Source organism: Algibacter sp. (assembly GCF_039977455.1).
Classification (GTDB): domain Bacteria; phylum Bacteroidota; class Bacteroidia; order Flavobacteriales; family Flavobacteriaceae; genus Algibacter_B.
The window spans coordinates 1-57671 of the sequence record NZ_JBDWDG010000007.1 but is presented as its reverse complement, the minus strand read 5'-3'; the positions used below and the strand labels follow the sequence as shown (position 1 = coordinate 57671).

Annotated in this window: 53 protein-coding genes and 2 tRNA genes; 27 read left to right on the top strand and 28 right to left on the bottom strand. The window is 34.1% G+C overall.

What is annotated here, in order from left to right; genetic code table 11:
- Positions 1-70: 70 nt before the first annotated feature.
- The 9 genes from ABJM36_RS01450 to ABJM36_RS01410 all read left to right on the top strand — a co-directional run bounded on the left by ABJM36_RS01450 (position 71) and on the right by ABJM36_RS01410 (position 9426).
- Positions 71-1189: an efflux RND transporter periplasmic adaptor subunit gene (locus ABJM36_RS01450; protein ID WP_348448418.1), complete on the top strand. Its 1119-nt coding sequence runs from the start codon at positions 71-73 to the stop codon at positions 1187-1189.
- A 68-nt stretch (positions 1190-1257) separates the two neighbouring features.
- Positions 1258-4473: an efflux RND transporter permease subunit gene (locus ABJM36_RS01445; protein ID WP_348448416.1), complete on the top strand. Its 3216-nt coding sequence runs from the start codon at positions 1258-1260 to the stop codon at positions 4471-4473.
- 53 nt (positions 4474-4526) lie between these two features.
- Complete coding sequence (locus tag ABJM36_RS01440) at positions 4527-4832, top strand: hypothetical protein (RefSeq protein ID WP_348448414.1); 306 nt, start codon at positions 4527-4529, stop codon at positions 4830-4832.
- A gap of 18 nt (positions 4833-4850) precedes the next feature.
- On the top strand, positions 4851-5060 hold the full coding sequence (locus tag ABJM36_RS01435; RefSeq protein WP_348448412.1) for a DUF2892 domain-containing protein: 210 nt from the start codon (positions 4851-4853) through the stop codon (positions 5058-5060).
- Between the two features lie 83 nt (positions 5061-5143).
- Positions 5144-5773 (top strand): Crp/Fnr family transcriptional regulator, encoded by a 630-nt coding sequence (locus ABJM36_RS01430; RefSeq protein ID WP_348448410.1) that lies wholly within the window; start codon positions 5144-5146, stop codon positions 5771-5773.
- 268 nt (positions 5774-6041) lie between these two features.
- A complete protein-coding gene (locus ABJM36_RS01425; protein ID WP_348448408.1) occupies positions 6042-6599 on the top strand; it encodes a YeeE/YedE thiosulfate transporter family protein in 558 nt (185 codons plus the stop codon).
- 94 nt (positions 6600-6693) lie between these two features.
- Positions 6694-7107, top strand: a complete 414-nt coding sequence (locus ABJM36_RS01420) for a DUF6691 family protein (RefSeq protein WP_348448406.1) — start codon at positions 6694-6696, stop codon at positions 7105-7107.
- A complete protein-coding gene (locus tag ABJM36_RS01415) occupies positions 7108-7899 on the top strand; it encodes a sulfite exporter TauE/SafE family protein (protein ID WP_348448404.1) in 792 nt (263 codons plus the stop codon).
- A gap of 114 nt (positions 7900-8013) precedes the next feature.
- Positions 8014-9426, top strand: a complete 1413-nt coding sequence (locus ABJM36_RS01410; RefSeq protein WP_348448402.1) for an MBL fold metallo-hydrolase — start codon at positions 8014-8016, stop codon at positions 9424-9426.
- A 77-nt stretch (positions 9427-9503) separates the two neighbouring features.
- On the opposite strand, the gene ABJM36_RS01405 is transcribed toward ABJM36_RS01410, so the two are convergent.
- The 7 genes from ABJM36_RS01405 to ABJM36_RS01375 form a co-directional block, all read right to left on the bottom strand.
- Positions 9504-9779, bottom strand: coding sequence for an ATP-dependent Clp protease adaptor ClpS (locus ABJM36_RS01405; protein WP_348448400.1), 276 nt, complete (start codon positions 9777-9779; stop codon positions 9504-9506).
- Positions 9780-9812: 33 nt separating this feature from the next.
- Positions 9813-10646 carry a 50S ribosomal protein L11 methyltransferase gene (gene prmA / locus ABJM36_RS01400; protein WP_348448398.1) on the bottom strand — a complete coding sequence of 278 codons (834 nt, stop codon included), beginning with the start codon at positions 10644-10646 and terminating at the stop codon, positions 9813-9815.
- Positions 10647-10801: 155 nt separating this feature from the next.
- Positions 10802-11551 (bottom strand): triose-phosphate isomerase, encoded by a 750-nt coding sequence (tpiA, locus tag ABJM36_RS01395; protein ID WP_348448396.1) that lies wholly within the window; start codon positions 11549-11551, stop codon positions 10802-10804.
- A gap of 66 nt (positions 11552-11617) precedes the next feature.
- The gene (locus tag ABJM36_RS01390; RefSeq protein ID WP_348448394.1) at positions 11618-12109 is read right to left on the bottom strand and encodes a TlpA disulfide reductase family protein; all 492 of its coding nucleotides are present in this window, start codon (positions 12107-12109) and stop codon (positions 11618-11620) included.
- A 43-nt stretch (positions 12110-12152) separates the two neighbouring features.
- Positions 12153-13229, bottom strand: coding sequence for an ABC transporter permease (locus ABJM36_RS01385; RefSeq protein WP_348448392.1), 1077 nt, complete (start codon positions 13227-13229; stop codon positions 12153-12155).
- 48 nt (positions 13230-13277) lie between these two features.
- The gene (locus tag ABJM36_RS01380) at positions 13278-14585 is read right to left on the bottom strand and encodes a BT_3928 family protein (RefSeq protein ID WP_348448390.1); all 1308 of its coding nucleotides are present in this window, start codon (positions 14583-14585) and stop codon (positions 13278-13280) included.
- Complete coding sequence (locus ABJM36_RS01375; protein WP_348448605.1) at positions 14585-15127, bottom strand: DUF1599 domain-containing protein; 543 nt, start codon at positions 15125-15127, stop codon at positions 14585-14587. The genes ABJM36_RS01380 and ABJM36_RS01375 overlap by 1 nt, the downstream gene beginning before the upstream one ends.
- A 146-nt stretch (positions 15128-15273) precedes the next feature.
- Here ABJM36_RS01375 and folP point away from each other — a divergent pair, with 146 nt between their 5' ends.
- Genes folP through ABJM36_RS01360 form a run of 3 tightly spaced genes read left to right on the top strand, consistent with a single transcriptional unit; the run spans position 15274 to position 17593 of the window.
- A complete protein-coding gene (folP, locus tag ABJM36_RS01370) occupies positions 15274-16098 on the top strand; it encodes a dihydropteroate synthase (protein WP_348448388.1) in 825 nt (274 codons plus the stop codon).
- 11 nt (positions 16099-16109) lie between these two features.
- Positions 16110-16772 carry a hypothetical protein gene (locus ABJM36_RS01365; protein WP_348448386.1) on the top strand — a complete coding sequence of 221 codons (663 nt, stop codon included), beginning with the start codon at positions 16110-16112 and terminating at the stop codon, positions 16770-16772.
- Between the two features lie 35 nt (positions 16773-16807).
- Positions 16808-17593: a diadenylate cyclase gene (locus ABJM36_RS01360; RefSeq protein ID WP_348448384.1), complete on the top strand. Its 786-nt coding sequence runs from the start codon at positions 16808-16810 to the stop codon at positions 17591-17593.
- Positions 17594-17638: 45 nt separating this feature from the next.
- Here the strand turns inward: ABJM36_RS01360 and ABJM36_RS01355 are convergent, their stop codons facing one another.
- Both ABJM36_RS01355 and truA read right to left on the bottom strand, forming a co-directional pair.
- A complete protein-coding gene (locus ABJM36_RS01355) occupies positions 17639-19408 on the bottom strand; it encodes an ABC transporter ATP-binding protein (RefSeq protein WP_348448382.1) in 1770 nt (589 codons plus the stop codon).
- On the bottom strand, positions 19409-20152 hold the full coding sequence (truA, locus tag ABJM36_RS01350; protein WP_348448603.1) for a tRNA pseudouridine(38-40) synthase TruA: 744 nt from the start codon (positions 20150-20152) through the stop codon (positions 19409-19411). It lies immediately after the preceding gene.
- A gap of 674 nt (positions 20153-20826) precedes the next feature.
- Here truA and ABJM36_RS01345 point away from each other — a divergent pair.
- A complete protein-coding gene (locus ABJM36_RS01345) occupies positions 20827-21336 on the top strand; it encodes a metallophosphoesterase family protein (protein WP_348448380.1) in 510 nt (169 codons plus the stop codon).
- A 5-nt stretch (positions 21337-21341) separates the two neighbouring features.
- Here ABJM36_RS01345 and ABJM36_RS01340 read toward each other — a convergent pair whose 3' ends face one another.
- Both ABJM36_RS01340 and ABJM36_RS01335 read right to left on the bottom strand, forming a co-directional pair.
- Entirely contained in the window at positions 21342-22919 is a 1578-nt protein-coding gene (locus ABJM36_RS01340; protein ID WP_348448378.1) for an FAD-binding protein, read from the bottom strand.
- Between the two features lie 20 nt (positions 22920-22939).
- A complete protein-coding gene (locus ABJM36_RS01335; protein ID WP_348448376.1) occupies positions 22940-23290 on the bottom strand; it encodes a hypothetical protein in 351 nt (116 codons plus the stop codon).
- 480 nt (positions 23291-23770) lie between these two features.
- On the opposite strand from ABJM36_RS01335, the gene ABJM36_RS01330 reads away from it, so the two are divergent.
- Positions 23771-24199 carry a peptidylprolyl isomerase gene (locus ABJM36_RS01330; RefSeq protein ID WP_348448374.1) on the top strand — a complete coding sequence of 143 codons (429 nt, stop codon included), beginning with the start codon at positions 23771-23773 and terminating at the stop codon, positions 24197-24199.
- 216 nt (positions 24200-24415) lie between these two features.
- Here ABJM36_RS01330 and ABJM36_RS01325 read toward each other — a convergent pair whose 3' ends face one another.
- Positions 24416-24826 carry a DUF4293 domain-containing protein gene (locus ABJM36_RS01325; protein ID WP_348448372.1) on the bottom strand — a complete coding sequence of 137 codons (411 nt, stop codon included), beginning with the start codon at positions 24824-24826 and terminating at the stop codon, positions 24416-24418.
- A 184-nt stretch (positions 24827-25010) separates the two neighbouring features.
- Here ABJM36_RS01325 and rho point away from each other — a divergent pair, with 184 nt between their 5' ends.
- On the top strand, positions 25011-26630 hold the full coding sequence (gene rho / locus ABJM36_RS01320; protein WP_348448370.1) for a transcription termination factor Rho: 1620 nt from the start codon (positions 25011-25013) through the stop codon (positions 26628-26630).
- A 377-nt stretch (positions 26631-27007) separates the two neighbouring features.
- On the opposite strand, the gene ABJM36_RS01315 is transcribed toward rho, so the two are convergent.
- The 5 genes from ABJM36_RS01315 to proS form a co-directional block, all read right to left on the bottom strand.
- Complete coding sequence (locus ABJM36_RS01315; RefSeq protein WP_348448368.1) at positions 27008-27370, bottom strand: hypothetical protein; 363 nt, start codon at positions 27368-27370, stop codon at positions 27008-27010.
- 89 nt (positions 27371-27459) lie between these two features.
- Complete coding sequence (locus ABJM36_RS01310; protein WP_348448366.1) at positions 27460-29757, bottom strand: c-type cytochrome; 2298 nt, start codon at positions 29755-29757, stop codon at positions 27460-27462.
- Between the two features lie 130 nt (positions 29758-29887).
- On the bottom strand, positions 29888-30139 hold the full coding sequence (rpsT, locus tag ABJM36_RS01305; protein ID WP_348448364.1) for a 30S ribosomal protein S20: 252 nt from the start codon (positions 30137-30139) through the stop codon (positions 29888-29890).
- A gap of 27 nt (positions 30140-30166) precedes the next feature.
- Positions 30167-30238 (bottom strand) — tRNA-Glu (locus tag ABJM36_RS01300).
- A 173-nt stretch (positions 30239-30411) separates the two neighbouring features.
- Complete coding sequence (gene proS, locus ABJM36_RS01295) at positions 30412-31890, bottom strand: proline--tRNA ligase (protein ID WP_348448362.1); 1479 nt, start codon at positions 31888-31890, stop codon at positions 30412-30414.
- 99 nt (positions 31891-31989) lie between these two features.
- Here proS and ABJM36_RS01290 point away from each other — a divergent pair, with 99 nt between their 5' ends.
- The 5 genes from ABJM36_RS01290 to yidD all read left to right on the top strand — a co-directional run bounded on the left by ABJM36_RS01290 (position 31990) and on the right by yidD (position 37379).
- Positions 31990-33135 (top strand): hypothetical protein, encoded by a 1146-nt coding sequence (locus tag ABJM36_RS01290; protein ID WP_348448360.1) that lies wholly within the window; start codon positions 31990-31992, stop codon positions 33133-33135.
- 30 nt (positions 33136-33165) lie between these two features.
- Positions 33166-34686, top strand: a complete 1521-nt coding sequence (locus ABJM36_RS01285) for an outer membrane protein transport protein (protein ID WP_348448358.1) — start codon at positions 33166-33168, stop codon at positions 34684-34686.
- Between the two features lie 168 nt (positions 34687-34854).
- A complete protein-coding gene (gene folE, locus ABJM36_RS01280; RefSeq protein WP_348448356.1) occupies positions 34855-35532 on the top strand; it encodes a GTP cyclohydrolase I FolE in 678 nt (225 codons plus the stop codon).
- A 36-nt stretch (positions 35533-35568) separates the two neighbouring features.
- Entirely contained in the window at positions 35569-37050 is a 1482-nt protein-coding gene (gene cysS / locus ABJM36_RS01275; RefSeq protein WP_348448354.1) for a cysteine--tRNA ligase, read from the top strand.
- A gap of 89 nt (positions 37051-37139) precedes the next feature.
- Positions 37140-37379 (top strand): membrane protein insertion efficiency factor YidD, encoded by a 240-nt coding sequence (yidD, locus tag ABJM36_RS01270; protein ID WP_348448601.1) that lies wholly within the window; start codon positions 37140-37142, stop codon positions 37377-37379.
- A gap of 490 nt (positions 37380-37869) precedes the next feature.
- Here yidD and ABJM36_RS01265 read toward each other — a convergent pair whose 3' ends face one another.
- Both ABJM36_RS01265 and ABJM36_RS01260 read right to left on the bottom strand, forming a co-directional pair.
- A complete protein-coding gene (locus ABJM36_RS01265; protein WP_348448352.1) occupies positions 37870-38685 on the bottom strand; it encodes an SHOCT domain-containing protein in 816 nt (271 codons plus the stop codon).
- A 180-nt stretch (positions 38686-38865) separates the two neighbouring features.
- Complete coding sequence (locus tag ABJM36_RS01260; protein ID WP_348448350.1) at positions 38866-40326, bottom strand: aminoacyl-histidine dipeptidase; 1461 nt, start codon at positions 40324-40326, stop codon at positions 38866-38868.
- A 290-nt stretch (positions 40327-40616) separates the two neighbouring features.
- On the opposite strand from ABJM36_RS01260, the gene ABJM36_RS01255 reads away from it, so the two are divergent.
- Positions 40617-41681, top strand: coding sequence for a DUF3810 domain-containing protein (locus ABJM36_RS01255; protein ID WP_348448348.1), 1065 nt, complete (start codon positions 40617-40619; stop codon positions 41679-41681).
- Between the two features lie 280 nt (positions 41682-41961).
- Here ABJM36_RS01255 and ABJM36_RS01250 read toward each other — a convergent pair whose 3' ends face one another.
- The gene (locus ABJM36_RS01250) at positions 41962-42753 is read right to left on the bottom strand and encodes a DUF6503 family protein (protein WP_348448346.1); all 792 of its coding nucleotides are present in this window, start codon (positions 42751-42753) and stop codon (positions 41962-41964) included.
- Positions 42754-42832: 79 nt separating this feature from the next.
- Between ABJM36_RS01250 and ABJM36_RS01245 the strand changes: the two genes are divergently transcribed.
- The 4 genes from ABJM36_RS01245 to ABJM36_RS01230 all read left to right on the top strand — a co-directional run bounded on the left by ABJM36_RS01245 (position 42833) and on the right by ABJM36_RS01230 (position 46958).
- Entirely contained in the window at positions 42833-43627 is a 795-nt protein-coding gene (locus ABJM36_RS01245) for an RNA methyltransferase (protein WP_348448344.1), read from the top strand.
- Between the two features lie 120 nt (positions 43628-43747).
- Complete coding sequence (locus tag ABJM36_RS01240) at positions 43748-44980, top strand: M48 family metallopeptidase (protein WP_348448342.1); 1233 nt, start codon at positions 43748-43750, stop codon at positions 44978-44980.
- Positions 44981-45038: 58 nt separating this feature from the next.
- Positions 45039-45674, top strand: coding sequence for an MOSC domain-containing protein (locus ABJM36_RS01235; protein WP_348448340.1), 636 nt, complete (start codon positions 45039-45041; stop codon positions 45672-45674).
- Between the two features lie 42 nt (positions 45675-45716).
- Complete coding sequence (locus tag ABJM36_RS01230) at positions 45717-46958, top strand: DEAD/DEAH box helicase (protein WP_348448338.1); 1242 nt, start codon at positions 45717-45719, stop codon at positions 46956-46958.
- Between the two features lie 20 nt (positions 46959-46978).
- On the opposite strand, the gene ABJM36_RS01225 is transcribed toward ABJM36_RS01230, so the two are convergent.
- Complete coding sequence (locus tag ABJM36_RS01225) at positions 46979-47644, bottom strand: M15 family metallopeptidase (protein ID WP_348448336.1); 666 nt, start codon at positions 47642-47644, stop codon at positions 46979-46981.
- 39 nt (positions 47645-47683) lie between these two features.
- Here ABJM36_RS01225 and ABJM36_RS01220 point away from each other — a divergent pair, with 39 nt between their 5' ends.
- On the top strand, positions 47684-48277 hold the full coding sequence (locus ABJM36_RS01220; protein WP_348448334.1) for an alpha-ketoglutarate-dependent dioxygenase AlkB: 594 nt from the start codon (positions 47684-47686) through the stop codon (positions 48275-48277).
- Positions 48278-48839: 562 nt separating this feature from the next.
- Positions 48840-49544 carry a DUF4369 domain-containing protein gene (locus ABJM36_RS01215; RefSeq protein WP_348448332.1) on the top strand — a complete coding sequence of 235 codons (705 nt, stop codon included), beginning with the start codon at positions 48840-48842 and terminating at the stop codon, positions 49542-49544.
- Between the two features lie 62 nt (positions 49545-49606).
- Here ABJM36_RS01215 and ABJM36_RS01210 read toward each other — a convergent pair.
- The 7 genes from ABJM36_RS01210 to ABJM36_RS01180 form a co-directional block, all read right to left on the bottom strand.
- Positions 49607-49680: transfer RNA gene (locus ABJM36_RS01210), tRNA-Thr, on the bottom strand.
- A gap of 61 nt (positions 49681-49741) precedes the next feature.
- The gene (locus tag ABJM36_RS01205; RefSeq protein WP_348448330.1) at positions 49742-50011 is read right to left on the bottom strand and encodes a hypothetical protein; all 270 of its coding nucleotides are present in this window, start codon (positions 50009-50011) and stop codon (positions 49742-49744) included.
- A 68-nt stretch (positions 50012-50079) separates the two neighbouring features.
- The gene (locus tag ABJM36_RS01200; protein WP_348448328.1) at positions 50080-50490 is read right to left on the bottom strand and encodes a 6-carboxytetrahydropterin synthase; all 411 of its coding nucleotides are present in this window, start codon (positions 50488-50490) and stop codon (positions 50080-50082) included.
- Positions 50487-51014 carry an isopentenyl-diphosphate Delta-isomerase gene (idi, locus tag ABJM36_RS01195; RefSeq protein ID WP_348448326.1) on the bottom strand — a complete coding sequence of 176 codons (528 nt, stop codon included), beginning with the start codon at positions 51012-51014 and terminating at the stop codon, positions 50487-50489. Before idi ends, ABJM36_RS01200 begins: the two co-directional genes overlap by 4 nt.
- 103 nt (positions 51015-51117) lie before the next feature.
- Positions 51118-53031, bottom strand: coding sequence for an OmpA family protein (locus ABJM36_RS01190; protein WP_348448324.1), 1914 nt, complete (start codon positions 53029-53031; stop codon positions 51118-51120).
- A 15-nt stretch (positions 53032-53046) separates the two neighbouring features.
- The gene (locus ABJM36_RS01185) at positions 53047-53976 is read right to left on the bottom strand and encodes a type IX secretion system membrane protein PorP/SprF (RefSeq protein WP_348448322.1); all 930 of its coding nucleotides are present in this window, start codon (positions 53974-53976) and stop codon (positions 53047-53049) included.
- Between the two features lie 30 nt (positions 53977-54006).
- Positions 54007-57671: tandem-95 repeat protein (locus ABJM36_RS01180; protein ID WP_348448320.1), on the bottom strand; the 3665-nt coding region annotated here is incomplete at its 5' end.

Sequence of the window (57671 nt, the reverse complement as noted above, 5' to 3'; positions counted from 1 at the left end):
TTTAGAGTCTAAATGTATAAATAGTTTCACACTAAGCTTGTCTAAGTGTCTTAAATAAAAAATAATAACCATGAAAAAAATATATGCAATCCTAACACTATTTGTAGCGCTATTAGTAGTAAGTTGTGGAAGTGAAGACAAAAAAACAGTGGTAGATAATTCGCCTGCAATTAGCGTAAAAACTAGTCCAGTAACCGCTAATAGGAATAGTCCTTTTTTATCTGTAAGCGGAAAAATACAAGCCACTAAAAGTGCAGATTTAAGCACGAGAATGATGGGTTATGTAAATAAAGTACATGTAAACGTTGGTGATAAAGTACGTAAAGGGCAATTACTAGTCTCCATAAATAATAGTGATTTACAAGCTAAAAAAGCACAGGTGAATGCTGGTATTACCGAAGCAACAGCTGCTTTTAATAATGCACAAAAAGATTATAATCGTTTTAAAAACTTATTTGCAGATAATAGCGCATCACAAAAAGAAATGGATGATATGACTGCTAATTTTGAAATGGCAAAAGCGCGTTTAGAGTCTGCTAAACAAATGAAAAACGAAATCAACGCACAATTTGCCTACAGTAATATAACTGCTCCTTTTAGTGGAACAATTACTAGTAAAAATGTGGAAGCTGGAAATATGGCAAATCCTGGAGTAGTATTAATAAGTATGGAAACGCCTGGAAGTTTTGAAGTGATGGCAATGGTACCAGAAACAGAAATTTCTAAAATTAAAACAGGAAGCATTGTAGATGTATTGGTGAAATCTATTAATAAAACTTTAAATGGAAAAGTAACAGAAGTGAGTACATCTGCTAAAAACACAGGTGGACAATACCTAGTGAAAATAGATTTAGATAAAACCGAAGCCAATATTTTATCAGGCATGTTTACTACAGTACAATTTCCGGTGGAACGAAAAACAACCACATCTATGGTTTTAATTCCAACAGATGCTATTGTAACCAACGGACAATTATCTGGTGTGTATACCGTAAGCCAAAGCAATACAGCGTTATTACGTTGGTTGCGTTTGGGTAGAACTTTTGGGGATCAAGTGGAAGTCTTATCTGGTTTAAATGCAGACGAAGCTTACATTGTTTCTGCCGAAGGAAAACTCTTTAATGGTGCTAAAATAAGCCCATCCTCAGTCCTTCTCAAAGGGAAGGAAGCCAATACGGAATCAAACTAAAAAAAAAGTATTAATTAAAATTTACCCGTTCAGTTTTTCCCCCTTTGGGGGAATTAAAGGGGCCTATTATGAAAGAAGGAATCGCAGGTAAAATTGCCAAAATCTTTATGCAGTCTAAGCTTACAGTGCTTTTAATGATTGTATTTATGGTGGTTGGTGTGTACAGTTCGTTTTTAATTCCGCGTGAGGAAGAGCCGCAAATCGATGTGCCAATGGCAGATATTTTTGTAGGTTATCCTGGAGCAAGTCCTACCGAAGTGGAGTCGCGTGTGATTAAGCCTTTAGAGCAATTAATTTCGAATATTAAAGGTGTGGAATATGTGTATTCTACGTCTATGAAAGAGCAAGGTATGGTCATCGTGCAGTTTTATGTTGGCGAAGATATTGAACGTTCTTTTGTGAAATTATACAACGAAATTAATAAGCACATGGACCAAATGCCTGCAGGTGTGACGTTTCCGTTAGTAAAAACACGTGCTATTGATGATGTGCCAATGTTAGGGTTAACGCTGTGGAGTGAAAACTACAACGACTACCAATTAAGCCAAATGGCACAAGAGTTAGAAGCCGAAATTAAAAAGGTAAACGACGTTGCTATTACGCATAAAATAGGAGGAAGAGATCGTCAATTACGTGTGGTTTTAGATAAAGATAAATTAGCTGCTAGCGGTTTAGATTTCTTGTCGGTTTCTGAAATGATTAAAGCCAATAATAGCCAATTAAGTGCTGGAAGTTTTGATAAAAGTGATACCGAGTTTTTAGTAAATACAGGTACCTTTTTAGCGTCTGTAACAGATGTTGAAAATTTAGTTGTTGGTGTACAGCAAAACCAACCTATTTATTTAAAACAAGTAGCTAAAATTATTGATGGTCCAGAAGTCCCACAAAACTACGTGAGTTTAGGTTTTGGAAAAGGTAGTGTAAAATCTGCTGAGTACAAATCGGAATATCCAGCAGTTACTATTTCTGTTGCTAAAAGAAAAGGTGCTGATGCTATGAAAATAGCAGAAGTAATTATAGATAAAGTAGATCATTTACGTACCACTTTAATTCCAGATGATGTACATGTAGAAATTACGAGAAACTACGGAGAAACAGCGTCTCATAAAGTATCAGAATTACTGTGGCACCTTATCGGTTCTATATTTGCAGTAACGCTTGTTGTTATGCTAGCAATGGGTTGGCGTGGTGGATTGGTCGTGTTTTTATCGGTACCAATTACCTTTGCTTTAACGTTGTTGAGCTATTATATGATGGATTACACACTCAACCGAATTACCTTATTTGCGTTGGTATTTGTAACCGGAATTGTAGTAGATGACTCGATTATTATTGCCGAAAACATGCACAGGCATTTTAAAATGAAACGTTTGCCATTTAAACAAGCAGCTTTGTATGCGATAAATGAAGTTGGGAATCCTACTATTTTGGCAACATTTACTGTGATAGCATCTGTTTTACCTATGGCTTTTGTTTCTGGATTAATGGGACCTTATATGGCGCCAATGCCAATAGGAGCTTCTATAGCTATGATTTTATCTCTATTTGTTGCATTAACTATTACACCATATTTAGGGTATATTTTTTTAAGAGAAAAAGATAAACCTGCCCGTCCGGCAGGCGGGAAAGGAGTAGAAGAGAAACCAGAAAAAGCAGTCGAAGACACGCTTATTTATAGAGTTTATAACAAGTTTGAAAGACCTCTTTTAGAAAGTAAAGCGAAACGATGGTTGTTTTTAGGAGGAACTTTTGTAATTCTCATGGGAACAATGGTGTTGTTTTATACCAATTCGGTGGCTGTAAAAATGTTGCCTTTCGATAATAAGAACGAATTTCAAGTTGTAATTGATATGCCAGAAGGCACAACGCTAGAACGTACAGGTGTTGTGGCTCAAGAAGTATCGCAATATTTATCGACTCGTCCAGAGGTGGTTAATTATCAAAACTACGTTGGTACATCTGCACCAATTACATTTAACGGATTGGTACGTCATTATGATTTACGAGGAGGATCTAATATGGCAGATATTCAAGTGAATTTATTAGATAAAGAAGATCGCTCTGCGCAAAGTCATGATATTGCTAAATTGTTGCGTCCAGATATTCAAAGCATTGCTGCTAAGTATAATGCAAACATCAAGTTGGTAGAAGTACCACCAGGACCTCCGGTATTGTCCACTATTGTAGCAGAAGTATATGGTCCAGATTATAACGAGCAAATTAGGATTGCTAATAGCGTGCAAGAGATATTAAAGAACACAGCAGATGTGGTAGATATCGATTGGATGGTAGAAGATGATCAAACCGAATACCAATTCGATATCAATAAGGAAAAAGCCATGTTATATGGTGTTGCTCCACAGCAAATTGCCTACACGATGCATATGGCACTTTCTAACCGAGCCATTACTAATTTGTATGATGAAGATGCTGTAAACCAAGTTGGTTTGGTATTGGCTTTAGATGAAAAGGAAAAATCGACTATTACTGATATTTCACAATTAAAAGTAAAATCAAAACAAGGTAATATGGTGCCAATTGCAGATTTGGTAACGATTACTGAAACAATTGCAGCAAAAAGTATTTACCGTAAAAATCAAAAACGTGTGGTTTATGTTATGGCAGATATGGCTGGCGCATTAGAAAGTCCTGCCTATGCCATTTTAGGAATGGAAGAAAAATTAAAAGAAATACCATTACCTAAAGGCTATACTATTAATGAAATGTATTTAGGTCAACCAGAATTTGAAGATGATTATACTGTAAAATGGGATGGAGAATGGCAAATTACCTTAGAAGTTTTTAGAGATTTAGGAATAGCCTTTTTAGGCGCAATTATTCTTATTTATATCTTAATTGTAGGATGGTTTCAAAACTTTAAAGCACCAATTGTTATGATGGTGGCTATACCATTATCTTTAATAGGAATTATTCTTGGGCACTGGATTATGGGAGCATTCTTTACAGCAACGTCATTTATTGGTATGATAGCTTTAGCTGGAATCATGGTGCGAAACTCGGTATTATTAATTGATTTTATCAATTTACGAACAGCAGAAGGCGTGCCACTTAAACAAGCTGCTATTGAAGCAGGAGCAGTGCGTACAACACCTATTTTGTTAACAGCAGGAACGGTTGTGATTGGGGCATTTGTAATACTATTTGATCCTATTTTTCAAGGATTAGCCATCTCATTAATGGGAGGAACTATTGTATCTACAGTGTTAACATTATTAGTTGTTCCGTTAGTGTATTATATGATAGAGAAGAAGAATTATAAATAGAGTTTTTATGCTTCCAAATCAGTCTATCCGAAGAAAATTTAAAAATAGAAATCATGAAATTAGTAATAGTTACAGCGGTAGAAGAATTTCAAAAAGCGGTTTTAAAGCTTTTTAAAAATGCCAATATTCACAATTTTAGTAGTTCTGATATTGATGGTTTTAAAAATGGTTCATCCATAGCCATGGCTACTAGTTGGTTTCCTGGTGATGTTTTTGGGAATGAATCGCGTTTGTTTTTCTCGTTTACCGAATCCGAAAATATAGATACGTTATTTGGTTTAATAAAAGAATTTAACGCAAAATTAGAAACCAATAATCCTTTAAAAGCGGTTGTGGTTCCTATTGAAAAATTTATATAAACTTAAAAAAGAATCAAAATGTTAAATACATATTTTCGAGTTATTGTGGGCACCATGGTATTACTAAGTGTGGTACTTACAGTTTATGTAAACCCTAATTGGATGTGGTTTACTGTATTTATTGGTGTAAACCTAATTCAATCTGCCTTTACCAAATGGTGTTTGTTAGAAACGATATTGGTTAAGTTAGGCGTAAAGAAAGAAGATGACAGTTGTTCTTCTTGTTAAACAAAAGGCTCTTTTTTTTAATTAAAATAGAGTTAGAATGGTTAAAACCTGAGATATCAAAGTTATAATTATTATTTTTGGGTATGACTAAGAATTTACTAGAACAAAAATTTTCTCATACACTAGATAACGATTTAATTTCAGAGATTTCTGAAAAAGGAATATTAAAAAAATTCAAAAAAGATGATATTATTATTGATATCAATCAAACCCTGAATTACATCCCTTTATTATTAACAGGCGATATTAAAATTATTAGAGAAGATAACGAGGGCAACGAGTTACTTATTTATTTCCTAGAAGCTGGAGATACCTGTACTATGTCGCTAACCTGTTGTTTAGGCACCACAAAAAGTAAAATTAGAGCGGTAGCCGAAAAAGATTCCACGCTTATCCTTGTACCGGTTCAAAACATGCAAAAGTGGTTTCACAATAACGAAAGTTGGAGAAATTTCATACTACAAAGCTATCAAATCCGTTTCGACGAAATGCTAGAAGCTATAGACAGTCTTGCCTTCCTAAAAATGGACGAGCGCCTTTATAAATACCTTAAAAATTTAGCCATGGTCGATGAATCGAAAACAATTTCTATAAAGCATCAAGAAATTGCTGAAGATTTAAACAGTTCTCGGGTTGTTATTTCAAGACTACTAAAAAAATTAGAAAACGAAAACAAAATAAGACTAGGCCGAAATAAAATAGTTGTTATTTAATTCGTGTCGGTGCTAACAAAAGATGGTGGGGATTGGAGTATGTATTAAACAAAGTCGAAAGGCTAAATAACCACCTTCCGTCTTCATCGGGCTGTGGGCTTTCCATCCCAATCCCTAGAACAGCTATATGCTGTCTACCATAAAATCACTTGCAAAAGGAAAACCACAAAAAGTATCTGACTCAAAACTAACCAATTAGGCATCATTAAGTAACTTTTATTACATAAAAAAGCAAACTTCCTTGTAAATTTGCATTAAATTATCAGGTATGCAATATATTTTAAACCCTTGGCCGTGGTATGTTTCAGGTCCACTGATTGCCCTTGTTATGGCATTATTACTCTACTTTGGCAAAACATTTGGTATGTCGTCAAACTTACGCACTATGTGCTCAATAGCAGGAGCAGATAAATTTTCAGACTATTTTAAATTCAATTGGAAAAGTCAATTATGGAATTTAACCGTAGTACTCGGTGCCATTATTGGTGGTTTTATAGCTGTTAAATTTCTATCCAATGATAGTTCAACACAATTAAACCCAACAACCATTTCAGAACTTAAAGACATGGGGTTCCAAAACCCAGGAGCCACCTTACTCCCTAACGAAATGTTTAGTTTAAGCGCAATATCATCACCTAAAACCTTAATTCTTTTAATTGTTGGAGGCATTTTAGTTGGCTTTGGCACCCGTTACGGTAACGGGTGTACTTCTGGTCATGCCATTACAGGCTTAAGCAGTTTACAAAAACCATCGTTAATTGCTGTAATAGGCTTTTTTATTGGTGGATTAATTATGACCAATTTTATATTACCCTTAATCTTTTAATACTAAGAAATGAGTTGCAGTAAAATCAAATCATTTCAATAACATTATTAGCAAGTTACATTCAACAACTTTTTCAAATAAATAATAATAATAAATGAAAATTTTAAAATTTCTTTTAGTCGGGATATTTTTCGGAATAGTATTGGTAAAATCAGAAGCCGTTTCTTGGTTTCGCATTTACGAAATGTTTAGGTTTCAATCATTTCACATGTATGGTATTATAGGTACAGCCATTGCATCAGGTATTCTATTTTTACAAATAGCAAAAAAAGGTTATATAAAAAGTATAAAAGGCGCAGATATTTTTGTTCCTAAAAAAGAAAAGGGACTAGTACGATACATTATGGGAGGTACTATTTTTGGCTTAGGTTGGGCATTAATTGGAGCCTGTCCTGGCCCCATGTATATTCTTTTAGGCACCGGTGTTTGGAGTATGCTTATTGTAATTGCCGCCGCCATTTTAGGCACATTTCTTTACGGCCTTTTACAAAACAAACTTCCTCATTAAATGAGTACAACCGAAACCTTAGGTTACGTAGGCGCACTTGTTGTTGGTTTAGTTTTAGGACTTATTGGCGGAGGTGGTTCTATACTAACAGTACCCCTGTTGGTTTATCTTTTAGGTTATAACCCCATAGTAGCAACGGCCTATTCTCTTTTTGTAGTTGGCATTACCTCCATGGTAGGTACATATCAAAAATACAAAAAAGGACTAGTAGATATTAAAACAGGGGTAGCCTTCTCATTCCCTTCTTTTGTAGCCGTATATTTATCAAGACGTTTTTTAGTTCCTGGAATTCCAGAAATTTTATTTTCATCGGATAACTTCCAGCTATCAAAGGGTATGGGGATTATGATTTTCTTCGCCTTTATAATGTTGTTAGCCTCCTTTTCCATGATAAAGAAAGGCAAAGAAAAAATCATATCATTACATCCTCAACCTTATTACAAAACATTTATACAAGCTATAATTATTGGAACTATAACAGGTGTTGTAGGTGCTGGTGGTGGTTTTTTATACGTTCCTGCTCTAGTTATATGGGCAAACATTCCCATGAAAAAAGCGGTAGGAACCTCATTAATAATTATTACAATTAATTCCTTAATTGGTTTTACAGGAGATGTACAAACTTTGGATATAGAATGGGTATTCCTACTAACCTTTACCATAATTTCAATTATAGGGATTTTAATAGGTATATTCCTTTCTAAATTTATTAGCGGTAAAAAACTAAAAAAGAGTTTTGGATTTTTCGTTATTATTATGGCAGTTTATATCATTTTTAAAGAGTTAATATAGTATTAATCGTAATAGATATTACAAACCATTAGTTTAAGGTTTTGTAATTTAGTAAAGTAGAATAAGTAATTGAATAGATTTCCTTTTTATAGGAAATATAAAACAGTATTTACAATGCAAATAGAACAAATATATACAGGTTGTTTAGCTCAAGGAGCATATTATATAGAATCGAATGGGGAAGTAGCTATTATCGATCCATTACGCGAAACCCAACAGTATGTTGATAAAGCGAACAAAGAACACGCCAAAATCAAATATATTTTTGAAACGCATTTTCATGCCGATTTTGTTTCTGGTCATGTCGATTTAGCTAAAAAAACAGGTGCTAAAATTATTTATGGTCCAGGTGCCGAAACTGACTACGATATTCATTCAGCAAAAGATAATGAAGAGTTTAAATTAGGCGATGTTATTATTAAAGTACTACACACCCCTGGCCACACCTTAGAATCCTCTACATTTTTACTCATTGATGAAAACGGAAAAGAACACGCCATTTTTTCTGGAGACACATTATTTTTAGGCGATGTAGGAAGGCCTGATTTAGCAATTAAATCTGATTTAACCAAAGAAGATTTAGCAGCCATGTTATACGACTCTTTACGAGAAAAAATAATGCCCCTTCCAGACGATGTTATTGTTTATCCTGCCCATGGAGCAGGTTCGGCTTGCGGTAAAAACTTAAGTAAAGAAACCGTTGGCGTTTTAGGAGATCAAAAGAAAACTAACTATGCGTTACGAGCAGACATGACCAAAGCCGAATTTGTAAAAGAAGTGTTAGATGGTATTTCACCAGCACCTCAATATTTTGCAAAAAATGCCATGATGAACAAGTCTGGTTATGATTCGTTTGAAAATGTTTTAAAAAAAGGAGACACGCCATTAAGTCCAGAACAGTTTGAAAACATAGCAAATCATGAAAACGCTTTAGTTTTAGATGTTAGGACGGAAAAAGAATTTGTTAAAGCACATATCCCAAACTCCATTTTTATTGGGTTAAACGGTGGATTTGCCCCATGGGTTGGCGTTTTAATAACCGATTTAAAACAACCTATACTCTTGGTTACTCCTAAAGGGAGGGAGGAAGAAACTGTAACACGTTTATCGCGTGTTGGATACGATAATACATTAGGATATTTAGAAGGCGGAATGGAGGCATGGAAAAAATCTGGAAAAGATATTGAAACTATAAAATCTATATCTGTAGATGAATTTTCTAAGGATTATAACAACAAACCTATTAATGTATTAGATGTTAGAAAAGATGGTGAATATAAATCTGAACACTTAAAAGGGGATCATGTACAACATTTTGCGTTAGATTATATTAACGATAATATGAGTGCAATCAATAAAGACAAAACGTATTATGTACATTGTGCAGGCGGTTACCGTTCTGTTATTGCAGCTTCTATTCTAAAAGCTCGTGGATTTGATAATTTAATTGATATTGCTGGTGGATTTGGAGCGATTAAGAAAAATGACTTACCGGTTACCGACTTTGTTTGCCCAACAACATTTTAAAAATTAAATAATTTAAAAGGTTGTTCTTAAATTTAACTGCATAACGCTCACAATTCAGTTAAATTTTATGCAGCCTTTTAAATAATCTCTGCACTTAAGCCCGCATCTAAAAGCATTGAGCAACGTGGTTTTAAATCTTTTAACTCTCCTGTTTTAACTGTACACTTCCCTTTGTAATGCACAAGAATAGCGCATTGTTCTGCTTGTTCGGCAGTATGCTCACAGGCGTAAATAAGGGTCTCAATAACATGATCAAAGGTGTTAACATCATCATTAAACAATACGATCTCATTTTGAGTTAATACGGCTTCTTCAAGTAATAATTCTTCTGATGCTTTTTCTTTTATACTCATAATTAAATAATCTTTTGAGGATTAATAACTGTACTAATTTATAAATTTTAACGATACCCAATTGTTTCTTTCTAATTTTTCTTCAAATTTTAACAGATGTTTTTCGCATTCATTTTGAATCATTGGAATATCATCGGCATAAAATCCGCTTAAAAACAGCACACCATTTTTATTTAAACAAGACACATAAGTTTCCATATCTTGCATTAAAATATTACGATTTATATTAGCAATAATTACGTCGTATTTATTTTTTAAAACTGACGCATCACCCTCAATTACCGTGATATCCTTACAATTATTACGCTCAACATTTTCTAAACTGTTTACGTAACACCAATTATCATAATCAATAGCATCAATTGGATTTGCGCCCTTCATTTCTGCTAGAATAGCTAAAACTCCGGTTCCACAACCCATATCTAAAACTGATTTCCCTTCAAAATCGTTTTTTAAAATATGCTGAATCATCATGTGTGTCGTTTCATGATGGCCGGTCCCAAAACTCATTTTCGGTTCTATAATAATATCGTATTTAGTATCGAACTTTTCATGAAATGGTGCACGAACTGCACAAACATTATCCACTACAATAGGATTAAAATTCTTTTCCCATTCTTCATTCCAATTGGTTTGTTCTATCTCTTCAAAAGTATATTCAATTTTAAATTCGTCTGAATTTATAATTTGAATATCATCTAGAATATTTTCATGCCATTCTTCCTTTTGAATGTAAGCCGTAGCACCATCTTCGGTTTCTACAAAACTTTCAAAACCTGCATAACCTAATTCTGCAATTAGAATTTCTACTGCGGGCTGAAGAGGTTGTACTTTAAAATAGTAACCGATATAGATTGTATTGGACATGTGTAAAGTTATTTAACAGGCGGAAAAGCCTACGTTAGCGATTGAAATGAAAAGCCCACAGCTATACCGATTTTTTTATCGGGATAGTGAGGACTTGTAATGTAAAGCGCGACCCCGATTTTTCATCGGGGTAACGCCCAAATTATTTTTATTTTTTAAAACGCGTTTACTATAGCAAAAAAGTCTTCTGCATTAAGTGCAGCGCCACCAATTAAACCACCATCAACATCTGGCTTAGAGAAAATCTCTTCAGCATTTGCCGGTTTTACGCTACCTCCGTAAAGGATTGAAACCTCATCAGCAATATCGTTTCCATACTTATCTGCCAATGTTGCTCTTATAAATGCATGCATATCTTGTGCTTGCTCCGGGCTAGCAGTTTCGCCTGTACCAATGGCCCAAACAGGCTCGTAGGCCAATACTATATTTTGAAATGCCGCAGCTCCTAAATGGAATAAGGCGTTTTTAATTTGCAGTCCTACTACGGTTTCTTCATTTCCTGCCTTTCTATCGGCTAATTCTTCTCCAAAACAGAAAATAACACGCATACCTTTTGCTAAAGCTGCATCTACTTTTTGGGCAAGAAGCTCATCAGTTTCATTAAAATATTCACGACGCTCGCTATGACCTAAAATAACGGTTTCTATACCAATACTTTTTAACATAGCTGCGCTAATTTCACCTGTATAAGCACCACTTTCTGCGAAATGCATATTTTGTGCTATAACTTCTATATTCGCTCCTTTAAGTGAATTATAAGCTTGCCATAAGTTTGTAGCGGTTGGTGCTACCATTACTTCGGCATCTGTTGTTTTTGTTTGCTTTTTTAATGCCGCTATTAACGCTTCGGTTTGCGCTAAATCATTATTCATTTTCCAGTTACCGGCTACAATTTGTTTTCTCATAATATTTTAATATTCTAGATTTTATACTAAACAAGCTTTAATTATTTGCTAATAGAACAAAAATAACTATTTTTTTAATGCTTCTATCAACTTATTGTCGTTAGCTTCAATAACATTAAATACAACGATTTCGCCAGCTTTATTAATTAGCATATATCTTGGAATCCAGCTAATATTTACAAAATTAGCAAAATCACAATCTTTTGCATTTGGCAAATAATAATGATCACCTTCCACATTATATTTTTTAATGCCTCTTTTCCATGCCTCTTCCCCTCTATCTAAAGACAAAAACACATATGCCGCGTTTGGAAACTGTTCTTGTAATGCTTTTACTTTTGGCATGCCCTTAATACAATCGCTACACCAAGATGCCCAAATATCTATCACAATATTTTTGCCTTTATGGGCTTCTAATATGTTTTTTAATGCTGTTGAAGTGCCATCTAAACTTATAAAAGAATCATTTAAAGCCGCTTCAGAAAATTGTGTTGGCTCTTGTGGATTACAACTAAATAAGGCTAGACACAACGTAAGGGTGTATATTATTTTTTTCATGTATTTTTTATTCTATTTAAGAGATTTCTGCCTACGCAGGATTTTACTCTAATTTAACTTTAGGATCTAACCACACGTAAATTATGTCGACAAAAATATTAATAATTACAAACATCACGGCTATAATTAACACCGAACCCATAATTACTGGCAAGTCTAAGGTATTTAATGCGTTTACTATTTCTTTACCCAAACCGTTCCATCCAAAAATATATTCAACAAAAACTGCACCTGCCAACATAGACGCAAACCATCCTGAAATTGCTGTAACTACTGGATTTAAAGCATTTTTAACCGCATGCTTTTTTATAATTTGAAATTCGCTTAACCCTTTAGCCCTCGCTGTTCTTATATAATCTTGATTAAAAACTTCTAATAGAGAATTCCTCATTAGTTGAATAACAACTGCTAACGGACGAATGCCTAATACAATTGCTGGAAGTATTAAGTTTTTCCATTTTATATGCATGCCTTCTCCAAAATCGTCTAGCTCGTAAAGGCTGCCTGTCATTTCTAAATTAGTGTAGTCGTGCAATAAATAGCCAAAAAACCACGCAAACAAAATAGCACTAAAAAATGAAGGTATACTCATACCAAACGTACTAAATATTTGAATAGTTTTATCAAGCCATCCGTCTTTATACAATGCAGATACAATACCTAATAAAACACCTAAAATAATGGCAATTATAATGGCAGACACCGCTAAAACGAAGGTATTTGGAAGAGTCTCTGATAATACTTGGCTTACGCGTTTTCCTTGTTTAGCGAAGGATTCTCTTAAATATGGCAACTTTAAAACGGTTGTGGTATTTCCTATTGTGAATACTTCTGTGGCACTATATTTCCCATCGCTAAGAAAAGTATAATCATCTGAAGTATTGGAGTGCAGTGAAATAGGTGATAAATCGTTTAAATAATAAAAATACTGTGTGCTTATAGGTTTATCGAAACCGTACTTTTTCTTTACGATAGCTAATTGCTCGCTATCATCATTTTGCCCCATCATCATTTGAGCAGGATCTCCGGGAAGTACGCTAAACAAAAAGAAAATAACAGTAACTACCCCAAGTAATGTGAGGAGCGCGTAGAATATTTTATTTAATAAGTAGTTTATCAATAAAGTATAGTTGTTACGTTTATTTAGTTAATCGGCTATAAAAAATTCTTAAGGTTTTAGCTTAACATCTATAATACCAGTAAAGGATGTATTATTGTCTAAATTATATTCATTTAATGCGCTCCCGTTTTTAATAACATTTACGCTTTCTATTCTATCTGTATTTATTGCTTCTACAGCTTGTTTTGTGCTAGGTTCATCGTTTACAAGATATGCTATTACCTCTTCTAATTTCTTAGGTTCAGCTTTCTTATCAACTTTTGGTAACTTCAAATCATCAATATCATTCCAATGCACTTTCTGCTTTACAAGGCCTTTGCTTAACTCTAGAATTCCAGGGTTTGACCGTACTACTGTTTTTAAAGCCTTTTCATCACATAAGTACCAATTAAAATCGATATTGTAAGCTCCGTTTATACGTTCTTTAGCTTCTTTACCAGACGCCGTTAAACCTATAATTTGATAATTATTTCTTCTAGCCTCATCTTGTAATGCTTTTAATTTTAAAGCTCCTCCCTGTTCAATACTTTCTAAACTATAAGATACCACAATTACTAAATGCTCTTGTTCTAGAAAGTGTGTTGTTAAATCTTCGGTATCTGTTTCAATAGAAAAATCAACTACTGGAGGCGTATAACCTTCTTGAATCACTTTGGTTTCAACACCTATAAAATCGCCTTCTACCGATGGATATGACCCATTTGTTTTAATAACTTTTTCCTCGCCATTAACATTAAATTTCCAACTATATTCTTGAATAGGCTTTGGCGCATCTTCTGGCACAAGCATACCTTCTTGAATATTTTTTCCAATAGCATAAGCTCTAAAATCTATTAGTGGTAAATGCATTAACACATGGTAACCAAACCATAAACTTAGTATAAACCCCAATAACCCAATTACCGTAGTTACTAGATTGCCAAATACAGGCTTAATATGTTTTACTCCTATAAAAAGTATTACAATCAATACTAAAAGTGCGACATCCTTCCAAAAGGATTCCCATGGTTCTAACTTTAAAAAATCACCAAAACATCCGCAGTCTTTTACTTTTTCGAAATAGGCAGCATAAAAAGTTAAAAAGGTAAAAAACACAATCATCCCCAATAAACTCCAAACTGTAAATTTGGGTTTGTAACCAATAAGAAGAAACACCCCTAAAACGACTTCAAAAACCACCACAAAAACCGAAATTATAAGCGCATAGGGTTCTAAAAAGGGAATATTTAGAACATCTGGACTAAAATATTCTTGTAATTTGTATGAAAATCCTAATGGATCGTTAAGTTTAATAAATCCTGAAAAAATGAATAAAACACCTACTAGAATTCTTGATATGCTTACTAATGCCTTCATTATTTATTTTCTTTTAAATGGATCATTGCAAAAATGGCATAATTAATCATATCTTGATAATTAGCTCCTATACCTTCACTAACTAAAGTTTTTCCTTTATTATCTTCAATTTGTTTAACTCTTAATAATTTCTGTAAAATTAAATCGGTTAAACTACTAACTCGCATATCTCTCCAAGCTTCACCATAATCATGATTTTTATCTTCCATAAGCTTTTTGGTAATGGCCGCTTTTTCGGTGTACAGTGCCGTAGCTTCTTCGGTAGACAAATCGGGTTGCTCTACAACTCCTTTATCTAATTGAATTAATGCCATAATACAGTAATTAATTATTCCAATAAATTCGCTTTCTTGTCCTTCATCAACCTTCTGAACTTCATTTTGCTGTAAGCCTCTAATACGTTGTGCTTTAATAAAAATTTGATCTGTTAACGATGGCAACCTTAGTATTCTCCAAGCGCTTCCGTAATCACTCATTTTTTTAATAAATAAACTTTTACAGGTATCTATTACGGCATCATATTGTTTTGAAGTATCTTGCATATATGGTGAACTGATTTCAATTTTGCGTAAATTTCGCTTAAATTGTTTAAAGTTCAAAAGTTTAAGGTTTAAAGTTTTGAAGACTACCTTTGATGTTTCAAATTTAAAGTTTTAGGTTTGGAATTTGATATCGGAATTTTAAGATTATGACAATTAATTGCAAAGGCAAACTTATTGATTTATCGTCACCAAAAGTGATGGGTATTTTAAATGTAACCCCAGATTCATTTTACGATGGCGGAACGCATAAAAATGAAGCTCAAATTTTAAAACATGTTGAGCAAATGCTTAACGAAGGTGCCACATTTATTGATGTTGGCGCATATAGTTCGCGTCCAAATGCCGATCATGTTAGTGAAGCGGATGAGTTGAAGCGCATTATCCCAATTATATCTTTAATTTTAAACGCTTTTCCAGAAACCTTACTATCCATAGATACCTTTAGAAGCCAAGTAGCAAAGGCCTGTATAGAAGCTGGCGCTTGTATGATAAATGATATTTCCGCAGGAAAGATAGACGAGCATATGTTACAAACCATTGCCCAATTACATGTGCCTTACATAATGATGCACATGCGGGGCACTCCACAAACCATGCAACAACAAACCGATTATAATAACCTAGTGAAAGATGTTATTTTCTATTTTTCTGAAAGAATAGCTAAAGCAAAAAAATTAGGTATAGCTGATGTTATTATAGATCCAGGTTTTGGTTTTGCTAAAACTTTAGAGCAAAATTATGAATTACTAAAGCAGTTAGAACTTTTTAAAATGATTGAAAAACCTTTACTTGTTGGTATTTCAAGGAAATCTATGATTTATAAAACCCTTGAGACCTCAGCTAAAGAAGCCTTAAACGGCACCTCTGTTTTAAATACAGTTTCCTTGCAAAAAGGCGCTTCTATTTTAAGAGTGCATGATGTTAAGGAAGCTATGGAATGTATCAAATTAACTGGATTATTAGACTATTAGATTGTTAGATTATGAAAAAACTAATATACGTATTGCTTTTAACTGTTCTCTTTTCCTGCGGAAATGATAAAGTCGTGTTACTACCGGAGATTAATCATTCTGAAATTACAGAAATCTTAGATGTTTCTCCTGGCTATTTATTTTATGATGAAACTAAAACCGAAGGTGTAGAACTAAACCGAAAAAACCTAATAAGTACCACAAATTGGCTGATTAATATCGATAAACGCTTAACACTGAAACAAGTTATTCCGCATATAAAATATTTACAAGATAAAAAGGCTAATTCTAGTCATAAAAAAGAAGGCGTTAAAAATTATTATACCTGCAATGATACAAGTAAAAAAAATCTTGGCTTTATAGATTTTACAGATGTAGTATATTTTACAGACAGCAAAGGATATAAACACGACGTAAAAACCGACCACGCTAATATAATATTCCTCAACCAAAACGATATAAGAATTATTACTTCGGACACCAAAGTAATTGAAACCGAAAAAACAACATTAACAGGGACTATTAAGGAACTTTTCGAATTAAAAGAAGCTCTTTTATATCTTGAATTTAATGACAATCTTAGCTTTCAAGAGTATATAACATTTAAAGCATTAATGTCTAAATTAGATCTAGAAAATATTAAAATATCAAACCACGAAATTATTTTTAATTAACCCTTTTTTACTAATTTTACCAAAACACACTTCCATTGGATATTTTTAAAGACCTTTTAAAATTCACCCTTGTCGATATTATAGATGTTATTCTAGTAGCACTACTACTCTACTATGTTTACCGACTTATTAAAGGCACCGTTGCCATTAATATTTTTATTGGAATTATTATTATTTATGGCGCTTGGATGCTAACCGATTTCTTAAATATGGAACTCCTTACCGGGATATTTGGAGGCTTTATGAAAGTTGGTATTATTGCCTTAATTGTCGTTTTTCAGCCGGAAATCAGGAAATTTTTACTTATGGTAGGCTCCACAAATTTAGGAACGCGAGGTAAATTTTTTCAACAAATAAACTTTTTAAAAACTGAAAGCACTAATGAAACCGATATTGATGCTGTGGTTTCGGCATGTAGCAAAATGTCTATGTCTAAAACCGGGGCACTTATTGTTTTTGAACGTAATAACAACCTAGATTTCTTATCGCAATCTGGAGATGAGATGAATATAAAAGTGACTCAACCCATTATAGAAAGTATCTTTTTTAAAAACAGTCCTTTACACGATGGCGCTATAGTGGTTAGCAATAATATTGTAAAAGCCACTCGTGTTATATTACCTGTAAATAACGAAAAAAATATTCCACAGCGTTTTGGTTTAAGGCATAGAGCCGCTATTGGTGTTACCGAAAAAACCGATGCGCTAGCCTTGGTTGTAAGTGAAGAAACCGGACATATTTCTTATTTTAAGGATGGGGAATTTGTAGTTTTTGAGGACAGTACAGAATTAACTACTATGATTAAAACCGATTTAGCATAATATGAATTTCTAAATGATATTCTAATTCCCCCAAACACGTGTTAATTAAGCCACTTCTTCTTTTAAAAACTGAACCTCATACAAATTCCTGTAATAGCCATTTTCTTTTTTAAGAAGCTCATTATGCGTTCCTTTTTCTACAATTTCACCTGCATCCATAACAATAATTTTGTCCGCTTTTTTAATTGTTGCTAAACGGTGGGCAATCACTATAGATGTTCGTCCTTTGGTAATCTTATCGGTGGCATTTTGTATCAGTTGTTCTGAATATGAATCTACAGATGATGTGGCTTCATCCAAAACCAAAATACTTGGGTTCGTAACGTAAGCACGCAGAAACGAAATTAATTGACGTTGTCCTGAAGATAACATGACACCACGTTCTTTAACATTGTAATTATATCCCTCTGGTAGGCTCATAATAAAATCATGAATACCGATATCTTTCGCGGCTTGATAAACTTGCTCCTCGGTAATTTCGGGATGATCGAGAGTAATATTATTCAAAATGGTATCTGCAAACAAAAACACATCCTGTAAAACCACAGCTATTTGATTTCTTAAAGCCGCTAAAGTCACGTTTTTTATATCAATACCATCAACGCTAATAACACCACCACCAATTTCATAAAAACGATTAAGTAAATTAATAATCGTCGATTTCCCTGCACCTGTTGCTCCAACTATAGCCACAGTTTCGCCCGCCTTTACATCAAAAGAAATCCCTTTAAGCACTTCTTCATCTTCAACATAGCTAAAATGCACACCTTCAAACTTTATATTGCCTTTAAAAGATTCTGGAATCTGTGTTCCATGATCATCAATTTGCGAGGTTGTATCAATTACCTTAAACACACGAGTAGCAGCTACCATTCCCATTTGCAGAGTATTAAACTTATCTGCTATTTGGCGCAACGGTCTAAACAGCAAAGGCATAAACATAACAAAAGCAACCAAATCACCTTGTGTAATAGCACTATCGTCCACAATCATTCGTAATCCACCATACCAAGCTACCAAACCAATGGTAATCGATGCGCATAAATCTGGTAAAGGAAAAAATATAGAGTTATACCAAACCGTTTTAAGCCAACCTTTTTTATGGCGCTCATTAATTTCCTTAAAGTTTTTATACTCGACATCTTCTCGTGTAAACAGTTGTAAAATTTTCATACCCGTTAAACGCTCTTGCACAAAACTATTTAGGTTAGAAACTTCGGTTCGTACCTCCTCAAAGGCCTTTTTCATATATTTCTGAAAAATTCTTGTGGCATAAACCAACAACGGCATCATTATAAAAACAATTAAGCTAAGCTTAAAATTTATATATATCATAACCCCAAAAACCACGACCATAGTCAATAAATCTTTAAAAATCATGAATAAACCTTGCCCAAAAATATCGGCAATACGCTCCATATCGGTTACCGCACGAGTAATGAGTAAGCCAACCGAGGAGTTGTCGTAATATTTCATTTTAAAACGCAGTAAATGGTCAAACAATTTTACACGCACATCCTTAACCAAATTCTGCCCCAACCAAGCTGCATAATAAATAAATAACAACTGAAAAACAGTTTGCACAATCAATACTACAAGCATCAAAATAATATAAAACAAAAAGTCTTTTTCAACTCTATTTGCTATACTATCATCAATGGCGTACTTAGTAATATATGGCGTTGCAGCACTAAAAATAGCCAATAAAATCACCAAAACATTAAGCCCTAAAAACACTGCTTTATAAGGTTTTATATACTCAAAGAGGCGCTTAAAAAGCTTAAAATCAAATATATTTTCTTTCGTTTTACTCATTTATAATTTTATATCTTTTGGGTACTCAATATCTGTTAAATACAAACCATGCGCTGGTACCGAAAATCCGGCTTCACTCCTGTTTTTAGAAGCTATAATAGCATGTAAACTTTCAACCTCAACTTTACCAAGTCCAATATTAATCATGGTTCCCACAATGGCACGTACCATGTTTCTTAAAAATCTATTCGCTTTAATTACAAAATGTAACTCCCCATTTTTAACTAACCATTCGGCTTGCATAATGTCGCAATTATAGGTTTTAACATCGGTATGCGTTTTAGAAAAACATTGAAAATCTTTATAGTCAAGTAAAATTTTCGCAGCGGCATTCATTTTATCCACATCCAAAGCATGCTTTACATAAAAACAATGGTCTACATTAAACACATTTTTCTCAATCGTCACGCGGTACACATACGCCCTACTCAAAGCATGAAATCGAGCATGAATATCTGCCTTAACCTTAAAAATATCTCGGATGGCAACATCGGCAGGTAAAAAAGAATTTAGCTTGTAAATTAATTTAGGCGAATCGAAAACAACATCAGTATCAAAATGAGCAAATAGTTGTGTTGCATGTACGCCAGCATCCGTTCTTCCTGCACCCATAATCGAAATAGGCACTCCCAACAAGGTGCTTAAAGCTTTTTCAACAACCTCCTGAACTGTTATCGCATTTGGCTGAATTTGCCAACCATGGTAAGCTTTACCATTATAAGAAAGTTCTACAAAATACCGCAACACTTTTGTTTTTATCAAGTCACAAAGATAACTAGATTTAAGCTTCCTATAAAGCGCGACATCTTAATTATATATTAAAAGATTACTAGTTTTACTTCAAGCAATGCGACAAAGGAGTATTGTATCGAGAAGCTGGGCACTTATCTGCTGGCAGGTTACTACAAGGGTCGGATTTTCACTACTTACTCCTTCCTTCGTCATGGAGTTCAAACATGCCGTTCAATCCCTAACGTAATTAACCACCAATGTCCTTTCAAGGATGGACGAAGTGGCAATCTGTTTAATTTAATAAACCTAAAAACAATATTATCAAGTTTTTAAAAGGATTTCAAACAAACCTCTCAATCTGCAACTCCATTTACATTACAAATGAAATCTGCTAGATATTTTGTCTAAACACAATGAATCCCTGTAGAAATGCAACATCGTTCAAATAGGAGAATTCCAAACCATTAAATAACTTATTGGATAATATTCAAATAACTTAAAATACAAATTAATAGCACTTTATGGATATTATCTTAATTCTTAAAATATTTGTTACTAACCTTCTTTCTTAACTTTACAATTTATTCCAAATGTTTAGGATTTCATAAATCAACAAACTTAATAAGTAAAGAAGTTTAAACCAATAATCCATAACTTTACCAACATATCATTTTACTAAAAAATTAATGACCAAAATACTCCTTTTATCAGACACGCACAGTTATATAGATAATGACATTTTAAAGTATGTAAAGCAAGCTGATGAAGTTTGGCATGCAGGAGATATTGGCGATTTACAAGTTACTGATGCCATTAAAGCTTTAAAACCCCTTCGAGGCGTTTATGGCAATATTGATGGCGCAGAAGTACGTGTAGAATTCCCCGAACACAATCGTTTTATGTGCGAAGGTGTTGATGTGTGGATCACGCATATAGGAGGTTATCCACCTAAATATAATATTAGAGTTAGTGAAGCTATAAAAACAAATCCTCCAAGACTTTTTATTTGCGGCCATTCGCATATTTTAAAAGTAATGCCTGATAAAAAACTAAACCTTATACATATGAATCCTGGCGCCGTTGGAAAACACGGTTTTCACAAAGTAAGAACCATGCTTCGTTTTACCATAGATGGTAAAAAAATTGATAACCTAGAGGTTATTGAATTTCCCGTTAGGCATCCTAAAGGCATGTAATACTTTTATGTGATGCTTTGATGAATTTTATCGAGGCCACAGTTATGCATAAAATCATTACTAAATACTTGCATTGAAGGTATAGACATGAGTTGGTTTCTTGCATTAATCCAGGAGTCTACAGCTGTATTGCCGTACATGTTTCTAATAAGGTTTTCATTTAAATTAAAGTTTATTTTCCCCCAATGTAAAGTGTACCTTATGTTTTGTTGCTCCATTTTGTTCCAAACGGCAGTATAAAAATTTCTGGCTACTTGTCCATCTATCCCATCCATTTCTAAAACACAGGTATTATCAAATTTTGTAAACCCTAAGGTAGCTTTGGTTCCTTTTACATAACGTAAGGACAAACCGCCTGGGAATGGCGTGTGTTTATTAACCTCCATGATTAGCTCCACTACTTTGGGTGAATCTTCTATATCTATACCCATGGCTGCACTAGCTACTTTACCCAAAAACTTGGTGTAATTAAAGATTTCTTTAATGGTACCAGTAACAACATCTTGTGGCGCAAATGCCCTTTTGTACATAGAATTTACTAACGGCGGAACTGCTAAATCTGATACAGGCGATAAATCATCTAAAAGCTTTGAAATAATACCAAGTAAATCTTCGCCAAAAGAAAACTCGTTTGGTCGTTTTAAAAATTGGTGCCCATCGTGATAAGGCCGTTTAAACATGTATTTTAAAAAGGCGCCTTTTTCTGTATTATTGGGAGCAAACTTGTGTAAATTAAATAAAACCTCAAAATGATAAAGGTTAGTACTGCCATCGGTAGCAGCAATATTAAGATCGGTTACATCTAGAGATTGCATGGCTTTTTTTAAGGGTTCACTATAAGCAATATTACCTACTCTGTGTTCTTCTAATAAAAACTGAGGTTCAGTTTCTATCATGACACCATGAATAAAACCAAAGCTTCCAAAACTTACCAAAGCGGCGTTAAACTGGGCGTCGTTTGATATGAGTTCTGCTCCTAACCAATCTACCATGTCTTGTGAAGCAACAGGATACGATTTGCGCTCTAACCATATATGTTTGTCTTCGCTGGTTATGATATGTAGCCCCACAACAGCATCTTGAATGGCACCAACACGAATTCCAGCACCATGAGTTCCTGTAGATAAAGCTCCTGCTATGGTTTGTCCGTTACTGGCTCCTGAAGCTTTTATAGAACGTTGCGGACGCTTTTGCGACAACCTGTTGTTTAACTCGTAAATGGCAACTCCACACTGCACAAAATAAAGATCGTCTGGTGTTTTTGTATACTGTTGACTGACTTGCTTTTGTTTAGGCTGAAATGAAAAATTTAATGAGGCTGTATCCACCAAGCCGCCTTTTGTAACCCCTACTTTAGAAAATGACCAACCTTTACCCATAGCACGAAGTTTTAAGGTATTATTTATGGCATGATTAATTAGCCATTGAAAATTTTTGGTAGTTGCCGCATAGCGTTCTCTTGCCGAAGCCCCTGGTGGGTTCCACAGTGAAAAGGAGGCATTATCTTCCAATTTATGGGTAAAGTTTTCATGTTTGTTAGTCCATGAGCCAATAGGCAACCTATCTATTCCTTCTGGTATCATTTTTTTTAGTATTTTAAAGTTCAAAACTCCTCTTCGCCATCACAAGGTTTTGCACAACCATACTTTACTTTTCGATGGTTAACAATACCAAGAGTGATAAGGCTTAATGCAAAATCGGTTATCGACGTTTTAACTTCCACCCATGCTATGGCTTGGGAGCGACATGGGCACTCCACACCTTCCGTATCCGGGTGTAAATCGACACGTTTAACTTTCCCTAAACCCCACAAATAACTCCAGTTGGATTTTTCGTGACATTCTAGATTTACAACATTGGCATCATGTGGAGTTGCTTCAACCCGCGTACTTACACAGGATGAACAGCAAAACCAGATACTTAACACAAAAATAATAAGTTGTTTTGATTTCATAATAACACTATTTTAATGATATAGAAACCAATTTACTACCCCGTAAAATATTTCGTAATCATTAGTTTATCGTAATAAGAACTTAAATTCTTAAAGCGACATAAATATTGCTATGTAATTAAATAAGGAAGAAACAAATTTGTAATAAATCTGCTCTATAAAGTAACGACTAATTTTCGTAAAATCAAAGCACTAACCAACTAAAACGAAGGTTTTACGACCTCAAAATTTTCAAATACTGATTAAAAAAGGTTAAAAAACAGCTTAGGATATTGTTTGCTCTAGGGATTGAAAAGGAAAGCCCACAGCCCGTCGAAGGAGACAGGAGAACTTGTATTGAAACATTTATGTTCATGAATTCAAAATAGAAAGAAATAAAAGCCATACCCTTGAATAGCGCTCAAATTTTAAAAAAAGCATGCGTTTTCGCTTGATTAGTTGTAATTTTGCACTTTTAAAAAACAGAAAAGATTATTATTTATGAGTCAAGTAAAAGAAAATGATACGGTAAAAGTACATTACACAGGAAAATTAGGTAACGGACAGGTTTTTGATAGCTCGTTGGAGCGCGAACCACTAGAGGTAACTTTAGGTCAAGGTATGTTAATTCCTGGTTTTGAAAAAGGTATTATTTCGATGGAATTAAACGAAAAGAAAACTATTAATATTCCTGTTGCTGAGGCTTATGGTGAGGTACGTAAAGAGTTATTTTACGATGTAAAAAAGGAACAATTACCACAAGATATGGCTCCTGAGGTTGGTATGGGATTAGCATCGAAAGATGAAAATGGCAGAGAAGTACAGTTTCGTATTGCAGAAGTAAAAGAAGATTTTATTATTGTTGATGCTAACCACCCGTTGGCTGGACATGATTTAACTTTTGATTTAGAGCTTATTGAGATAAAGTAACATTTGTTTAAATACATATTTAAAAGCCTGGAGATACTCTAGGCTTTTTTTTGTGCTAAAAAATAACCTAAGCCTGTACAATAAAGTTGAGTATTTCACTCTTTTATAGAGATTAAAGAAGACATTAAAACCTCCGGTAAATTCCCCTCACTTAAAACTAAAAAACCCAAAGCATTCGCTTTGGGTTTTAGCACTAATACTACTAAGATGTTAGGTTTATCGCAATCTATCAACAGATTTTACAAGTTCTTCATCCTTCTTGATGGCCTTATTAGCTAATGCCAATAACACGATAGAAACAATAGGGAGAAGCATCCCAATACCTTTCTCAGAAACCGCCGTCTCTCCAGATACATTTAGTGATTGATACACGAAAAATCCTAGTAAAATAAAGTTTAATATGATGTTAAGTCGCCCCAATACAAATTGAGACTTCCTATTTTTAAACATAAAAATGGCTACTAACGATAATACTGCCGAAGCTAAAAATAGTCCTAAATACAGTAATTCGTCTTTTGCAAACACACTTACACCGCTATCCGTAATCCATAAATGGAAAACAAAAATAAGGCCCGCAGATACTCCTGAAGCCAATAAAAGGTATATAGTTTGAATACGTTGTAGCATACTTTTTTAATAACTAGACCGCAAAAATAATAGAATTAATGTTAAAAAATAAAATAAAGTTGTATTATTGCATTAATAATTCACAACAACCGCACTTACAAGCGGTTAATTCTTCAAGATTTAAAAAAATCATATTTCAGTATTACTCACGTTAGTAATCAATATAATATCCAATTAAACATAAATGTTTGAAATTTCACAATTAAAAGAGAAAAAACTCACTGATTTACAGGAGATTGCTAAAAAATTGAACGTTCCGAAATACCGTTCATTAAAAAAATTAGATTTAGTTTACCAAATTCTCGATCAACAAGCTGCCGATCCTAAAGCAGTTAAAGCTGTAGTTCCAGAAACAAAACCAGAAACTAAAGCAGAACCAGATGCTGAAAAGCCTGCTAGAAAACCTAGACAGCGTGTACAAAAACCCGTAAAAGCTGCTGAAAAAGCACCAACCAAAGATAACGCTGTAGAAAGCAAACCTGAACAGGTTACCGCACCAAAGCCAGAAGCACAACAAGCTAAAGAAGAAAAAAAACCAGTACATAAGCCTAACCCTAGGCCAAAAAGTGATACAAAAAAACCTAACCCTAGGCCTCAAAATAAAAACCAACATAAAAACCAAAAAAACGGTAATGTTGATAAGGGAAACAAAGATAGCCGTAATCGTTATCGTGAGCCGGATTATGAGTTTGATGCCATTATAGAAAGTGAAGGTGTTTTAGACATTATGCAAGATGGTTATGGATTTTTACGCTCGTCTGATTATAACTATTTATCATCGCCAGATGATATATATGTATCGCAATCTCAAATTCGTTTATTCGGCTTAAAAGTTGGAGATACTGTATTTGGAAATGTAAGACCTCCTAAAGAAGGTGAAAAATATTTCCCATTAATTAAGGTAAGTAAAATTAACGGACAGAACCCTAATGTTGTTAGAGATCGTGTGTCTTTCGAGCATTTAACACCGTTATTTCCTCAAGAAAAATTTAATATAGCAGAACGACAAAGTACGATATCTACGCGTATTATGGATTTATTTGCTCCTATTGGAAAAGGACAACGTGGTATGATTGTATCTCAACCAAAAACGGGTAAAACCATGCTACTTAAGGATGTTGCTAATGCTATTGCAGCCAACCACCCTGAGGTTTATCAAATGATCCTATTAATTGATGAACGTCCGGAAGAGGTAACTGATATGCAACGTAATGTGCGAGGTGAAGTAATAGCTTCAACTTTTGACAAGGAAGCCCATGAGCACGTAAAAATTGCAAATATCGTACTTGAAAAAGCAAAACGATTGGTAGAATGTGGTCACGATGTAGTCATCTTACTAGATTCAATTACACGTTTGGCTAGAGCTTATAACTCCGTACAACCGGCATCTGGTAAAATATTAAGTGGTGGTGTTGATGCTAATGCTTTACATAAACCAAAACGTTTCTTTGGTGCTGCTCGTAATATAGAAAACGGAGGTTCTCTAACTATTATAGCAACAGCACTTACCGAAACAGGTTCCAAAATGGACGAAGTTATTTTCGAAGAATTTAAAGGAACCGGTAACATGGAGCTTCAATTGGATAGAAAAATATCTAACCGTAGAATTTTCCCTGCTATCGATCTTACATCATCAAGTACACGTCGTGATGATATTTTATTAGACGATGTTACCGTACAACGTATGTGGGTTATGCGTAAATACCTTGCCGATATGAATCCTGTGGAGGCTATGGAATTTATTAACGACCGATTCAAGCAAACTAAAAATAACGAGGAGTTTTTAATTTCTATGAACGGATAATTAAAAAACGATTTAAATCCGTGTAAACGGAAAATAGTATAAAAAGCCTTAGCATTAACTGTTAAGGCTTTTTTTATGCCTTACTTCCTATGTTTCAACACTATTTTAAGGGGTGTTAAAAATTTGGGCGTTACCACAAGGGTCGGGCTTTCCAGTATATCTTTTTTTATGTCGTGGCAAGGTCGCAGCACCTAGCCTACCTTTTCAAATATAGTTCCAAGCTTAAACTACGCTTAAATTAAAAAAAAAAGGATGCCCTTTCAATCCCTAACGCGGGTTAGCAACATATTTCTTGTCCCTATTAAATTTCAAATTAAAGCAACAAAAAAGCCTTAGCAAAAAGGATGCCAAGGCTTTATTTATAATGTAGTTGTCTTTTAGTAATTATTTAAAAGATCTCTATATTCCTTTAAATCGGCTATATTCCCTTTGTTATTAAGGTTTTTCATAAGAGCAATAACATACTTTAAGCTTTCAACAGGTGCAACCTCATCAGTAGCCTCAACCTCAGCATCTTCCTCAATAGGCTCATCATCAGGCATAGGTATCATAAACGACTCAGTAGCTTGAATATGCTCGTAAGTTAACCTAAGTACTTTTACTACTAAAGGAATTTGTTCCTCTAAAGCATAAGTTCTCAATTCCTTAATATCATCTATTAATGTATCCGTATTAATTCCTGTCTTATCTAAATTTTTAAGAATCGTGTCGATTAATTTTATTGCTTTTTTATTTTCCAAAAGAGGGTGTGTTTTTTAAACTTATTATAATTGCAAATTTAAATTTTTATTGAATCATAAGCCGTTAATTGCTCATATTTTTTTTCATTTTATTTTACTTTCAAAAGCTCTTCTTCAGTAAAACCTAAACCATCAATAGGTTTTTGTTCTCTTAAGGACTTTATTTTATCAATAGATATATTTTTTGCCTTGCCAGGAAAAGCATTGCGTAAATACTCAATAATACTCTGTATCTCTTTATCGCTAAAATCAGGGTTATTTGCCAAACCAGGCATAGCAATATTTAACTCGTATAACTTACCATTTACATGTATTGGCCCAGATAAACCATGCAATATTACTAGAGCCAAACGTTCAGATGATTCGGTAACGTATTCAGAATTTTGTAATGGCGGAGCTAAACTCTCTATCCCTTCGCCTTCTACACCATGACAAGTGGCACACAAATTTCTAAATATATTATAGCCTGCAATTCTATTATCCATCTTTGCTTTTTTAGCGCTAAAAATAATATTTCGCTTATTTTCAGACCTATTATGGATGGTGGTTTTTAATATTTCGGCTATTAAATTATTTTCCGGGGCCTTAAGCATATCACCCAAAAAGGCTTTATAGCTTTCTTCCTCGCCTCGTAAACTAGTTATTAGTGCTTCTTGGTAACCAATTTTATTGTTATATCTAAAAGACAAATTCCTAACTAAAGGAAATAATTCGTCTTTAGAAAAAGCCATCCAGTTTCCCAAAGCGCTTAAAACATACAAATCTATGGTTGGATTATTTTTTAAAGTTAGATGTTTTACAATTTTAACTATCGATAAACTCCGATCTTGAGTGGCAAATTGCTCCATTAAAAGTATAGCATGACTTATAACACTTTCGCTACTTTTAGAATACAATACCTTTTCTAAAACTTCAAAGTTAAGCGCACTAAGACCTTCTAATGTATACAAGGCATGTAATTTAGAAATAGAATTACTAGACTCATCTAGTACAATCTTTTTTAATAACGGGATTGCTTTTGTTTCCTTTTTTAATATTAATACCTGTTGAGCTCTATCGCGTATCCAACCATTTTTATGGTTTAATAAGTCTACCAATTCAGAACTACTTTGTTCCGCTACATTAATAAAAGTATCCTGCTTACTCTTATTATGGCTAACTTTTAAAATACGCCCCATACCTATTATGGTATCTAACTGTTTTTTGGCATATAGTTTTTGCAAATACGGCGTTAAAAAGGCTTTATCCTGTATAATACCTCGATGCATATCCACAACATACATATTCCCGTCCGGACCATTAAACAGGTTAACGGGTCTAAAGCCTTCATCGGTTGATGCAATAAACTCTTTATTCGGAATAGCCTGTTCTGCAGTAACCTTACCTCCCTTAAAAGATAAAATATTGCGTTTAACTATATTAGCTTCTGGTGCACATATAAAAGCATTTTGTAAATAGTCCTCAGGAAATTTATCGCCACGGTATATTAAAGGACCGCAAGCCGAAGTAACATTTAGCAATAAACTATCGGCATCTAAAACCCCCTTTTGATACCCTCTATTTACCGCAGTTGGATGTAAAGGATAAACTCTTTGGTTAGGTGTAAGTACTTTATTTAAAAGACTATTGGGCTTGTAATACTCATTTTTAATAACCGTATTTGGAAGTACATAATCGCCTAATAGTTGTCTCGAATTAGTATTATAATAAAGTCTACCAAAATTATCTTTAGTTATTCCCCATTGTCCTCTAAAAGTGGTTGGCTCTTTAATCCATTGGTTATTTTTTCGTTGATAACGAAAATTAGATTTTGCATTATAAATCCAATTATCCAAATGCATCATAAGTCCGTTTGGTTGATGCTCCACATTCCCCCCATCAGAATACAATGAATCTACAAGAACTTTATTTATAGGCTTATCATTTTCAATATCTACAAACCAAAGGTTAGGCGGTTCGGCATATAAAAGTCCGCCATAAACATGCGCAATAGCTCTTGGCAGCACCAAACTATCAATAAATATTTTAGCATGATCAGTTACGCCGTCTTTATCTAAATCCTCTAAAATGGTAATTCTTCCATTAGGTTCATGGTCGCCTGTACCTGCAAGATTTTGCATATACCCTTTCATTTCCACAACCCACATGCGTCCATTATTATCAAAATCCATGGTTACTGGAGCTTCAATAAAAGGTTCGGATGCCGCTACATGTAATTCAAATCCTTTTTCAATTTGGTATTGATTGAGTGCTATTTTTGGTTCGTCGTACTTTTTAGAAGTACAAGCCGTAATAAAAAGTAATAAAGCACATAGAAAAAGGAACCTTAATTTAAGGTTAAAACTATTTATATTAAGATATTCTGAAAAGTTGGAGTTGTTTTTCATGAAGTAATACAATTCTTATTTTGTATAATTTTTACTTGCATTTGCACAAAGATTGCATTATAAATTTCAATGCACAAAAAAAGCCTCTCATTTCTGAGAAGCTTTAAGTATTTTTTAACTTTAAATGTAATTAAAGTGCAGCAACATGTTTTGCTAAACCAGACTTAAGGTTAGCCGCTTTGTTAGCATGAATTACGTTTTTCTTAGCTAATCTATCTAACATAGATACAACAGAAGGGAACATAGTTTCTGCTTCTTTCTTATCTGTTAACTCACGTAATTTCTTGATAGCATTACGAGTTGTTTTATGCTGATACTTGTTAATTAAACGCTTAGATTCGTTACTTCTAATTCTTTTTAATGCTGACTTGTGATTTGCCATTTTGTTTCTTTCTTAATTTTTTAATTGTAGCCCGTAGGGGAATCGAACCCCTCTTACATGGATGAAAACCATGCGTCCTAGCCGATAGACGAACGGGCCATTTTATTTTGAGTGCGCAAATATAAAACTTTATTTTAAACTTGCAAAAAATATTTTCAAATAACTTGCAACGTTCCCATTGCGGATGCAAAAATACAACTATTTTTAAATGTTGCAAGAACTAAATAAAATATTTTCAAAAAATTTTATTTAGTTCCGTTTTTCAACACCAATTAATACGCTTTTGCGAACAATACTCTACGTTTCGAAGGGTTACCAGAATATACACAAATTCCAGCCTCAACCGTACCCTCTAGAGGAATACAACGAATTGTTGCTTTAGTTAGCTCTTTTATTTTGTCTTCGGTTTCAATAGTACCGTCCCAATGTGCAGAAATAAACCCTGTTTTTGTTTCCAATACCGTTTTAAATTCTTCGAATGTATCCACCTCGGTAATATGTTCGTTTCTAAAATCTAAAGCTTTTGTAAATAAAGCGCTTTGAATTTCCTTTAAAAGTCCTTCAATTTTATCATTTAAGCCATCCAGAGCTACTACTTCTTTTGTTAACGTATCTCTACGAGCAATTTCAACCGTTCCATTCGCTAGATCTCTGGCCCCAATGGCTAGCCTTAAAGGCACACCTTGTAATTCGTGCTGCGCAAATTTAGCTCCTGGTCTATGTGTAGTTCTATTATCAAATTTAACAGAAATGTTTTTTGATCGTAAATCACTTTGTATTCTGTTAACCACTTCAGTAATCGCCTCTAAATCTTCATCACTCTTATATATAGGAATAATAACAACCTGATTTGGAGCTAAACTAGGAGGTAAAACTAAACCATGATCATCACTGTGCGTCATTATAAGGGCTCCCATTAATCGTGTGGACACACCCCAAGAGGTTGCCCAAACGTAATCTTGCTTACCTTCTTTATTAGCGTATTTAACGTCGAATGCTTTTGCAAAATTTTGACCTAAAAAGTGTGATGTCCCTGCCTGCAACGCTTTACCATCTTGCATTAATGCTTCTATACAATAGGTTTCATCGGCTCCTGCAAAACGCTCACTTTCTGTTTTTAAACCTTGAATAACTGGAATAGCCATAAAATTCTCAACAAATGTTGCATATACGTTATTCATTAATTCAGCTTCTGCTACTGCTTCTTGTTTAGTTTCATGTGCCGTATGACCTTCTTGCCATAAAAATTCGGCCGTTCGTAAAAATAAACGGGTACGCATTTCCCAGCGTACTACATTGGCCCATTGATTTATTAAAAGAGGAAGATCTCTATAAGATTGCACCCAACCTCTAAAGGTATTCCAAATAATGGCTTCACTAGTTGGTCTTACAATAAGTTCTTCTTCCAACTTCGCTTCTGGATCTACTCTTAATTTTCCTGGTTTATCAGGATCATTTTGTAATCTATAATGCGTTACTATAGCACACTCCTTGGCGAACCCTTCAGCATTTTTTTCTTCGGCTTCAAACAAACTTTTAGGCACAAAAAGAGGAAAATAAGCGTTTTGATGTCCTGTTTCTTTAAACATTTTATCTAATTCTGCCTGCATTTTTTCCCAAATTGCAAAACCATAGGGCTTGATTACCATACACCCTCTAACCGCCGAATTCTCTGCTAGGTCTGCTTTGACCACCAATTCGTTATACCATTTTGAATAATCTTCCGATCTACTAGTAAGTTTTTTGCTCATATCTTTGTTTTGGCACAAATATTGTGACTATGTTAAAAAGAGAAATAGTTCAGCAAAACTAACTATTTTTGTCATGTTCAACAATAAAATTAAAGAGATATGCAATTTAACAACTACATAAAAGGAAAAGTACCATTTTTAGCCCTAGTTGGGTTAGCTTTTGGGCTTGTTTCTTGCGGTTCTTATCAATACGTTGGTGTGGATAGCGATGGGATTTATGGCGGCACTCAACAAACTGAAGAAATTGTTGAAACTACTAATAATAATACTGGTAATTATTACCAAAACTATTTTAGAACTAAATCTATTGAATCTGAAAATATAGGCTATGAAGATGAAATTTTTACGGACATAGATTCTTATGAAAGTGAAAATTATGATGAATCAGACCCTTTAGCTAACGACTATGTAGGCTATGCAGGTTGGGGTCAAGACCCTAATGAAATAACCATCAACTTTATAAACAACGGATGGAACGACTGGGGTTGGAACGGTGGTTTTGGCTATGGATGGAATCGTTGGAACCGTTGGGGCTATAGTGGTTATTACGGAGGCGGATGGAACAATTGGGGCTATGGTGGCATATACAATCCATTTTATTACTCGCCTTATTATGGTGGCGGTTTTTATGGAGGTTTTGCTTATAACTATGGTTGGGGCTACCATGGACATTTATATTACAGAGGGAATAATAGAGGCTATAACAGAGGGTTTTACAATAGCAACTACTATAATAATAACCGACGCACGGTGTCTTATAGCAATAGCAGAAGAAACAGTTACGCTAGTACAAGCAATAATAATGTAAGCAGACGTAGTTCGGTAAGTACACAAAATAGAACAACCACATCGCGATATAACACATCTGGTAGAAGTGGTAGTGTAAGTAGAAGCTCAGCAGCTACAACAACGAGAAGAAGTTACAACCCTAACGGAACACAAGTATCTACAGGAACAACAAGACGCTCTACGGCAACAAGCACACCTTCTACAAACTCAACAGCAAGATCATCTTCTACAGCAACAAGAAGAAGCTCAAGTACCGTTTACACAAAGCCAACAACTACAACTAGAAGTTCATCGTCTAGTACAGTAAGAAGATCTACCTCTTCGCCAACAAGAACAAGCACCTACACACCTAGTAGCAGTTCTTCGAGATCAAGCAGTAGTAGTTCTGCTTCAAGATCATCTAGTAGTAGCAGAAGTTCTGGAAGCAGTTCTTCAAGTAGCGGAAGAAGACGTTAATCTTATTTATTTATAGATAAAAAATCACACATGAAAAAGTTAAATTTACTAGGCATAGCCTTACTTTCTATGTCAACAATTTACGCACAAGATATTAGCGATGCGGTACGGTTTTCGCAAAGTGAAATTCAAGGAACCGCTCGGTATAGAGCCTTAAGTGGCGCTTTTGGAGCCTTAGGTGGCGATATGAGTGCGGTTAGCACCAACCCCGCAGGTTCTGCTGTATTTTCTAGAAGTCATGCTTCCTTTTCAGGGTCGAATGTCGATTTAGAAAACACAACAAACTATTTTTCCAACACTGTTAATACAAACACCTCTAATTTTGATATTAATCAAGGTGGTGCAGCGTTTGTCTTCGCAAACCGAAATGCTAATTCACCTTGGAGAAAATTCACTTTTGGAATTGCTTACGATAGAACTAATAATTTTGATGATGTTTGGAATGCTGTTGGTTTGAATACTAATGACGATGGGCAATTTAGCAACTCTATAGCTAGTTATTTTTATGATTATGCGGATGGTTTAAGATATGGCGATATCAAAAAATTAGATGGTGAATTTCCTGAAGATGCCTATTCAGATATTGGGAACGTTTTTGGTTTTAGTCACCAGCAAGCTTTTTTGGGTGTAGAATCTAAAATATTGGTTCCAGTAGATGAAAGTGACAATAATAATTCACTTTACGACTCTAATGTTATAGCTGGAAATTTCTTTCATGATTATTTATATACTAGCACTGGTTATAACGGTAAAATATCTTTTAATCTGGCAGCACAATACGAAGATAATTTATATATAGGTATTAATTTAAATTCACATTTCATTGACTACCAAAGAAGCACATCTTTGCTCGAGGACAACTCAAATGGCGGTATAATAACCGAGATTGACTTTGAAAACAATCTATCTACTACAGGAAGTGGGTTTTCATTTCAACTAGGAGGGATTCTAAAATTAACTCCAGAACTTAGAGCTGGGGTAACTTACGACTCCCCTACTTGGTATACTATTGAAGAAGAAACAACACAGCTAGTAAATTCTAACCAAGCAGATTCCGATATCACTTATATTGGCAACATAATAAATGTTTACCCACGATATAAACTACAAACGCCTGCTAAAATCACAGGAAGTTTAGCTTATATTTTTGGAACACAAGGTTTAATTAGTTTTGATTATTCTAAAAAAGATTACGGAAAAACCAAATTTTCTCCAGAATCTGATTATTTAGACTTAAATTCAGGAATAATCGACGTTTTAACCGAAGCTTCAACCTATCGTTTTGGTGCAGAGTACAAACACAAACAACTAAGTTTTAGAGGTGGTTACCGCTTTGAAGAAAGCCCGTATGCCGATGGTGTAACGGTTGGCGATTTAACTGGTTTCTCTTTAGGGTTAGGGTACAATTTTGGAAACACCAAATTGGATTTAACCTATGATAAATGGGAACGTACAGACGAAACACCACTTTACAACCTTGGGTTAATTGATACCGCAAGTGTTACTAGAGAAAATTCAAACATTACGCTTACATTAGGTTTTAATATCTAATAAGCTTTTACAATATTTTAAAAAGCTTGAACTCTGGTTCAGGCTTTTTTTATATAAAATTCATTATAAAATAAAGGGGATAAAACCCTATATTAAATATTTGCAAACATAAAGGATAACAAAAAGTGAAATGCTTATCTTTGCAAATTAAATTTTTACTTAGTAATCATGGCTTTTGATAGTAATATAGAAGATTTTGACGCATTAGGAAACGATCACATTGGTACTTCTGAAAACACACCAATGCGCAGCGATGCTTTTAAATTAAACAATGAAGAAAAGATAGATATCATTAAAGATGATGTACGTCATATTATGGAAACCCTAGGTTTAGATTTAACAGACGATAGCTTAAAAGGTACACCTAACCGTGTAGCTAAAATGTTTGTTAATGAAATTTTTGGCGGATTAAACCCTGGTAAAAAACCAAGCGCTTCTACTTTCGATAATAAATATAAATATGGCGAAATGCTTGTTGAAAAGAACATTACGGTGTATTCTACATGCGAACATCACTTACTACCTATCGTAGGTCGCGCTCATATTGCTTATATTTCTAATGGAACTGTGGTAGGTTTATCGAAAATGAATCGTATTGTAGATTATTTTGCAAAACGCCCACAAGTTCAAGAACGATTAACCATTCAAGTAGTTAGGGAACTTCAAGAGGTTTTAGGAACTAAAGATGTGGCTTGTGTTATTGATGCCAAACACCTTTGTGTAAATTCTAGAGGTATTCGAGATATTGAAAGTAGCACCGTAACTTCAGAATTTGGAGGAAAATTTCAAGATATGGAGACCCGTCGCGAATTTCTTGACTATATTAAATTAGACACGAAGTTTTAGAACAAAACCTTATTAATAACTCATCAACAAACCAAAATGCAGTTATACCAATCGAATCAAATTAAAATTTACAACTCACTTACCAGTAAAAAAGAAATATTCAAACCTATTAACGAAGGTCATATTGGAATGTATGTTTGTGGTCCTACCGTTTATAGTAACGTGCACTTAGGAAATGTAAGAACCTTTATGTCTTTTGATATGGTTTTTAGATACCTAAGACATTTAGATTACAAAGTAAGATACGTTAGAAATATTACCGATGCTGGTCATTTAGAAAATGATGCTGATGCAGGTGAAGATAAGATCACAAAAAAAGCACGTTTAGAACAAATTGAACCTATGGAAGTGGTACAGCGTTATACTGTAGATTTTCATAATGTTTTAAGAACTTTTAATTTTTTACCACCAAGTATAGAACCGACTGCAACAGGACATATTATTGAGCAAATTGAGTTGATTAGTAAAATTATTAAAAACGGATTTGCTTATGAAGTTAATGGATCTGTATATTTTGATGTGCATAAGTTTAACGAAACTAACGATTACGGAAAATTAAGCAAGCGTAAGTTAGACGATTTAATTCATAACACAAGAACACTAGACGGACAAAGCGATAAAAAGAATCCACAAGATTTTGCCCTTTGGAAAAAAGCCGAACCTCAACACATTATGCGTTGGCCTTCGCCTTGGAGCGATGGTTTTCCTGGTTGGCACCTAGAATGCACTGCCATGAGCACTAAATATTTAGGCGAACAATTTGATATTCATGGTGGTGGAATGGATTTAAAATTCCCGCATCACGAATGTGAGATTGCACAAAACGAAGCTGCTATTGGCGTAAGTCCAGTTAACTATTGGATGCATGCCAATATGTTAGAATTAAACGGGCAACGTATGTCCAAATCTACCGGAAACACCGTTAATCCAGATGAATTATTATCAGGAAACAACTCGTTTTTTAGTAAAGCATATAGCCCAAGCGTTATTCGATTTTTTGTTGCACAATCTTCTTACCGCAGTGTTTTAGATTTAACCGATGATGGTTTATTAGCTAGCGAAAAAGGGTTCTATAGATTGATGGATGCTGTAAACCTTATAGATGGATTAAAAGTATCTGCAACATCTTCCATAGATATTCCTGCATGGAAACAGAAATGTTATGATGCTATGAACGATGATTTTAATTCACCAATTTTAATCGCTCACTTATTTGAAGCTGCCAAATACATCAACCAAATAAAAGAAGGTCAAGAAACAATATCTGTAGACGATTTAAACCTATTAAAAGAAACAATTAACAGTTTTGTTTTTGATGTTTTAGGCCTTGAAAATGTTACAAAAAGTGATTCTGGAACCGATAAACTTTCAGGCGCTGTTGATGTTTTAATTCGATTGAGACAAGACGCTAGAGCAAATAAAGATTTTGCGATGTCTGATAAAATTCGTGATGAATTAGCAGAAGTTGGTATTCAGCTTAAAGATGGTAAAGACGGTACAACTTTTAGTGTAAACTAAATAGTATTGTCATTCCTATAAAGTCAGGAATCACTATCATTCAATAACGTTTATAAAGATTCCCTCCTTTGAGAGAATAATAAAAGTATATTTTGAAGAAACTACTCATAGCACCGTTTTTATTTTTGATAAAAGTATACCAAACACTTATATCGCCATTAACACCCGCTACGTGTAGATACAATCCAACATGCTCCCATTACAGCAAAGAGGCACTTCAAAAGCATGGTTTATTTAAAGGAGGTTGCTTAGCTATTAAACGTATTTTTAGCTGTCATCCCTGGGGCGGTTCTGGTTATGATCCTGTGCCTGACAAGGATGACAACTAAAAATACCTACGCGCTTGCTCGCCTGTGTTCTAAAAATGTACACCGTACATGTTCTTAACGCTAAATCGCCTTGGGGCGGTTCTGGTTATGATTATCCTGTTCCTAAATAATAAGATTTTAGATATCAAGGAGTCGTTGCTAAGCATGAATAATCCACATAATGCTTATCACAAAAGCTTTCCCGTATTTTTGCTTTGATCCCTAAATCGTACCACATTTAGACATGACCAATTTTTGTGAAAAGCAAAGTGATGAATGTTTCTTTTTAGAGGCAATTTGGGACGCTTACTTTATGTTTCATTCAACTACTTGCTTATTAAAATATCATATATGGTACACAACAAATATAAATAAAAATTCGGTTAAATACAAATAAAACCGATTAAGCGTATTTTTAAACAGAAGTTTCTTTCGTTTAATCATAAACAAAAAACGCAACAAACTAAATAAAAATCTAGCTTATTGCGCTTTAAATTTAAGGCCTATATGATTATAAGCGACTTAACAATTCTGTTTTTTTGCTCTCAAATTCTTCAACAGTTAAAATAGATTTATCCTTTAAGGCTGCTAACTTTTCTATCTTTACAAAGATGTCTTCCTCAAAAGCTGTGTTATTTACTTCTGTATTAATAGGCTCCATAGCTTGCTCCTCCAATTCAGGTTGTTGTTGATTATTTATAGCATTATCAACCTGCTGTTGTTCTTGCACGGGTTTAGAAATTTCTTGGCCTCCTGAAACAATTGGCAACGTATTTAAATCTACATTACCATACTGACTTGTAAACGAAACAGAATAATTCCCGCCTTGTTGTTGACCTACACCACCTATTTGGTTATCTAGTGTATCAAAAACAGTTACTTTTCCGTTTTGTTGAATAGCTAATCGTCTTATGTCATTAAAAATAGCATAGCTCGTATTGTTTTGACTTCCTGTAGAATTAGGGAATCCTAAATCGCCCCACCAATTACCACTAGCACCAGATTGAAATCCATTTTGATTATGGCTTTTTGGTTTAGGCAAGGGCTTGTATTGAATAGCTCCTTGATTTATTAAATTTGACAATTCCATACAAAGTCCATCTACAGTAGCTTTTAGTTGATAATTAAACATATCGCCCACCATAGTCATTCCGCCCTGCATCCATTGACCACCTCCGCCTAATTCCGGAATATTAAATTGTGCCATGGTGCCATTACTAGCCATAAGGTTATAGGTTAAATCTGTAACCGCATTAACACTTATTCCATATCTATTTGCTACATCCGTCATGTTTTGAAAACTAACATCTGTGAATATTGCATTCATATTTTATCTTTTATTAAATTAAAAAAATAGTAACTTACTAATTTTATGCAAAGGTAGTCTTTAACAAACCTAAAACACTTATTTTAAGTAGTTGATTTTCCGAAATTTAATAATATCACACTTAAATAAAAAAAGACCTCTATTTTAGTATAAGAATAGATTCTAAAAAAAACAGAAAACTTATTTTTTAGGGATTTCCTTTAAAATTTCTAAAACAAACTTCCAATATTTCTGAACGGATGATATTTGAGCACGCTCATCCGGAGAGTGTGCGCCCTTAATAGTTGGACCAAAACTAATCATATCCATTTCTGGGTAATTTTGCCCCAGGATGCCACATTCTAAGCCAGCATGACACGCAGCAACATGAGGTGTTTCACCATTTAAATCCTCGTAGAGTTTTTCCATAACTTTTAATATTGGCGAATCCATATTTGGTGCCCAACCTGGATAGTCTCCAGAACATTCAACTTCACAACCTGTAAGCTCGAAAGTAGAACGTAATGTATTAGCCAAATCAACCTTTGAACTCTCAACTGAAGAGCGCGTTAAACATCCAATTTTAATGTGTCCATCTTTTACAATGACACGGGCTACGTTGTTTGATGTTTCTACCAAATCTGGAATATCGGCACTCATTCTATACACACCATTATGTGCAGCATACAAGGCTCTTGTTAACCCTTCTTGCACACCTAAATCCATAATTTTAGCTGGCGTATCTGTTTTAGAAATACTAATTTCTAAATCGGGCTCCATAGTTATTAATTCCTTTTTTATGGTGGTAGAAAGTAAAGCTATTTCTAATAAAAAAGCATCTTCATGTATGGCATCTATAGCCACTATAGCATTACTTTCTCTTGGAATAGCATTACGTAAGCTTCCGCCATCAATCTCAGAAATTCGCAAGCCGAAATTTTCAAAACCATCAAAAAGCACACGGTTCATTATTTTATTAGCATTACCTAAACCTTCGTGAATTTGCATACCCGAGTGTCCACCTTGTAATCCTTTTACGGAAACTTTATACCCTATTTTAAATTCTGGTGTTTCCTCTTCTTCGTATGTTCTTGTTGCTGTAACATCGGTTCCTCCGGCGCATCCTACTCCTATTTCATCATCTTCTTCGGTATCTAAATTCAATAAAATACCACCTGTAAGTAAACCGCCTTTTAATCCCATGGCACCTGTCATTCCGGTTTCTTCATCGATAGTAAATAAGGCTTCAATTGCTGGATGCGGAATGTCTGTACTTTCTAAAATCGCCATTATTGTGGCAACTCCTAAACCATTATCTGCTCCTAAAGTTGTGCCTTTGGCTTTTACCCAATCCCCTTCAATAAACATCTCGATACCTTGGGTTTCAAAATCGAAAACAGTGTCTCCATTTTTTTGGTGTACCATATCTAAATGCGATTGCATAACCACGGTAATACGATCCTCCATTCCTGAGGTTGCAGGTTTTTTTATAATAACATTTCCTACCTCATCTTCAATGGTTTCTAAACCTAAATTATTACCGAAGTCTTTCATGAAAGCAATAACGCGTTCTTCTTTTTTTGAAGGTCGCGGTACGGCGTTTAAATCGGCAAATTTATTCCAAAGGGCTTGTGGCTGTAGTTGTCTTATTTCTTGGCTCATGGCGTATTTTATTTTGATTTCAAATATAGCAAATTGACACCAATTTTAGCAGCTACTCCTGATTGAAGTGGCATCCTTTTTAAAACAAACACACACAAATTATTGTTTTAAAGCAAAATTTAACGGATTGTTAGTTCGCCCATTCCTCACCATAACATTTTAAAAAGATATAACAGAAATATTTATACTCATGAATACCAAAATAAAATAGAAAACAACGAATAATGCAGGAAGAAACCTTAATAGATAAACAACTACACTAGGGTGCAAATTTTTATTATTTTTGGAGGATGCTGAAAAAGAAAAAAACACTAATTGCATTGTCGTTGATTCCGCAATTTTTGCTGGTAAAACTCCTGTCTAATTATCCTGATGTTGTGGAACTGTATTATAGCAATGGCTTGTATCCCCTAATTTCGAAGATATTTAGGCTTACCTTAGGTTGGTTGCCGTTTTCCTTTGGCGATTTGTTATATACTTTTGCCGGTATTTATATGATTAGATGGTTTTACAAAAACCGAAAACGATTACGGAAAGACACCAAAAATTGGCTGACAGAGGTTTTTGCGGCGGCGGCCTTTATTTATATGGCGTTTCATTTATTTTGGGGTTTAAATTACTACCGCTTGCCCTTACACAAAAGTTTAAATATAGAGCATGATTACACCACCGAACAGTTGCTTGAGGTAACAAAATCACTGATTGAAAAATCGAATGCTTTGCATTTTGAGATTGCTAAAAACGATACCATAAAAGCCGATATTAAACTGAGCAAAAAGGATATTTTTGAAATGGTGCCTGCGGGATATGCGAATTTAAAAAAGCAGTTTCCTAATTTAAAATACAGTCCTACAAGTTTAAAAAGATCAATTTATAGTTACCCATTAACGTATATGGGATTTAGTGGATATTTAAATCCATTAACCAATGAGGCACAGGTGGATGGCTTGATTCCGGTTTTTAAATTCTCGACTACTTCTGCCCATGAAATTGCCCATCAATTAGGTTTTGCTGCTGAAAATGAGGCTAACTTTATTGCTTTTATGGCTACCACTAACCATGATAATATTTATTTTAAATATTCGGGTTACACGTTTGCGTTGCGCTTTTGCCTAAATGAAATATACAGACGCGATGAAGCACTTTATGAAAGCATCATTGATAGTGTAAATACTGGGATTTTAAAAAATTACAAAGAGGTAAGAGACTTTTGGGAAGCCCATGAAAACCCAATAGAACCTTATTTTAAAAGTTTTTATGGTAATTTTTTAAAAGCAAATAGACAAAGCAAAGGTATGCAGAGTTATAATTATGTTGTTGCTTTAATTGTTAATTATCATGCTACCACTCCGTAATAAGAAAGTATTAATAATTTTTACTCTTTATGGTCTTACTAAACTTAAAGGAGCCTATATGTAAACAATGGTTTAAATATAGGCTCCTAATTATTTATCTAAAATAAATAAAAGGCCACAGCTCAATTTTACTCGAAATGATGGCCGACATAATAATCTTAATTTTACTTATTCGACCTCATAAACACTATTTTTGAGTAAAGGATTGCCAAAAACTTAACCATAAATATCCTGTTGATGGCAATTATTCAGCTAATAGAAGACAAGTTTTATTAGGGCCTTAATCTATTATTTTAGCGCCTGCTGGTGCTTCAAAATCGGCATCGTCAAGTGGTTTTGCGTCAACTTTAACGTTTATAAATTTGGTTTCCCCCTTAGCTGTTGTTGGTTTATTATTTTCATAATTGTAACCTACCATAGTTTCTGGTAATAGTAGTCCATTTACCTGTTGCCAATTGTTATAACGTCTAAAATGAAGTTCACTTCCTTTTTCTTTTGAAAAGAAGGTAACCGTATACCCTAACCATTCCATTTTATAGGTTTCTGGGTTGTAATACAACACGTATTCATCATCTGAAGATTCACCAACACCGTTTTCATAAGAGATTTTAATTCCCGGATAAACCACGTCATCAAACACTAATGGTTCTGCATCTTCATAATGTATACCATCATCGGCCAAAATAAATGGCATAGCATAAAAATAAAACATCAGGTTATAGTAAAATCTTGGTTTGCCCTTATAAGGTTTATCACTTTTATTTAGTAACCACACATCTTCACCATTATACCCAATAACATGATCTGGTGTATCAATTAACGCTTTTCTGTTTTTTAAATTTGTGGTAGTGACTTCCATGCCATTTGGTTTTTCCATGGTAAAGGATAGAGAATTCATTGCTTTCCATGCATCTAAACCGCCATGAGCATCGAATACTTTTGTAATGTTTTCCGGGTAAATACTTGTGGTAACATCAAGGGTTTCTTCGGAATAATCAACAACGGGTGTTGCCGTTTTGTTTTTACAAGCGAATATTGAAATTGCAAGTACTAAGATGAGGATTTTTTTCATAATTGTTTTTAGATTTTAAGCTTTGACGAAGTTAATGGAATATCATTACAATAAAAACAATTACTTTTGTCTTACCATTATGAAAGATATAACTAGCGCACAAAACTCATTAATTCGACAACTTGTTCAGTTAAAAGACAAGTCGCGAGAACGAAAAAAAACTGGCTCGTTTTTAATAGAAGGTATTCGGGAAGTTTCTTTAGCAATAAAGGGCAATTACGAAATTGAAACGGTTTTATTTTATCCTGATTTATTTCCCGCTGAATCACTTAATAGTCTTATTCCTGAGACAGTAAATACTATTGCAGTTTCAAAAGAAGTTTATGAGAAATTAGCTTATAGATCGACTACCGAAGGTTTGTTAGCCGTTGCGAAGACTAAAGAAAACAAACTCTCTAATTTAAATTTTAAAAACGATAGTCCTTTAATATTAGTTGCAGAAGCTCCTGAAAAACCGGGTAATATTGGTGCTATTTTAAGAACTGCAGATGCAGCCCATGTAGATGCCGTAATTATAGCTAACCCTAAAACAGATTTATACAACCCCAATATTATACGTTCTAGCGTAGGCTGTGTATTTACAAATCGAATAGCGACAGGAACAACTACCGAGATTATCGAGTTCTTAAAATCAAAAAACATTAACATATACAGTGCTATTTTACAAGAGTCGGTAGCGTATCATACCCAAGATTACACAAAACCAACCGCTATTGTTGTAGGCACTGAAGCTACAGGTTTAAGTGAGGAATGGCGTAAACATGCCACAAAAAACATCATTATTCCCATGCAAGGTGAAATCGATTCAATGAATGTTTCGGTTGCTTCGGGAATTTTAATTTTTGAGGCTAAACGACAACGAGGTTTTAAATAATCGTACCACTAACATTAGTCTGAACGTAGTCTAAAGACCAAAATAAACTATAAACACTTAAATACTCGGACTACACTCAGTAATCAGAATAGTTTTAATTTAGCACCACAAATACAAAGTATGACATCAACGACCCTATTTTACATCATCATAGCCATTATTGTTATAAATTTTATAGTCGATAAAATTTTAGACGCCCTAAACGCAAAACATTATAACGATACGCTACCCGAAGAGTTACAAGATGTATATGATGAAGCAGAATATAAAAAATCACAGAACTACAAAGCAACTAATTATAAGTTTAGCTTATTAACATCTACCTTCTCTTTAGTTTTAACTCTAAGTTTTTTATGGTTTGATGGTTTTGAGTTTATTGACAACATAGCTAGAACCTACACCGAAAATCCTATTGTAATTGCTCTTATTTTCTTCGGCATTATAATGATTGGCAGTGACATTTTAACCACTCCTTTTTCTTATTACAGCACCTTTGTAATTGAAGAAAAATTTGGCTTTAACAAAACAACCGTAAAAACATTTTTTCTTGATAAAATTAAAGGTTGGCATATGATGGCTATTGTTGGTGGTAGTATTCTAGCATTAATAATTTGGTTTTACGAGGCTACAGGAAAACATTTTTGGTGGTATGCTTGGTTATTAGTAGCTGTTTTTACTTTGTTTATAAATATGTTTTACTCCAAACTTATTGTCCCCCTTTTTAATAAACAAACGCCGTTAAAGGATGGTACATTACGCGACAAAATTTCGGCATATGCTAAAAGTGTTGGCTTTAAACTAGATAAAATTTTTGTTATAGATGGCTCTAAACGTAGTACGAAAGCAAATGCTTATTTTTCAGGTTTTGGAAGCGAAAAGCGCGTTACACTTTACGACACTTTAATTAATGATTTGGATGATGAAGAAATTGTTGCTGTTTTAGCTCACGAGGTTGGGCACTACAAAAAGAAACATATCATTTTTAATCTATTTACCTCAATACTATTAACAGGATTTACACTTTTTGTATTATCCTTATTTATTTCGAACCCTGTATTATCGCAAGCTCTGGGAGTTACAACTCCTAGTTTTCATATTGGTTTAATTGCTTTTGGATTACTCTACTCCCCTATTTCTGAAATTACGGGTTTAATCATGAATCTGTTTTCTAGAAAATTTGAATACCAAGCTGATGATTACGCTAAAAACACATACAAAAGCGGCCCATTAATTACCTCACTTAAAAAGTTATCTAAAAATAGTTTGAGTAATTTAACACCCCATCCGGCTTATGTTTTTATGCATTATTCGCATCCGACACTTTTAGAACGTATTAAAAATTTGAAGAGGTAAACTTTATTCATTAACTCTTACGTTATGCCCTAATAAAAATCTTTTCAATAAATCTTAAATGAAAATAACGTCAACTAACATAGCAAAACCAACGACCATACTATGGAATAATAAAGAAGTGGTTACAGGCATTTATAAAACACCAACAAATCACCCCATTTTCTTAGGCACAAGCGACGTAGTAGGCGATGAAGTAACCGATAGAAAATACCATGGTGGCGAGTTTAAAGCCTGCTATTTATTTTCTGAAGATCATTATGATTATTGGAAAAAATTATATCCCAACCTAGATTGGAATTGGGGCATGTTTGGTGAAAACCTTACCGTTTCTGGATTAAATGAAAATGAAATCTTAATTGGAAACATCTATAAATTAGGCGGAGCCCTTATTCAAATTACCCAACCACGAGAACCTTGTTTTAAATTAGGTATTAAATTTAGCCATCAAAACATTTTAAAACAATTTATTGATTATGGTTTTCCTGGTACTTATATTCGGGTTTTAAAAGAAGGTTTCGTAAAAACTGGAGATACTTTTAAGCTCCTTGAAAAAGCTAAAAATAGCATATCTACTCATCAGTTTTTCAATTTATTATACAGTAAAGAAAAAAACAAAGCGCATATTAAATGCATACTAACCATTGATGCGCTACCAAAACGAAAAAGAGACAAACTGAAACAGTTTTTAAAGTAGCATTGATTTGGTTTGTTATATCTTTGCAACAAACTATTACAGATGTCTTTTAAAGATTTAAAAATTAGCAAACCTATTTTACGTGCCGTTGCAGAAGCTGGCTACGACAATCCTACTTTAGTACAAGAAAAAACTATTCCTCTTGTTCTAGAAAATAAAGATGTCATTGTTTCTGCCCAAACCGGAACAGGAAAAACGGCTGCTTTTGCACTTCCTATTTTACAATCCTTACTAGACCAACAAGACGCCCCTAAAAAAGGAAAAACAATAAAGGCTTTAATTGTTAGTCCCACACGCGAATTAGCTATACAAATTGATGAGAATTTTAAAACCTATAGTGAGTATACCAATTTAAGAACCACTGTAATTTACGGTGGTGCATCTATTGAACCACAAAAGGAGATTTTAAAAAAAGGCGTCGATGTTTTAATTGCAACTCCAGGTCGTTTACTTGATTTACATAAACAAGATAGCATTAATTTAGACTATGTTGATACCTTGGTTCTAGATGAAGCCGATTTAATGCTAGACATGGGTTTTATTGATGATGTTAGAAAAATTGAACGTTTGTGTACTAAAGAAAAACAGATTCTATTATTCTCGGCAACCATTCCGCATAAAGTAGAACAATTAGCAAATTCTTTATTAAAGAATCCGGATCGCATAGAAGTTGCTCAAAACTCTTCAACATCAAAAAATGTAGCTCAATTATTATACTATGTACCAAAACCCAAAAAAATTGAATTGTGTTTACATTTATTAAGAAACACAATAAAGGGAAATATTATCGTTTTTAGACGCACCAAATATGGTGTAGACAAACTTGAGAAAACGCTTTTAAAAAACAACTATAAAGTAGACAGCATACATGGTGATAAAAGTCAAACTGCAAGACAAGATGCTTTAACCCGATTTAAAAAAGGCGAGGTTAACATATTAATAGCTACGGATGTGGCTGCACGTGGTATTGACATTAACGATTTGGATGCTGTGGTAAATTTCGATTTACCAAACGTACCAGAAACCTATGTACATCGTATTGGTAGAACCGCTAGAGCAGGAAATACAGGTATAGCACATTCATTTTGTTCGGCAGATGAAAAGAGCTATATCAAAACTATACAACAACTTATTAGCTTACAATTGGATGTTATTGAAGACCATCCGTACCCATTAGACCCTAAAGCAAAACCTATTATACATACATCTAATAAAACAGGTAGTAAGCATAAAAAAGGCCGAAAAAGTGAAGCTTCTAAAAAGAAAAAGAAACGTTGGTACTAAAAGAGAACAGTTATTAACCACTACTCCACCGGAAAATCAAAATACGTTTTAGGAAATGGCTCCCAGCGTAAGGTAAAATGCCACCATTCCTTAGAGTAGCTTCTAAAGTTAAATTTCAACATTACTTTTTGTAATAATTGTCGGTTGGCCTTTTGAGTGTCTGTAATATTTTTATAAGCAACCCAAGATTCTTCTCCAAAAAAATCGTACGGACTTCCCATATCTAAAGGAGTTCCCGTGTTTCCATCAATTATTGTTAAATCTACCGTACTTCCTCTGCTATGGCCAGATCTAGATGCGATATAACCAGCCTTAAATAAATTTCGTTTTTTCACTTCTGGATAAAATTGAGGTTTCATTAGGGTATCATTTAAATCTTTAGCCCAAGTTATAAAATGATTAACCGCCTCTTGAGGTCTGTAACCATCATAAACTTTTAAACATAAATTTTGTTCTTGTAATGCTTCCTGTACCTTTTTTAAGGCCACTGCTGTTTGCTCAGTTAATATTAATTTATTTGAATTGTAACTGTTAATGGGTTTACCCACAAAATTATTTGGTGTAAAATAGCGCAACTCTACGTCCAAATCAGAAATAACATCCTTAACATAAACGAAACCATCAGGCAATTGGGAGAACACGTTTTGAAAAAAAAGGCAGAATAAAAAAACTAAGGTATACTTCATTTTAATTTTGAATTACGCTAATTTAGAAAATAAAAGAATATGGTTTTTAAAAGTATTATAAATTTAAATTTGAAAGATGCAGAAATTGCCTACTATCCAGAGTTTTTCAATACAATTGAAGCTAACCGATATTTTGAAAGTCTTTTAAATGAAATTAAATGGCAACAAGACTCTATAACTATTTATGGAAAAACGTACTTACAACCTCGGTTAACCAGTTTTTACGCGAATAACACAAACACCTACAAATACAGTAATATTACCATGCAACCACATCCCTTTAATGGGGATTTATTACTCATTAAGAGTAAAATTGAAACACAACTAAAAGTTAAATTTACAAGTTGTTTAGCCAATTTATACAGAGATGGCAAGGATAGTAATGGTTGGCATGCCGATAATGAAAAGGAATTAGGTAAAAACCCTATTATAGCATCAGTATCTTTTGGTGCAGAACGCTATTTTAATTTAAAACACAAAGTAGATAAATCGCTTAAAACGAAACTAATTTTACAACATGGTAGCCTTTTAGTAATGCAAGGCAAAACACAAAACAACTGGTTGCATCAAATACCAAAAACTAAAAAGAAAATAGGAAAAAGAATTAATTTAACATTTCGAATTATTGCATAAAAAAACCGAGTTCCCTCAAACTCGGTTTTCTTTCAATTTGCTTTTTTATATTATGAAGCTAGATTTGGGGTTTCCTAATTTACCAACATAATGCAAATATTAATTAATTAATCCATTGAACTAAAAAGTGTGTTATTTAGTACACTCCAAATATATAATTATTAAAAATACTAAATCGATTAAAAACACTATAAATCGTTGAAATACATGAAATTTTAACATATTAAGATGAAATTACTCTTTTTATCGATGAAATACACTTTTAAAACCAACTTCAACCTTCAAATATTTAGCATTAATCACAAAAAAAGCATCCTAAAATAGAATGCTTTTCTTTCTAACTAACCAACCAAAATATGAATTACTAATCTTCTGTTTAAAGTAACCACTCAATAAACAAAATTAACTATTGTAATTACAATTAGTATATATCAAGTCTCATGCCAAAATTGAAAGTAGAATTCTTTTATGAATTATTTAACAAAACAATTTAATAATAGGTAACTAGTAAAAGCCATTTAATTGTTTGATATTTGTACTTGTTAACTTATTAAAAATTTCAATGAAAAAACTATCACTAATACTAATTACACTATTTTTTATAGCTTGTGGAAAAGATCAAAGCGATTTAACAGTAATTGCTAATATAAAAGGGTTAAAAAAAGGAACCGTATATTTAAAGAAGGTTGATGATACTTTGCTAGTTACTGTAGATTCTGTTGTAGTAAATGGCAATTCTAAAATTGAATTGCATAGTGATTTAGAAGGTCCGGAAGTATTCTATTTATATTTAGATAAGCACAGTACAGAAACTGATAGAATAACGTTTTTTGCTAATAAAGGTGTAACAGAAATAAATACAACCTTAAAAAACTTTGCGTTTGATGTTGATATTAAAGGATCGGAACAACAAAAAGTAATGGACGAATACAAAGCACTTATTTCTAAAATGAATAATAGAAACTTAGAAGTTATTAAGGAGCAATTTGAAGCTCAAAAAGCCAATGATACGGCTACGTTTAACAAACTAAAAAACGAAGCTAAAAACAGTGTAAAACGCAAATATTTATATACTGTAAATTTTGCTTTAAACAATAAAGATAGCGAGGTAGCACCATATTTAGCGTTAACCGAAATTTATAATGCAAGAGTTGATTTATTAGACACCATTAACCAATCTTTAACACCTAAAATAAAGTCATCTAAATATGGTAAAGAATTGGATGCTTTTATTGCAGAAATTAAAGCCAACGAAAACAGTAATTAGGTTTATACTAACAAAATAGCTAAAATAAAAAAAGCTTTCCAAATTGGAAAGCTTTTTTTTTGAGCCGATGGAGGGACTCGAACCCACGACCTGCTGATTACAAATCAGCTGCTCTAGCCAGCTGAGCTACATCGGCGTTTTAACGGGTGCAAATATAAACGCAAATTTTAAATTTGCAAGCACTCCATTAAAATTTTTTATCCAAGTTTGTTAATTTTTTCAATTAGCTCTCTTCCTTTGCTTTCAAGCTCTGCATTTATTGCTTTGAAATGTGCTTTAGGATTCTCTACATTTTTTTCATTTACCTTAACTATTAAGGCATCAAAAGTTGCGATAGCCTCATCTATGATAGCTTCACTTGTTTTAGTGTCTTTATCTGTGTTTGAGTATTCCCAAACGTAAACCGCTTCAATGATATCTCCTAAAACGTAATTTATATCTTTTTTTAAATTTCTAACATTTGCCATTATTATCTCTTTTTAATATTTCAGCAAAAATAAGAATTCTCTTTTTCATGCTTGGTTAATAAATCATATTAATTTCCAGAATACGTAACAAAATTTCTTGGAGTTTCGTAAAGTGTTATTTCTAGACCTAAATCAACACTTAATTCTGGTTTTATTTTATTATAAATCACAACAGCTATATTTTCGGCTGTAGGGTTTAAATCCTTAAATTCAAGCACTTCTAAATTTAAATTTTTGTGATCGAAGGCATCTTCAACTTTGCTTTTAATGATATCCTTTAGGATCTTCATATCTATAACATACCCCGTTTTTTTATCTATTTCGCCTGTTACACTTACAATAAGTTCATAATTATGACCATGAAAATTAGGGTTATTACACTTCCCGAAAATCTCGTCGTTTTTTTCAAAACTCCATTCTTTTCTATACAACCTATGCGCTGCATTAAAATGTGCTTTTCTGCTAACTGTAACTTTCATTTAGAAGTTATATTTATATGTTCGTAGAATTTATCGAAAATAACCTTAAACCATTCGGTATACATTTTAGGATGCACAGCTATATCTGCTTTTACCGCCTCAATTGGCATCCATTTCCAACTCGCTACTTCATCTGGGTTCAATTTAGGTTCTCCATTATATTGGCCTAATAACACATGATCGTATTCATGTTCTGTTAAGCCATTATCAAAAGGTGCCTTGTAAATAAATGAAATTGATTCTTTTAAATCGACAACAAACCCCATTTCTTCATGTAAGCGTCTTTTTCCGGCTTCAATATTGCTCTCTCCATCCCTTTGATGGCTACAGCAAGTATTGGTCCAAAGTCCCGGAGAATGATACTTATTTAAAGCTCTTTGTTGGAGCATGAGCTCATTTTCATCATTAAAAACAAAAACTGAAAAGGCACGATGCAATAGGGCCTTTTCGTGTGCTTCCATTTTTGGCATTAAACCTATTTGTTGGTCTTGTTCATTTACAAGTATTACTTTTTCTTCCTCCATAGAACACAAAAATACGAACAAAAATATTACTTGGTAAACCTTGTTAAAAGAAAAAAGCACCTAAATAAATTTAGATGCTTTTTATATTCATGTTTAATTGCTTTTAATTGGAAACTACAATAAACTCACTACGCCTATTATCTTGATGTTCTTGTTTAGAACATTTAACGCTATTATTACAGTGGTTTACCAAACGTGTTTCTCCATAACCTTGCCCTGTTAACCTGCTTGAAGAAATCCCTCCTTTTTCAATAATATAGGCTCTAGTTGATTTATTTCTTCTATTTGATAATGCCCAGTTATAAGCATCATTACCTCTAGAATCGGTATGCGAACGAACGTCAATTTTTACATTTGGATACTCCTTCATATAATTAATAACTTTTGCTAATTCTATTTCAGCATCAGGACGAATATACGATTTATCATAATCAAAATAAATGGGATTTAACCCGAGTAGTAACGCTAAATCTGTACCAATTGTTGCGGCTTCTGGGTCTAGTTTTAATTCTAACTCTAATTCTGCCTTTTGTCCAGGTTTAACAGTAAAGTCTATAAAATCTTCTTTATATTTTTCTTTTTTAGCCTCAATAAGGTAGGTTCTTTCTTTGCAGTCTAAATTAAAAGTAAAGTTACCTGAAGCATCACTTTTAAATATTTGAAGCAAGTTTCTATTGGAATCGTAAACAAAAACATCGGCATCAGCAATAATTAATTGTGTTCTTTTATTAACTACGGTTCCTGAAACGTCCCTTGAACATGCTGGTTTTTCAAAGCTATAAATATCATCATCACCCTTACCTCCTTCTCTATTTGATGATATGTATCCTTTATTAGTTTCATCATTTATAATAAACCCAAAATCATCTTTAGGACTATTAATTGGTTCACCCATATTCTGAACCATTGAAGACGACTCATTGATTTTATTGGCAGTAATTTTAAAAACATCTAACCCACCTAAACCAAGATGTCCATCAGAAGAAAAATAAAGCATTCCGTTTTCGCTAACAAAAGGAAAATTCTCCCTACCTTCTGTATTGATTTTTGGACCTAAATTTTTAGGGGTTCCATAGGTGCCATCTTCATTTATATCGACCACAAAAATATCTGAAGCACCTAGAGTTCCAAACATGTCTGATGCAAAATATAATTGCTTCTCATCTGGACTAAGTGCAGGATGCGCTACATTATATTGATCATCATTAAACGGCATAGACACAATATTTGTCCATACACTATCAATCAAAGTAGCTTTATAAATTTTTAATCCATAAATATCTTTATCACTCTTTTTAAACTTGCCTTTATAGAAATTGTTTCTTGTAAAGTAAGCCGTTTTACCATCTTTTGTAAATGATGTAGAGGATTCGTGGTATTTGGTATTTACCTCGCCATTCATTTCTGTTACAGTCCCGTTATCGTTTAATTCAAATAGATCTAAAAATGGTTGATTGTTCCATTTATAAATATCCTCATCTTGATCTCTTGAAGAAGCAAAAACTAAATGCCCATTGTAAGTTGATGTACCAAAATCTGAAAAAGCCGTATTTATATCTAAATTCACTAATTCAAAATCATCCGATATTTCATTGATTGCTTTTACATATTCGGGTTTTTTCAAAAACTCTAAAACCCTTGAATCTTCTGATCGTATAGCTGCAAAACTTTTTAACACTCGATCTGATTCTTTATACCTTTCAACAGCCCTAAGTGCTTGGGCATATCTATAATAATTTTCCGGATCAATAGGTAAATTCAATGCCATGAGCTTGTTATACCACACCACAGCATCTTCCATTTCATTATTAAAATAAAAAGAATTAGCTAGTTTTTCTATAACTTTTGGTGAAGCGTTGTCTTGGTTTGCTAATTTTAAAAGTTGATTTCGAGAATCTACATAAGCTAAATTCTCATATTTCTTAATGGCCTTTCTTGCAGATTTCACTTTTTGTGCAAAAGCACAATTAAAAACCAAAGCACTTAATATAGAAAGTATGTATATCTGTTTTTTCATGTCTATAGTTTTATTTTAGAAGAATCTTGGTGATAAAATTTTAGCTATTTCTTGTAATTCGAAACGTAGCATAATTTCGTGAGACCCACTATTATAATTATTTAGTCCAGTGGTTGTTGCATCGTAAGAATACCCTAAGAATATTTCTGGACTAACTTGAAAACCAATTAAACCACTAACGGCATCGTCCCATCTGTAAGCTAATCCTAAAGTAAATTTCTCATTGAATAAGGCATTAACCGAAAGATCTGCAATAATTGGTGCTCCCGAAACTCCTTTAACTAAAAAGGCTGGTTTTAACTTCGTATTATCATTTAAATCAAATACGTATCCACCAATTAGAAAATAATGTAAACGCTCTGTTGCTATGGATTCCTGGAAGTCATCGTAATGTTCTGTATTTATAATATTTGGAACTGATAAACCTAAATACCATTTTTCTGAATGCAAGTATAATCCCGCACCAACGGTTGGAGATATCAAATTTACATTTTCCTGAAACAATGGATCTGTTTCCTGATAACGCCCTTTACTCCAATCCGTATCAAGTATATGCAACCCACCTTTTACGCCAAAGGACAGCTTTAAATCTTCCTCATTTACCGGAATAGAATAAGATAAATTAGCATCGATGCTTGTTTCCTCTGCAGGTCCTAATTGATCGCTAACTATATTTAAGCCTATCCCTAATTTTTCGTTACCTAAAGGTGAATGAATTCCAAATGTTATTGTTTTTGGAGCCCCATCAAGACCTACCCATTGTGTTCTGTATAAAGCTGTAGCACTTAATACTCTTCTCTGGCCTGCATAAGCAGGGTTTACGCTCATGGTATTATACATATAATGCGTAAACTGAGGGTCTTGTTGAGCCTGTGTTTCTAAACTTAATAGTGCAGTAAACACTACTAAAATTAAACTTTTTATTAATGATGATTTTTTTATCATTTTTTAATCTTTTTTAGTCGTTTACTTTAATTATCTGTTTATGTATAACCATCCTGCTAATGGTTTTGTTCCATCTCCCTTATCCAGTACATAATAATAGGTGCCTACTGGTAATTGTTCAGAAGAATTAACTGTAGCTCTTCCGTTAGAAGTTCCATCCCATTCATCATTACTGTTATAGCCTTTCTTCTCGTAAACGATATTACCCCAACGGTTATAAACTTCTAATTTATTATCTGGATAATTATCAATACACTTAATTACTAAGGTATCACCATTTCCATCTCCGTTAGGTGAAAATTCATTAAATACAGTTAAGCAATCCAATTCAGTAACTGTTGGATCATCTTCTGAGTTGCCATCTGAATCAATACCATCATCACTATTATCTGTTACGACACCTGATGATTTTGTTGAAGCTGAAACAAACACACTGTTTTGAACACCTCCAGAATCAATCGCATCTTGGTCAATAATAAAGCTAGCTGTATACGTTGCAGATTCACCAGCAAGTAATGTTCCTTCCTCACTACCTTGGTCTGCACTATCAAATGTAGGTTCTTCGGTAAGAGAAATAGTTTCTCCTCTATAATTAAGGAAGGTATCTACTAACGTAATATCAGTTAATAATATATCTCCTGTATTTTGAACCACAATGGTATACACAATTTTCCCTCCTAAAGAGGTATCTAAAACTTCTGCCGTTTTAGTTACTTCAACTAAGGCTAAACAACCTGTTGTAATTGGATCACACATGTCATTAGGATCACTTGTTTTACCTTCTGGGTTGAGAGGCGTACTTGGATCATCAATTCCTGTTGTTTCCTCACAATCGGTTAAACCATCTCCATCACTGTCCGTTGCATTTGGACACAACGAGTAAGTTATTGTAACTGTTGCTTCATTTGACACATTACCATCATTATCCTCTATAGTATAACTAATTGGTGTTGGATTACCTGTAAAGCCAGGTTCTGGAATAAACGTTAAATTCCCTCCTTCGTCTAATGTCCATGTTCCTTCATTAGCAACTACTAAGGTATCATTATCACCATCGCCTGTTGTATCAGTCGCTCCTGGTGTTGAAATAGTAACCGTAGTAACACTTACTGAGCCATCTTCGTCTGAATCCGCTCCATTGCCATTGTCTTCAGTTACATTTATTATTACTATAGTTCCTGGCGTATTCGCTAAATCTTCATCATTCTGTGCTATTGGAGCAATATCTGTATCCATTAAATAAGTAATGGTTACAGTGGCTTCATTGGATTCATTACCTTCGTTATCTTTTACCGTATATGTAATTTCTGTTGGGTTTCCTGTAAAACCTGACTCTGGGGTAAACATTAAGTTTCCAGCCTCATCAAGAGTCCAAGTTCCTTCTCCTGACACTACTAATGTATCATTATCTCCATCACTATCGGTATCGATTGCTCCTGGTGTTGTTATGGTAACTGTTGATGCGTCTATTATACCATCAGAGTCACTATCTTCACCATTGCCATTATCTGCAATTACATTTAGAGTTACTGCTGTTCCTGGTGCATTATCCTCATCAACATCATCTTGAGCTATTGGATTATCCTGAACTACTACCGTTATTGTCGCTTCATTTGTAGTATTACCTTCTTCATCATTTACCGTATAAGTAATCGTTGATGTTCCTGTAAAGCTTGGTTCTGGACTAAATGTTATTGTTCCGTCCCCATTATCTGTATAAGTTCCTTCTCCTGGTACTGTAAATGTACTTTGTCGACCTGGAGTTAAAGGATCTAAATCTATGGTTGTGTCATCGATAGTTCCGTTAGGATCAACATCATTACCAGTAAGATCAATGATTACATCAGTATCGACATTTGTTATTGCTGAATCATCTTCTGCAATTGGCGTACAACCACCTGCATCTGTAAATGGTGAACAGGCATCATTTGGATTACTTATAGTTCCTGCTGGATCTAATGGTGTGTTTGGATTATCTAATCCTGTAGTTTCCTCACAATCTGTAAGGCCATCGCCATCTGAATCTATTAATGGGCTACTTGCAATTGGATCACAAGCATTATTGGGATCACTTAGTAATCCTAATGGGTCTAGCGGTGTACTTGGATCGTCGATTCCCGTGGTTTCCTCACAATCTGTTAAACCATCACCATCACTATCTGTTCCATTTGGACACGTGGCCACTATTACTGTAATAGTACCTACTGTTGAAATGTTTCCGTCGTTATCCTCTACCGTATAATCTATTGGGGTTGTGGTACCAGTAAATGTTGATTCTGGATCGAAGGTTACTGTTCCATCAGGGTTTACTTTATAAGTTCCTTCTCCTGGAACTGTAAACGTAGTTTGTTGTCCTGGGGTTGCAGGGTCTAAATCCAATGTGGCTACATCAATTGTACCATTTGGATCTGTATCATTACTAGTTACATCAACTATGACATCTACATCCGGTTCTGTTGATACTAAATCATCATTTGCAATTGGTGTACAACCTCCTGAATTTGTAAAAGGATCACATGGATCATTTGGATCACTTATAGTTCCTGCTGGATCTAATGGTGTGTTTGGATTATCTAATCCTGTAGTTTCCTCACAATCGGTAAGGCCATCGCCATCTGAATCTATTAATGAGCTACTTCCAATTGGATCACAAGAATCGTTTGGATCGCTTGTTACTCCTGATGGATCTAATGGCGTGTTTGAATTATCTAACCCTGTGGTTTCCTCACAATCTGTTAAACCATCACCATCACTATCTGTTAATGGACTACTTGCTATTGGATCGCAAGCATCATTTGGATCCGTGGTTGTTCCCGCTGGATCTAATGGGGTACTTGGATCGTCTATTCCTGTGTTCTCTTCACAATCTGTTAAGCCGTCTCCATCGGTATCAACGGTATTAATGCCTACTGGACTACAAGCGTCGTTTGGATCGCTTGTTACTCCTGATGGATCTAATGGCGTGTTTGGATTATCTAACCCTGTGGTTTCCTCACAATCTGTTAAACCATCACCATCACTATCCGTTAATGGACTACTTGCTATTGGATCACAAGCGTCATTTGGATCCGTGGTTGTTCCTGCTGGATCTAATGGGGTACTTGGATCGTCTATTCCTGTGTTCTCTTCACAATCTGTTAAGCCGTCTCCATCGGTATCAACGGTATTGATGCCTACTGGACTACAAGCGTCGTTTGGATCGCTTGTTACTCCTGATGGATCTAATGGGGTGTTTGGATTATCTAACCCTGTGGTTTCCTCACAATCGGTAAGGCCATCACCATCACTATCTGTTAATGGACTACTTGCTATTGGATCACAAGCATCATTTGGATCTGTGGTTGTTCCCGCTGGATCTAATGGGGTACTTGAATCGTCTATTCCTGTGTTCTCTTCACAATCTGTTAAGCCGTCTCCATCGGTATCAACGGTATTGATACCTACTGGACTACAAGCGTCGTTTGGATCGCTTGTTACTCCTGATGGATCTAATGGGGTGTTTGGATTATCTAACCCTGTAGTTTCCTCACAATCTGTAAGACCATCGCCATCTGTATCTGTTAATGGACTACTTGCTATTGGATCACAAGCATCATTTGGATCTGTGGTTGTTCCCGCTGGATCTAATGGGGTACTTGGATCGTCTATTCCTGTATTCTCTTCACAATCTGTTAAGCCGTCTCCATCGGTATCAA

Excerpts from the sequence above, each read along its gene's own strand:
- ABJM36_RS01450 (WP_348448418.1), top strand. The coding sequence starts at position 71 with ATGAAAAAAATATATGCAATCCTAACACTATTTGTAGCGCTATTAGTA.
- ABJM36_RS01445 (WP_348448416.1), top strand. The coding sequence starts at position 1,258 with ATGAAAGAAGGAATCGCAGGTAAAATTGCCAAAATCTTTATGCAGTCT.
- ABJM36_RS01440 (WP_348448414.1), top strand. The coding sequence starts at position 4,527 with ATGAAATTAGTAATAGTTACAGCGGTAGAAGAATTTCAAAAAGCGGTT.
- ABJM36_RS01435 (WP_348448412.1), top strand. The coding sequence starts at position 4,851 with ATGTTAAATACATATTTTCGAGTTATTGTGGGCACCATGGTATTACTA.
- ABJM36_RS01430 (WP_348448410.1), top strand. The coding sequence starts at position 5,144 with ATGACTAAGAATTTACTAGAACAAAAATTTTCTCATACACTAGATAAC.
- ABJM36_RS01425 (WP_348448408.1), top strand. The coding sequence starts at position 6,042 with ATGCAATATATTTTAAACCCTTGGCCGTGGTATGTTTCAGGTCCACTG.
- ABJM36_RS01420 (WP_348448406.1), top strand. The coding sequence starts at position 6,694 with ATGAAAATTTTAAAATTTCTTTTAGTCGGGATATTTTTCGGAATAGTA.
- ABJM36_RS01415 (WP_348448404.1), top strand. The coding sequence starts at position 7,108 with ATGAGTACAACCGAAACCTTAGGTTACGTAGGCGCACTTGTTGTTGGT.
- ABJM36_RS01410 (WP_348448402.1), top strand. The coding sequence starts at position 8,014 with ATGCAAATAGAACAAATATATACAGGTTGTTTAGCTCAAGGAGCATAT.
- ABJM36_RS01405 (WP_348448400.1), bottom strand. The coding sequence starts at position 9,779 with ATGAGTATAAAAGAAAAAGCATCAGAAGAATTATTACTTGAAGAAGCC.
- prmA (WP_348448398.1), bottom strand. The coding sequence starts at position 10,646 with ATGTCCAATACAATCTATATCGGTTACTATTTTAAAGTACAACCTCTT.
- tpiA (WP_348448396.1), bottom strand. The coding sequence starts at position 11,551 with ATGAGAAAACAAATTGTAGCCGGTAACTGGAAAATGAATAATGATTTA.
- ABJM36_RS01390 (WP_348448394.1), bottom strand. The coding sequence starts at position 12,109 with ATGAAAAAAATAATATACACCCTTACGTTGTGTCTAGCCTTATTTAGT.
- ABJM36_RS01380 (WP_348448390.1), bottom strand. The coding sequence starts at position 14,585 with ATGAAGGCATTAGTAAGCATATCAAGAATTCTAGTAGGTGTTTTATTC.
- ABJM36_RS01375 (WP_348448605.1), bottom strand. The coding sequence starts at position 15,127 with ATGCAAGATACTTCAAAACAATATGATGCCGTAATAGATACCTGTAAA.
- folP (WP_348448388.1), top strand. The coding sequence starts at position 15,274 with ATGACAATTAATTGCAAAGGCAAACTTATTGATTTATCGTCACCAAAA.
- ABJM36_RS01365 (WP_348448386.1), top strand. The coding sequence starts at position 16,110 with ATGAAAAAACTAATATACGTATTGCTTTTAACTGTTCTCTTTTCCTGC.
- ABJM36_RS01355 (WP_348448382.1), bottom strand. The coding sequence starts at position 19,408 with ATGAGTAAAACGAAAGAAAATATATTTGATTTTAAGCTTTTTAAGCGC.
- ABJM36_RS01345 (WP_348448380.1), top strand. The coding sequence starts at position 20,827 with ATGACCAAAATACTCCTTTTATCAGACACGCACAGTTATATAGATAAT.
- ABJM36_RS01340 (WP_348448378.1), bottom strand. The coding sequence starts at position 22,919 with ATGATACCAGAAGGAATAGATAGGTTGCCTATTGGCTCATGGACTAAC.
- ABJM36_RS01335 (WP_348448376.1), bottom strand. The coding sequence starts at position 23,290 with ATGAAATCAAAACAACTTATTATTTTTGTGTTAAGTATCTGGTTTTGC.
- ABJM36_RS01330 (WP_348448374.1), top strand. The coding sequence starts at position 23,771 with ATGAGTCAAGTAAAAGAAAATGATACGGTAAAAGTACATTACACAGGA.
- ABJM36_RS01325 (WP_348448372.1), bottom strand. The coding sequence starts at position 24,826 with ATGCTACAACGTATTCAAACTATATACCTTTTATTGGCTTCAGGAGTA.
- rho (WP_348448370.1), top strand. The coding sequence starts at position 25,011 with ATGTTTGAAATTTCACAATTAAAAGAGAAAAAACTCACTGATTTACAG.
- ABJM36_RS01310 (WP_348448366.1), bottom strand. The coding sequence starts at position 29,757 with ATGAAAAACAACTCCAACTTTTCAGAATATCTTAATATAAATAGTTTT.
- rpsT (WP_348448364.1), bottom strand. The coding sequence starts at position 30,139 with ATGGCAAATCACAAGTCAGCATTAAAAAGAATTAGAAGTAACGAATCT.
- proS (WP_348448362.1), bottom strand. The coding sequence starts at position 31,890 with ATGAGCAAAAAACTTACTAGTAGATCGGAAGATTATTCAAAATGGTAT.
- ABJM36_RS01290 (WP_348448360.1), top strand. The coding sequence starts at position 31,990 with ATGCAATTTAACAACTACATAAAAGGAAAAGTACCATTTTTAGCCCTA.
- ABJM36_RS01285 (WP_348448358.1), top strand. The coding sequence starts at position 33,166 with ATGAAAAAGTTAAATTTACTAGGCATAGCCTTACTTTCTATGTCAACA.
- folE (WP_348448356.1), top strand. The coding sequence starts at position 34,855 with ATGGCTTTTGATAGTAATATAGAAGATTTTGACGCATTAGGAAACGAT.
- cysS (WP_348448354.1), top strand. The coding sequence starts at position 35,569 with ATGCAGTTATACCAATCGAATCAAATTAAAATTTACAACTCACTTACC.
- ABJM36_RS01265 (WP_348448352.1), bottom strand. The coding sequence starts at position 38,685 with ATGAATGCAATATTCACAGATGTTAGTTTTCAAAACATGACGGATGTA.
- ABJM36_RS01260 (WP_348448350.1), bottom strand. The coding sequence starts at position 40,326 with ATGAGCCAAGAAATAAGACAACTACAGCCACAAGCCCTTTGGAATAAA.
- ABJM36_RS01255 (WP_348448348.1), top strand. The coding sequence starts at position 40,617 with ATGCTGAAAAAGAAAAAAACACTAATTGCATTGTCGTTGATTCCGCAA.
- ABJM36_RS01250 (WP_348448346.1), bottom strand. The coding sequence starts at position 42,753 with ATGAAAAAAATCCTCATCTTAGTACTTGCAATTTCAATATTCGCTTGT.
- ABJM36_RS01245 (WP_348448344.1), top strand. The coding sequence starts at position 42,833 with ATGAAAGATATAACTAGCGCACAAAACTCATTAATTCGACAACTTGTT.
- ABJM36_RS01240 (WP_348448342.1), top strand. The coding sequence starts at position 43,748 with ATGACATCAACGACCCTATTTTACATCATCATAGCCATTATTGTTATA.
- ABJM36_RS01235 (WP_348448340.1), top strand. The coding sequence starts at position 45,039 with ATGAAAATAACGTCAACTAACATAGCAAAACCAACGACCATACTATGG.
- ABJM36_RS01230 (WP_348448338.1), top strand. The coding sequence starts at position 45,717 with ATGTCTTTTAAAGATTTAAAAATTAGCAAACCTATTTTACGTGCCGTT.
- ABJM36_RS01225 (WP_348448336.1), bottom strand. The coding sequence starts at position 47,644 with ATGAAGTATACCTTAGTTTTTTTATTCTGCCTTTTTTTTCAAAACGTG.
- ABJM36_RS01220 (WP_348448334.1), top strand. The coding sequence starts at position 47,684 with ATGGTTTTTAAAAGTATTATAAATTTAAATTTGAAAGATGCAGAAATT.
- ABJM36_RS01215 (WP_348448332.1), top strand. The coding sequence starts at position 48,840 with ATGAAAAAACTATCACTAATACTAATTACACTATTTTTTATAGCTTGT.
- ABJM36_RS01205 (WP_348448330.1), bottom strand. The coding sequence starts at position 50,011 with ATGGCAAATGTTAGAAATTTAAAAAAAGATATAAATTACGTTTTAGGA.
- ABJM36_RS01200 (WP_348448328.1), bottom strand. The coding sequence starts at position 50,490 with ATGAAAGTTACAGTTAGCAGAAAAGCACATTTTAATGCAGCGCATAGG.
- idi (WP_348448326.1), bottom strand. The coding sequence starts at position 51,014 with ATGGAGGAAGAAAAAGTAATACTTGTAAATGAACAAGACCAACAAATA.
- ABJM36_RS01190 (WP_348448324.1), bottom strand. The coding sequence starts at position 53,031 with ATGAAAAAACAGATATACATACTTTCTATATTAAGTGCTTTGGTTTTT.
- ABJM36_RS01185 (WP_348448322.1), bottom strand. The coding sequence starts at position 53,976 with ATGATAAAAAAATCATCATTAATAAAAAGTTTAATTTTAGTAGTGTTT.